The following is a 57,671-nucleotide window of genomic DNA, read 5'->3' on the forward strand; positions in this document are numbered from 1 at the left end:
GGCCAGGGACTGGCCCTGGAATGCAGCGCGTGGCGCCACGCGCTGCACCAGCCCGCCCACCGTGGTCAGGACCACCCGCGGCGCCGTTGCCGGCTCCAGAAGCCGGGTCAGGGTCGCTACACGCTCGGCGACGATGGCGGGGTTGGGCGATACCCGGTCATACGGCAGGCAGTCCCAGGCCGGAAAGCGCAGGATCTCGGCATTCGGCGCGACCAGGGCCAGCAGGTCGCCGATCCGTGCCATCCCGGCATCGTCCCGCGCCACATGCAGGATGGGGCCGCCATGGTCGCCCAGGCGACGGGCCAGCAGAAAGGCGTCATAGCCGTCCGGCACGCCCCATATGGTGGCGATGGCGGGCGACGGCGATCCGGCCGCCGCGATCATCGCTCTCCCCGGATCGCGGCCTGGCGGGCGGGGTCGTTCGCGTCGGCCAGGATGGCCTGCATCATCGGGCTGTCCAACTCGGCCGGGACGGGCCGGCGGCCGCTCAGCCAGTCCGCGAGGTCGGCGTCCGGCAGGTCCATCACCGCCTCCAGCGCATCCAGTTCCGCGTCGCTCATGCCGGCGAGGCGCGGGGCGACGAAGCCGCCGATCAGAATATCGGTCTCATGCGTGCCGCGATGGGTGGCGCGGTAATAGATCCGGCGGCGGCGCGGATCGAGGGTCGCGAGATCGGAGGTATCGACAGCCATAGCACCCTGCCCAGACATGGTTTCGTTTTGTTCCTTGGCGTCGCTGTCCTATAGCCCTGCGACAGAATCCTGTCAGCCCGGCAAGGGCCCGGCAAGGGATAGTAGAGAGCGGACGAAGAACGCGTGTCGGGTATCATCCTTCAGGACGGCCGGGGGAACAACCTTGCCCCGCTGCTTGCCCCGCTCGGCACCCTGCCCGGCGTGGGGCCGGCGGTCGCACGGCTGCTGGCACGGGCCGTGCGGGGCGACAGGGTGATGGACCTGCTGTTTCACCTGCCCGAGTCGGTCATAGACCGCCGGTATCGTCCCCGCCTGTGCGACGCCATTCCGGGGCGGGTGTGCACGCTGGCGGTCACCGTCCGCCGCATCGACGCCCCCGCGCGAGGAACGCGGCAGCCCTGGCGGGTACAGGTGGCCGATGACAGCGGCGTCGCGGAACTGGCGTTCTTTTCCCCTTACCAGGCGCGGCAGATGGTCGTGGGCTCGGCCATTGCCGTGTCGGGCATGCTGGAGAGATTCGGCGACCGGCTGTCGATCGCCCATCCCGACCATATCGTCCCGCGGGATCGTGCCGATGCGATTCCCGCCTTGGAACCGGTCTGGCCGCTGACCGCGGGCCTGTTTCCCCGCCATGTACGCGGGGCGTTGCATCAGGCGTTCCTGCGGTTTCCGGCCGTGCCGGAATGGCTGGACCCGGCGCTGGTGGCGCGCCGCCAATGGCCGGATTTCGAAACGGCGCTGCGGCATCTGCATTGCCCGTCCGCCTTCGCCGACCTGCTGCAGGACGACGTCTATGTCGCTGCCAGCGAACGGGCGCGTCTGCGTCTGGCCTGCGACGAATTGCTGGCGGGGCAGATCGCGATGGTCGAGGCGCGGCGGCGCAACCGTAACCGGCCCGGTCGAGCGATTGCTGGGACCGGTGCGTTGCGCGCCATTGCCCTGGCGCGTTTCGGCCACGCCCCGACCAGCGCGCAGATCCGTGCGCTGCGCGACATCGACCAGGATCTCGCCGCTCCGAATCCGATGATGCGGCTGCTTCAGGGCGATGTCGGGGCGGGCAAGACACTGGTTGCGCTGATGGCGATGCTGGGCGTGGCGGAGGCCGGGCACCAGGCGGTCCTGATGGCGCCGACCGAGATCCTGGCGCGGCAGCATTATGCAACGTTCCAGAAGCTGGCCCCGGTGCCCGTGGCGTTCCTCAGCGGCAGCATCAAGGGACGTGCCCGCAAGACGGTGCTGGAGGAGATCGCCCAGGGCAAGGCCCCTCTGGTGATCGGCACCCACGCCCTGTTTCAGGACAAGGTGGTGTTCGACGATCTGGCGCTGGCCGTCATCGACGAACAGCATCGCTTCGGCGTCGAACAACGCCTGCTGCTGGGCGAAAAGGGGCATCTGACCGACATCCTGGTGATGACCGCCACCCCGATTCCCCGCACCCTGCTGCTGACTCAATGGGGGGAAATGCAGGTCAGCCGCCTGGACCAGAAACCCGCCGGCCGGCAGCCGGTGCGGACGTCGCTGCACGGCATGGCATCGATTGCCGGCCTGTTGGACGGAGTCGGCCGCGCGATCGGGCGCGGTGCGCGGATTTTCTGGGTCTGTCCGCTGGTCACGGAAAGCGAATCGATGGATATCGCGGCGGCCGAGGCGCGTTTCGCCGCCCTGACCGAACGTTTCGGCCCTGTCGTCGGCCTGGCGCACGGCCAGCAGGACATCACGGTACGCGAGGCCGCGATCGCCGATTTCGCGGCCGGACGGACACGAATCCTGGTGGCGACGACGGTCATCGAGGTAGGGGTGGATATCCCGGCCGCGACGGTCATGGTCATCGAACATGCCGAGCGTTTCGGCCTGGCGCAATTGCACCAGTTGCGTGGGCGCGTAGGGCGCGGGCACGACGAATCGTTCTGCCTGCTGCTGCATGACGACGCCCTGGGCCAGACCGCACGGCGCCGGCTGGCCCTGCTGCGCGATACCGACGACGGCTTCCTGATCGCGGACGAGGATTTCCGCCTGCGCGGCGGCGGCGATATGACGGGCCGGCGTCAGTCCGGCCTGCCGGATCTGCGCCTGGCGACGGGCGCGCGCCTCGACCTGCTGGTCGCGCTGGCGTCGCAGGATGCGGAACGGCTGGTGGCGCCGGACGGCCAGATCACCGGCCCGCGCCGGGATGCCATCTCCGTGCTGCTGGAACTGTTTGCCCGGGACGATGCGGCCCGCATCCTGCGGTCAGGGTAACGCGCTGCAACGGAAACGAATGCAGCGGGGCGCGTCGCGACGCGCCCCGCCCTGCGATCAGAATTTCGCCGACAGCGCCAGCGATCCATAGTTGAACAGGCCGCTGCGCTGCCCGCGGAATTCCTGGGTCTGCCAGACCTGGCTGTAGGTCAGGCGCATGCCGTGCCACATCACTGCGACGCCGGCATGGATCTCGCCGACATCCCAGTTTATCGGCACATGCATCGAATTGCTGCGCACCGTGTTGCCCTGCAACGTGGCGTCATAGCCGACGGCACTGCCGGTAACATTGCCGAAGGCGTACCACGCGACCGGGCGCGTCAGGGCGTAGGCGTCCGTACCGTCGACGCCCGGCCCGATGGTCGGGGTTCCGAAATCGCTGTTCAGCCCCTGCCCGATCCGGAAGGTGTCGGCAACCGACCCGTAGATCCGGTAATCGCCCGCCGCCGCCGAGGCCGCCGGCAGCATATCCATCGAAATACCGAAAACATCCGCCAACGGCAGGCGCCAGGTCCGGCCCATCTGCACCTGGAAGATCGGCTGGTTCTGCAACTGGTGGTTCCAGCCCAGGTTCTTGGTGTCGCCGATCGCCCCGTGGAATCCGTTCTGCAGCTGCCGCCCCAGGCCTGCCGGGCCCATGACGCCGAACTGTATGCCGAACACCGTCCGCGACAGGTCGGTGTCGTTGATCAAATTGACGGTGCCCAGCAGCACGCTGGAGTACGGCCGGTCATGCGGCTGGGCCAGCGGGGTCTGGGTGTCGTGCGGCGTGAAGATCAGTTGCTGGACGCCCAGGCTGATGCGGGTGACGCCACGACCCATGATGGCATGGTTGATCGTCTCGATCGGCGCGGGCTGGTTGTCGGTGCCCGACGTCCAGTTCAGCCGCAGGCCACTGGTGTAGTACTGGTCCGACGTGCCCTTGAGGGTGCTGACCGCGTCATTCTCGCCCTGAAGGGTCCAGGTGCCGTACGGATCCTGCAACGGCGTCGCGCCGGCCGGCGCCGCCCATGTCGCAAGGCCGCCAAGACCGGCCGCCAGCGCACCCACCCGCAGAAGCCAGTCGGTCATTGTCGATATCCTCGCCTGGCTCATCGGCTCCCCGCTCACTAGAGATCTGTTTTGACCTCTCTAAATCGTTCGGCCGCTCCGAGAAAGCCCGGAACGGACATCGTGATCGCCGCGCTGACATAATTCTTGTGCTCACGAACCGGTCAGCGACGTCAAATCATGATGGAACCCCGGCCGAGGGATATGCTTATCTGTATCGGACACCGGCGCATTCGTGCTAGGGTCCGCATGGAACAGGGATGCTTTCTGGCCCGGTCGTCGTGACGGCGGGAATATTGGGGACAGGGCGCCTTGTTTCGTAAAGAGTTTTCATCCGGTGGTTTCCTGGGACAGGGACCCGCCATCTAGACCTCGGGATTACGACCGTTGAGAAGTAACAGGACCGACCGCAGCCCCCGCTCCCCGCGCCGCGGCGGATTTGACGACGATTTCATGCCGTCGCCTTCGTTTGGCGATCGTGGCGGCGCACCTCGTCGTCCGATGGGGAGCAGCCCTTCTCAGGTCCTCGCCTCGGGGCCGGAGATCGGCGCATCCGTCAAATGGTTCAACGGCGAAAAGGGCTTCGGCTTCGTCGAACTAGCCGATGGTTCGGGCGACGTTTTCCTTCATGCCAACGCGTTGGCGCAGAGCGGGCACGATTCCGTGTCTCCGGGCGCGACCCTGGTGGTCCGCATCGGCCAGGGCCCCAAGGGCCGCCAGGTCGCGGCCGTGGTGTCGGTGGATGAGAGCACGGCCCAGCCGGAGCGTCCCCGTGGTTTCGGCGCTCCGCGTGCCCCCGGTGGTTTCGGCGGTGCCCGTCCGTCCCGTCCCGCCCCCGACCTGTCGCATGCGCAGGAGATGCGCGGCGTGGTCAAGTGGTACAACGCGACCAAGGGCTTCGGTTTCATCACGCCCGAAACTGGCGGCAAGGACATCTTCGTCCATGCTTCCGCGCTGGAGCGTTCGGGCCTGACGGGCCTGACCGAAGGCCAGACGGCGAACGTTCAGGTTGTTCAGGGCCAGAAAGGCCCCGAGGCTGCGTCCATCAGCGTCGACTGACGAGCGCACTTTACCTGCGACTATAGGACGGGGCCGCCCTTGGGCGGCCCCGTCTGCGTTTGCGGAAGAGGCTGGTCCGACGTGCATCCTGGTGGTGATCCGTCGCGCCTTCCTGCTCAATAGGCCCACATGCCAGACCAGCCTCTACGGCTCTGGCCTCTGATCATGGATAACGAATTGGTTTCCAAAGGCCGATGGCCTTTGGCGGGTTTCAGGGCAGTGCCCTGAGGCTTGCCGCCTTTTAATCGCCCCTGCCCTTGTTGCGCATCAGGCGCGCCTTGTCCCGCTGCCAGTCGCGATCGGCGATCGCCTGGCGCTTGTCCGCTTTCTTGCGACCCTCGCCGATTCCCAGCGTCACCTTGGCCAGGCCGCGATCGTTGAAATGGATGTCCAGGGGCACCAGCGTGACGCCGTCACGCGCCACGGCGCCCAGCAACTTGTCCACCTGCTTGCCATGCAGCAGCAATTTGCGCGGCGCGCGCGTTTCGAAACGCGAGAGCACGCCACCCTGGTATTCCGGGATATAGCTGTTGAACAGCCAGATCTCCCCATTGCGGTCCCCGGCATAAGCCTCGTTGATCATGGCCCGGCCTAGCCGAAGGCTCTTGACCTCGGGGCCCTTCAGCACCAGTCCGGCCTCGATCGTCTCCAGGATGGTGTAATTGAAGCGGCCCTTGCGGTTCTGGGCCGCGATCCCCGTGGCAATCATGCCGCTCTTGCGTTTTTCGGCCATGATCCTAGTCCAGCAGGCCGGTGACCTGCAGGGCCTCGCGCACACGCGCGCGCGAGGCTTCCGCCAGGGGTGCCAGAGGCAGGCGGCAGGTCTCGCCGGTCAGTCCCAGAAGGCTTGCGGCATATTTCACAGGGCCGGGGCTGCTTTCGCAAAACAGCGCATCATGCAGCGGCAGCAGCCGGTCCTGGATCGCCATGGCGTCGGCCACCCGTCCGTCCTGCCATGCCAGCTGCATTTCCGCGCACAGGCGCGGGGCGACGTTCGAAGTGACGCTGATGCAACCGTCACCGCCGGCCGCCAGGAAGGACACCGCCGTGCCGTCTTCGCCGGACAATTGGTTGAATGGCTTGTGCCCGATCGCCTGCCGGACCTGGAGCGGGCGCAGCAGGTTGGCCGTCGCATCCTTGACCCCTACGATATTGGCGTGCCGCGCCAGCCGCGCGATCGTATCGACGGTGATCTCGACCACCGACCGTCCGGGAATATTGTACAGGATCAACGGCAGGTCCGTCGCATCCGCGACGGCCATGAAATGGCGATACAGCCCTTCCTGGGTCGGCTTGTTGTAATAGGGGGTCACGACCAGGACCGCATCCGCCCCGACCCGCTTCGCGTGCCGCGCCATGCCCACGGCCTCGGCGGTACTGTTCGAGCCGGCGCCAGCGATCACGGGGACGCGCCCGGCCACGGTCTCGATGGTGTATTCGACGACGCGCGCATGTTCCTCATGCGTCAGGGTCGGGCTTTCGCCTGTCGTGCCGACGGGGACCACGCCCGACGATCCCTCTTTGACCTGCCAGTCGACAAATCGGCCGAATGCCGGAAGATCCAGCGTTCCGTCGTCATTCATCGGCGTAATCAGGGCGGTGATGGAACCCTTGAACATGGTCGTTTCCATTTGATGTCGTGCGTTCTGAAAAAAGCGCCGACCACCCGATGCAGCGGATGGACGGCAATCCTGCCTGTCCTGTTAATGCGGGGCGACCCGGGAAGACAACCGTCCATCCCTCTTCGCATCATAGGGCCCGCGGTCGCGCGGGCCAACCGCGCCGGTCCATGACCCTGTCGGCACCGCCTAGCCGGCCGCGCCCTGTTCCGCCGTCCGGCGGAAGGGCGATCCCGGATAGACGCCCAGGATTGTCGACACTTCGGAAAAGAACGCCAGTTCGGCCAGTGCGCGGCCCAGCGCCGGGTCGTCGGGATGGCCTTCGACATCCAGCAGGAACTGGGTCGCGGCGAACGATCCGTCGAGCATGTAGCTTTCCAGTCGCGTCATGTTGACGCCGTTAGTCGCGAAGCCACCCAGGACCTTGTAGAGCGCACCCGCCGCGTTGCGGACGCGGAACAGCACGGTCGTGAGTGTGCCGGCCTGCCCCGGCGCGGGACGCAACGCCTCGCGCGATGCGATGTAGAACCGGGTCGTGTTGTGGGCCGCGTCCTCGACATTGCGGCGCAGGATCGTCAGGCCGTTCAGTTCTGCCGCCAGGGAAGAGGCCACGGCCGCGTCCTCGGAATTGCCCCATTGCGCCACCAGTTCGGCGGCCCCCGCAGTGTCGAACTCCACGACCGGGGTCAGGTCCAATTCGCCGATGATGCCTCTGATCTGGGCCATGGCGACGGGGTGCGTGTGGACGCGCCGGACATCGGACAGGCGGGCGCCCGGCACCCCCATCAGGCAATGCTCGACCCGCTGGAAGTGCTCGCCGATGATATACAGGCCGGCCTGCGGCAACAGGGCATGGATGTCCGGCACCCGCCCGGCCAGGCTGTTTTCGCAGGCCAGCATCGCCAGGTCCGCTCGACCATCGTGCACCGCGGCGATCGCATCGGCAAATGTCACGCATGGCAAGGTCGCCCAGCCTGGCCGCGCCTGGCGACAGGCCAGGTCCGAATAGGCACCGGGCCGCCCTTGGAACGCGATCGTGCCGGCCGGCGGCGTGGATGATTCGACGTTCATCGTGCACCTGCCAGGAGACGGCGTGCCCGCTCCAGGTCGTCGGGCGTATCCACCCCGAAGGGCGCCGCGGCGATCCGGCAGCATCCGATCGTCAGTCCGGCCTCCAGGGCCCTGAGCTGTTCCAGCTTCTCCCTCCTTTCCAGGGCCGATTCCGCCAGACCGACGAAATGGGCCAGCGCCTGTCGGCGATAGGCGTAAATCCCGACATGATGCCACAGCGGCCCCTGCCCCCAGGGCACGGAAGCACGCGAAAAATACAGCGCCCGGGCAATCGTTTCTGCCGCCTCGTCGGAAAAGGCGCAGGCTGTCTTGACCACCGACTCGCGCCCCGATTCCTCCGGGTCGGTCATGGGGGCGACCAGGGTTCCGATATCGACTCCCGGATCGGCCAGCGGAAGCAGTGCGGCCGCCAGGTTGCGCGGGTCCAGCCCCGGCAGGTCGCCCTGCAGATTGACCACGACGTCATGGCGCGCCTGGGGGTCGACATCGCGCAGCGCCTGCCAGACGCGGTCCGATCCGGATGGAAGTGTCGGATCGGTCATGACGGCCGTGCCGCCCGCCGCCTCGACGACCCGGGCCAGTTCGGCGTCCGCCACCGCCACGATGACGGGGCCGATATCCGCCGATCGGGCCCGGTCCATTACATGAAGGATCATGGGACGATCGCCGATCATGGCCAGCGGCTTGCCCGGCAGCCGCGTCGAGGCCATGCGGGCGGGGATGACAACGATCGGGTTCATACGGAAAACGGGGCCTCAGGTCGGAAGCGGCGGAAACGATCCGGACGACGGAAATGCCGGTGCGGACATGGGAATCCCGCCTTTACGGGACAATCCGGCAATGCTTCACACAAGGCGGCCGGCAGTCTAGGTAAGGACCCGCCCTCATGCAACCGTACCCCTGGTGGAGCAACGTATTCCGGATGGACAGCAAGGACGCCAACCGTATTGGAGCCGCCATCCTGGTGGCCGCCCTGGCCCTGGGCGGCAGTTGGGGCGCCGGATACCTGGCCGTGCCGCCCGCCGCCCCAGCCCATCCGGCCTTCGTGCTGCCTGCGCCCGCCTCTTCCTCCCCTTCACCAGGGTCGGCGGCCGCCCCGCACTCCATCGCGGAGGTAGTGGCCCATGCCGATCCCAAGGCTGGACAGGCGCTGGCGGCGCGCATGTGCGCCATGTGCCACAGCTTCGCCAAGGACGGGCCGGCCCTGATCGGCCCGGCGCTGTATGGCGTCGTCGGCACGCAGATCGGCGACATTCCCGGCTATGAATTCTCCCCGGCCCTGGCGGCCCACAAGGCCGAGACCTGGACCGACGACACCCTGTCGGCGTGGCTGCAAAGCCCGTCGGCCTTCGCCGCCGGAACCAAGATGGCCTTTCCCGGCGTGGCGGACGAAAATGATCGTGCCGCCATTATCGCCTTCCTGCGCACCTTGTCCGATGGTGGAAAATGACCATGGATCCGAATGACAGCGACCGACTGGTTGCGGCGGCGACGGCGGCGGCGGATGTCGCGGGCTGCGTGATCCGTCCCTTCTTCCGGCAGGGCGTCGGCGCCGACGACAAGGACGACCGCAGCCCCGTCACCATCGCCGACCGCACGGCCGAACGCGCCATCCGCGCCGTGCTGGCCGAGCGCCTGCCGGACCATGGGGTGCTGGGCGAGGAATTCGGGCAGGAACGCGCCGGGGGACGCTATTGCTGGGTCATCGATCCGGTGGATGGAACCCGGGCCTTCCTGACCGGCCGACCGACCTTCGGCACCCTGATCGCGTTGCTGGAGGACGGGGTTCCCGTCCTGGGCGTGATCGACCAGCCGGTGACCGGCGAACGCTGGATCGGCGTGCGCGGGCGCCCCACCCGCTATGAATCCCGTTGGCCGGGCGCGATCGGCACCCGCCCCTGTCCCGATATCGGACAGGCGGAGCTGTCCTGCACCGCGCCCGAGATGATCGAGGGCGCCCCCACCCCGCATTGGAACACCCTGCGGCGCAGCGCGAAGCGCGTCAGCTGGGGCGGGGATTGCTATGCCTACGGATTGCTGGCGCTGGGGCAGATCGATGTCGTCGCCGAATGCACGATGAAGATCTGGGACTGGGCGGCGTTGGTGCCCGTCATCGAGGGCGCTGGCGGCCGCGTCACGGACTGGAGCGGCCGCCCCCTGCGGGCCGGCGGCGACGGAACGGTGCTGGCGGTCGGCGATCCGGCGTTGCTGGACACGGCCTCGGCGCTGCTCTGCACGGGGCGTCCGACGCGGACTTGAACGGAGGCGACATACCTCCGATGTCGATGTCGCCCCTATTCATTTATCCGTCGATCGGATAGGAGCGACATCTTCTTCGAATAGGCGCGAGTATTCGACATGAGCAGCGAGACCACCAGCCACCTGTCCCTTCCCAAGGACAAGATCCGTATCCTGCTGCTCGAAGGCGTTCACGACAGCGCGGTATCGCTGCTGAAGAGCAACGGCTACGAGAACGTCACCCGCCTGACCAAGGCGCTGGAAGGCCAGGCATTGCGCGACGCCCTGGAGGGCGTGCACATCGTCGGCATCCGGTCCCGCACCCAGTTGACGGACGAGATCATCGCCGCCGCCGATCGCCTGATCGCCATCGGCTGCTTCTGCATCGGGACCAACCAGGTCAATCTGCAGGCGGCGCGGAACCACGGCATTCCGGTGTTCAACGCGCCGTTCAGCAACACGCGCTCGGTCGCCGAACTGGTGATGGGCGAAATCGTGATGTTGATGCGCCAGATTTTCCCCAAATCCGTGCAGTGCCATGCCGGGGGGTGGACCAAATCCGCCGCCAACAGCTGGGAAGTGCGCGGCAAGACGCTGGGCATCGTGGGCTATGGCTCGATCGGTTCCCAGCTCTCGGTGCTTGCCGAGGCATTCGGCATGCGCGTCATCTATTTCGACGTGATCGACAAGCTGGTGCATGGCAATGCCGCCCCGGTCGATACGCTGAACGAACTGCTGATGCAGAGCGACGTGGTCAGTCTGCATGTGCCGCAGATGGCCAGCACTGCCAACCTGATCGGCGAAGAGCAGATCCGGGCGATGAAGCCGGGATCCTTCCTGATCAACAACGCGCGCGGCAATGTCGTGGATCTGGATGCGCTGGCCGTGGCCCTGCGCGACGGACACTTGCTGGGGGCGGCTGTCGACGTCTTCCCGACCGAGCCGAAGGGTGCGGGGGACCGCTTCACGTCGCCGCTGCAGGATTTGAGCAACGTCATCCTGACCCCGCATATCGGCGGTTCTACCGCCGAGGCGCAGGAACGCATCGGCGTCGAGGTTGCGCGCAAGCTGATCGAATATTCCGATATCGGATCGACGTTTGGCGCGGTGAATTTTCCGACGGTCCAGCTTCCCGAAAGCCCGCGCGGCACGCGCTTCATGCACGTTCACAGCAACGTTCCCGGCATCATGCTGCAGATCAATGAGATCTTCATGTCCGAGAGCAGCAACATCACCGCCCAGTACCTGCAGACCGATGGCGAATTGGGCTATGTGGTTGTCGAGGCCGATACCGGACGCGACGTCGAAAAGGATAACCGAATCCTGGCGCGCCTGCGTGACCTGAAGGGAACGATCCGGGCGCGACTGCTTTATCAGCAGCCCTGATCGGCCCCGCATTTCCCGATGGCGTGTCCCACCGGACTTATGCCGGTCGCGGTGGGACAGGCGCCATTTTCCGAAAATGCTGACCAACCTTGCGGCGCAGTGAATCCAGGTCCGGCAGGATCTGGTCATGCAAGGCGCGGACGCTGTCGTGCACCGCGTAAAACCGCAGCAGACGGCCGCCGGCGAACAGGATCGCTGTGCCGAGGAAAACGCCGTCGACTTCGATAATCGTGGAATCCAGCAACATCAAAAAACCTCAAGATACCTACTATCGATCTGGGGACGGGTTGTCCCCGACCTTTTCCAAATCAAACGCTTAGACGAGTTTCCGGTTTCCGGATGTCAGCTTTTCAGGCCGTGTCGCCCGACCATGCCCGACCATGCCCGACCATGCCCGACCTGCTCGCCCCTGCGGCGCGGGCAGTTCAATGGGATAATGTCGGCAGGAATGTGGCACGGGCCGGGATCATTACGGTCACACGCATGGGACGTTCCGATACGAAAACCACCATCCAGGCGGCCGCGCACTCGGCCCTTGACCGGGACCGACGGGAAAGGCAGAAAGGCGCGCAAAGACAACGGATCGCGGACGCGCGCCGGAACGTTCAGCCAGTTTTTTCTTCCGTGATAAAGTCAGGCTTTATCGCAGAGTTGCCGGGTTAGCACAGCGGTAGTGCAGCGGTTTTGTAAACCGAAGGCCGGGGGTTCAAATCCCTCACCCGGCACCAGAACGCCGATGTTCCAAATGGCCCGACATAACGGCCGATTTTCGGTCGACCTGATGGCGCCCCGGTTCTCGGACCGCCTGTTTCCTGTTAGGACAAAGGTGGCGCTGGCGGGTCATGGGCAATGACTGACATATCATTCGAAAACAGGAAAATTGCGCACGCGCTGGTCTTCGTGCTGGCTGCGGCCTGCGCGTTCATCAGCGTCACCTGGACCAAGCATGTGGGCGGGGTTGCCACGATCTGGCCCGCCAATGCCATTATCGTGGTCGCGATGCTGCGGTCGCCCCGATCAGACGGTCGTCTTTACGCTCTGGCGCTGTGCGTGATGACGGCCCTGATCAATATCGGGGACAATCGCCCCTGGGGTGTCGTCCTGGGATTTTCCCTGGCCAATGTGATCGAGGTCGCATTGGCGGCCGGGTTGGTCCGCAGGATCAGTCCGATCGTGAATTTCTTCGAGCAGCCGGGATGGGCGTTTCGTTTTGCGATCGCGATCTTCGCCGCGGTCGCCTGTTCCGCCGCCATCGCGGGGGGCGCTCTGGCCATCGGCGAAGGCCACGCCTGGCTGGGGGGCAGCATATTCTGGGGCATGTCGCACCTGCCTGGCCTGCTGATCATCGTGCCTATGCTCCTGGCGCTCTCTCCCGGCCGCGACAGGCTGCGGCTTGCGACCGCCGGACCGCATCGGGCGACCACACTGATCCTGATGATCTTCGTCGCCGCGACGTCCGTCGGGGTGTTCGCGCAATCCCGCTACCCTGTCCAGTTTCTGATCCTGCCGCCTCTTCTGCTGGCGACGTATCATCTCAATGCCAAAGGGGCTGCGCTGTCGGTGGCCATCGTCGCGGTAATCGGCAGTTTCTTCACCCTGACCAAAACCGGGCCGCTGATGCTGGTTCATGGTCCCGCCGCGACGAAGATCTATATTTTCCAGCTCTACCTGGCGACCATCTTCTTCTGCGCGCTGCCACTGGGCGCCGTGCTGACCCAGCGTGACCAGAAGACAAATCTGGCGGAACAGCGCTTCCAGGATTTCCGGCATCTGGCCGACCGGGTCGGTGACGTGCTGTTCCGTGCCGATGCTGCGGGCCGGTGGCGTTACCTGAACCCTGCCTATGCGCAGATGTCCGGCTTCGACGTCAGCAGCAGGCTGGGCCAGCCCGTTTTGGACGATATCGTGCCCGAAGACCGGCCGGCCCTCGCCCGGGCCCAGGCCGAACTGACCGACGGAACCCGGGACGAGATCAGGCTGGTCGTCAGCATTCACCGCCGGGACGGTACCATCCGTCATGTCGAAATCCTGGCCTACCGGCTGGACGAAGGGGACGGGTTCGGCGGCCTGATCCGCGACGTGACCGACCAGCTGACGCTCGATGAGCAGAACCGGCAGATCGCCGCAGCCTATGAAACCGCCGCCAATACCGATGAACTGACGACATTGCCCAATCGTCGCGCGTTCTTTCAGGCGCTTGGCGTCCATCTGACGGATGGGACTGCGTCCGCCGGCCTGACCGTCGCGCTGTTCGACCTCGACCATTTCAAGCACGTCAATGACCAGTACGGCCATCCGGCCGGGGATGCCGTGCTGCGCCATATCGCCCTGACCGTCCGTGCGGCGGTGCGCGAGAGGGACATGGTCGCCCGGATCGGCGGGGAAGAGTTCGCGATCCTGATCGTGGGCGACGGCCATAAGCAGGCCGTCGCCTTGGCGCGCCGGATCGTGCGTGCCGTCTCGGCGGATTCGATCGTCCTGCCGGACGGCGCGACGATCCGGGTCACGATCAGCATGGGCCTCGCCACCCGCATGGACCGCGAGGACCGGGACCTGCTGATCTCCCGGGCGGACCAGGCGCTCTATGCTGCGAAGCGTGCGGGACGCAATCGTCTCCAGATGGCCTCCGTGCCCTCCACTCAGGTTCTGCTCTGAACACCTCCCGTCCCGGATCAGAGCAACCCGGATTGCCGGAAGCTGGTGGATGCTCCGTTGCCGACGATGATGTGGTCGCGGATCGACAGGCCCAGTACGGTCGCGATCTGTTCCAGCCGGCGAGTCATCGCAATATCCTCGCGTGAAGGCATCGGATTCCATCCCGGATGGTTGTGGACCAGAATCAGTTCGCGCGCTTTCAGCCGGATGGCGCGCCGCATGACCTCGCGCGGGTAGACCGGGGTATGGTCGACCGTCCCACGCGCCAGCACCTCGTCCGAGATCAGGCGGGCCTGATGGTCCAGGAACAGCACCCGGAACTGCTCGACATCGTCCCGCGCCAGGGCAGCCTGAAGATAGGACATCAGCGCAGCGTGGCACGACAGCACGTTTCCCTGGCTGATCCGTGCCCGCATCAGGCGTATCGCCGCCTCGCGCAGCAGCAGGATGGCAACGCTGACCGGCACCTTGCCCTCGACCGCCGCCGCCAGATCCTCCGGGTCGGCGGCGAGAAGGCCACCGACCGTTCCGAAACGGGCCAGCAACCGGCCGGCAACGCGCGGGCGATCGGCGCTGGCAGGCAGGGCCAGGGACAGGATCGCAGTCATCAGCGTCATGTCATCCAGTTCGTCCCCCGTACCCGCCAGGATCGCGGCGCGGGCGGGATCGGTCGCGTCCGGGGGGATCCGCGGGGCCGTCGTCATGCGCCCTGCCCCGCCTGCGGCGTGCCTGTCCGGCGGGACACGGGATCGTGGCGCGGGGCAGGTCGCATCCGCGTGCCGGCATTGCTATAGATGGACCTCATGGAGCCCGAAGGACCATAACCCGCATGAATTTTCTGTCGTCCCTGAGCCATCGCGATGCTGTTCTTCTCGATCTTGATGGCACCATCGTTGATTCGCGTGCTGGAATTATTGGCTCTCTACACGACTCGCTGCGTGATCTTGGCCATGAACCCGATCCGAAGGAAGACCTGACCTGGGTGGTCGGCCCCCCGCTGCACGATCTGGTCGCCCGCGTCCTGGAGCATTACGGCGACGACCGCGCCGAGGAAGCCGTAAAGCTGTACCGCTATCATTACGAGCGGCGCGGCATGCATCGCAGCCCTGTCTTCCCGGGCATGCAGGACGTCATCGAGAGCGTGGTCGCATCCGGAGCGCGGCTGTTCCTCGCGACCTCCAAGCCCGTGCATCTTGCGCGCGCGATTCTCGACCTGCGGGGGCTGACCAAATATTTCACGGCTTTGTATGGCGCCCGGCCCGACGATAGCGGCGCCGAGAAACCGGAACTGATCGCGGATCTGCTGCGCGAACACGCCATCCCGACCAATCGCGCGGTCATGGTCGGCGACCGCCGGTTCGATATCAGCGGCGCGCATGCGAACCATATCCGCGCGCTGGGCGTGCTGTGGGGCTATGGCGGCGAGACCGAACTGACCGAAGCCGGCGCGGACGGGCTGGTCAACGATCCCGGCGAGCTTCTGGCCGCCATCCGCGATCAGCTTGCCGCGACCCGCCTGCATGCGGGGACCGTCGTGCATGGCATGCCCCCGGCCGACGAACAGGAAACCGTCTGAACGGATATCGTGCCCTTATAGTCGTCGTTCCTGCCGCAGGCTGATCCACCGGCCCCGGCCGAGCAGGAGATGATCCTGCACGGTCAGTGACAATGTCTGGGCATGATGGGAGATCGCCTGCATCAGGACGGTGTCGCGATCGATCTGCCCGGGCGACGGCGGCCAGGAGGAGGCGATGCGAACGCCGACGAACGCGGTGGCGTGGACGTCCAGGGCCCGCAGCAGGATATGGCGCTGGAGAGCGTCCAGTTCGCCGCCATCCAGCGTGGCAGGCAGCGGTTCGTCGGCGATGACGTGGTTGCCACTGTCCAGGAACAGGATCCGCAACTGCCCCGGCGGCGCATCGGCCAGCATGATGTCGCAATAGGTCATCACGGCGTCCCAGTCCCCGACATGCGCGCGCGTGACCGGCTCCTGTCGGGACAGGCAGGCCGCGGCGCATGCGGGCAGCATCAGTGGCAGGGCGGTCCCGTCGGTCAGGCCCGCTCCATGCAGCGCGTCGGACGATGCCGACAAAAGGGCCGCCAGGCTGCCGAACCGGTTGATCAGTGCCTTGGCCATCGGCTTGGTATCGCGTCGGGGAATGCCGTAGAACAGCAGCATCTCGACGATTTCGTAGTCGGCGAGCGAGGCCGCGCCCGCCGTCAGCACCCGTGTGCGCATGCGGGCCCGGTGTCCCTGCGGGCCGGTATCCCTGAACGGCACATCCCGCGGAGGTACCGTCGCCCCATTCCCGCCCCGTCGTGCCATCCTTCCCCCTGTTTCGTGTGCGACGTGCGCCCACGTGCTTGGTCATAGCCCCGGGACGCCCTATACGGAAATCGTGACCCAGACCCCTTCCCCCTTTTCCGATGGTCCCGATTACCTCCAGCGGCTGAATCCCGAACAGCGGACGGCGATCGAGACGACGGATGGCCCGTTGCTGGTCCTTGCCGGCGCCGGGACCGGCAAGACGCGCGTTCTGACGACGCGATTCGCCCATATCCTGCTGTCCGGCCGGGCGCGGCCGAACCAGATCCTGGCCGTCACCTTCACCAACAAGGCCGCGCGCGAAATGCGCGAGCGTGTCGGCGCCCTGCTGGGCACGCCGGTCGAAGGGCTGTGGCTGGGGACGTTCCACGCCCTGTGCGCGCGGATGCTGCGCCGGCACGCGGAATATGTCGGCCTGACCAGCGGATTCACCATCCTGGATACCGACGACCAGCTTCGCCTGCTGAAGCAGGTCATGGAGCCCTACCGCATCGACACAAAACGCTGGCCGCCCCAGGGCATCCTGGGCGTGATCCAGCGCTGGAAGGATCGCGGCCTGACGCCCGCGCGGGTGACCCCGGCCGAGGACAGCGATTTCGCCGGCGGAAAGTGCCGCGCGATCTACACCGACTACCAGACCCGGCTGGCGCAGCTCAACGCCTGCGATTTCGGCGACCTGATGCTGCATATGACCGAGATCATGCGCACCCGTCCGGACGTGCTCTCGCAATATCACCGGTTCTTCCGCTATATCCTGGTAGACGAGTACCAGGACACGAACACCATCCAGTATCTGTGGCTGCGCCTGCTGGCCCAGCGCGAAGGTCAGCCCGCAAATATCTGCTGCGTGGGCGACGACGACCAGTCGATCTATTCCTGGCGCGGGGCGGAGGTCGAGAACATCCTGCGCTTCGAACGCGATTTTCCCGGCGCCGCCGTCGTGCGGCTGGAACGCAACTATCGTTCGACCGTGCAGATCCTGGGCGCTGCCTCCGGACTGATCGCCCATAACGACGGGCGCCTGGGCAAGACGCTGCGTCCGGGACGCGACGACGCGACGGGCGAGAAGGTCCGGGTCGTCTCGGTCTGGGATTCGGACGACGAGGCCCGCATGGTTGGCGAGGAAATCGAGCGCGCGCGCGCCGGCGGCCATTCCCTGTCGGAAATCGCGATCCTGGTGCGCGCCGGTTTCCAGACCCGGGCGTTCGAGGAACGGCTGATCACGCTGGGCATCCCCTACCGGGTGGTGGGTGGATTGCGCTTTTACGAACGTGCCGAAATCCGCGACGCGCTGGCCTATATGCGGGTGCTGAACCAGCCAGCGGATGATCTGGCGTTCGAGCGGATCATCAACGTGCCCCGGCGCGGCATCGGCGCCGCCGCGATGCAGAAATTCCACCTGGCCGCGCGGGAACGCCAGATGCCCCTGGCCGCAGCGGTCATGGACATGATCGCGCGCGGTGAACTGAAGGGACGCGCCCGCGAACAGATGACCGCCCTGATGTCATGCCTCGCCCGGGGACGCGACGCGCTGCCGCGCGAAGGCCAGGTCGTGGTGGTCGAAACCCTGCTGGAGGAAAGCGGCTACATCGACATGTGGAAGGCCGATACCTCGCCCGAGGCCCCCGGACGGCTGGACAATCTGAAGGAACTGGTCCGCGCGCTGGCCGATTTCGAAAGCCTGGCCGGCTTCCTGGAACATGTCGCCCTGGTCATGGAGAACGAGGAGAATGCCGGTGCCGAGCGCGCCAGCATCATGACCCTGCACGGGGCGAAGGGCCTGGAATTCGACACTGTCTTCCTGCCAGGATGGGAGGAAGGCGTCTTCCCGTCCCAGCGCACCCTGGACGAGGGCGGGCTGAAGGGGCTGGAGGAAGAACGGCGCCTGGCCTATGTCGGCATTACCCGCGCCCGGCACCGCGCCATCATCAGCCATGCCGCCAACCGCCGGATCTACGGCAACTGGCAATCGGCGATTCCCAGCCGGTTCATCGACGAACTGCCATCCGAACATGTCACCCTGACAGGCGCCGCGGCGCAGGCCCGCCAGCGGGGGCATGGGCACGTCCCGGTCTTTGCCTCCGCCTTCCCCGTCATGGCGCGACGACCCCGCGTGACGGATGTGGCGGATGGCGGCGCCACCACCCCGGAACGGGGCATCGCCGTCGGAACCCGGGTGTTCCACCAGAAATTCGGATACGGAACGGTCTCCTCCAAGGATGGAAACCGGCTGGAGGTCGCCTTCGAGAAAGCCGGCCTGAAACGCGTCCTCGATACTTTTATTGAGAAAACATCATGACAAGACTGACCCGTCGGCATGCGACGGAACTGGAAACCATTTCCGTCACCGTGCCGGCCGAGGCCGTCGAGGCCTACGAGGACGCCCTGGCCGTTGTCTGCACGACGATCGGCATCTTCGAAATGGATGACAGCCAGCTCTTCTGGCGGGTGGAAGGCGTTCGGGACGCCGGTTATGGCGAGGTCGAACTGACCGGCGCCCTCGCTCTTGCCGCCGCCGTGACCGGTCATGGAGCCACGCTGGACCGGACCCGGACCGAGGCCGAGGGCTGGCTGGCCCGCACCTACGAATCCTTTCCCGAACAAACGGTCGGACAGCGTTTCGCGGTACGCGGCACGCATCTGGATCGGTCGGTCTCATCACGCCGCATCACCATCACGCTGGACGCGGGCGTCGCCTTCGGGTCCGGGGAACACGGGTCGACCCGCGGTTGCCTTCGCGCGCTGGAAACGGTCGCCCATCGCCGTCCGCGTCGGATCCTGGACATGGGCTGCGGTTCGGGCATCCTGGCCATGGCGGCGGCCGCCCTGCTGCATCGCCCGGTCCTGGCGATCGATATCGAACCCTGGTCCGTCCGCACCACGGCGCGAAACGCGGAACTGAACGGGCTGGGTCCCCTGATCGACGCCCGCCTGGGCAATGGCTGGCGGACGCCTGGGCTATCCCGCCGCGCGCCGTTCGACCTGGTGTTCGCCAACATCCTGGCCCGCCCGCTATGCCTGATGGCGCAGGATCTGGCCTTGCACCTGGCACCCGGCGGGACGGCCATCCTGGCCGGGTTGCTGAACAGCCAGGCCGGAATGGTCCTGGCTGCCCACCGGCGGCAGGGCCTGGTCCTGGAACGCCGCCTGAACGAGGGCGACTGGACGACGCTGGTCCTGCGCAAGGCGTCCAGCCCTGCATAAAGCTGTTCGGATATTTAATCTGACTTGCGAATATCGACCGATAAAATTCTGTCTTTGAACGATAAAGGACAATGACATGACCGAATCTGCATCCCGTCTGGCGGCCCTGCGCGCGGCGTTGAATCAGATGGAGGTCGATGGTTTCATCCTGCCGCGCGGCGACGAGCATCTGGGCGAATATGTCGCGCCCTGTGCCGAACGGCTGGCGTGGCTGACCGGCTTCACCGGCAGCGCGGGCATGGCCGTTGTCCAGCGGGACGGGCCGTCCGCCGTGTTTTCCGATGGACGGTATATCACGCAGATGGACCAGCAGGTCGACGGGGCGCTGTGGTCCCGTCTGCATATCCGCGATACGCCACCGTCCCGCTGGCTGGCGACCAATGGCGGTGTGGGCAAGCGCATCGGCTACGATCCCAGGCTGGTCGGCGAGGCGGGGCTTCAACCCTTCCTGGATGCCGGCCTGACCCTGGTCCCGCTGGCCGCCAACCCGGTGGACCAGGTCTGGACCGACCGCCCCGCCGCCCCAGCCACGCCCTGCCTTCCCCACCCGCTGGCCTATGCCGGGATCGACAGCGCGGCGAAGCGGGCCCGGATCGCCGACATCCTGAAGGCCGAGGGTCAGGACGCGGTCATTCTCGGCGATCCGACCTCCATCGCCTGGCTGCTGAACATCCGGGGCGGCGACATCCCCTACATTCCGGTCTGCCTCGCCTTTGCCATCCTGCATGCCGATGCGCGGCTTGACCTGTTCATCGACGCGGCGCGCGTGCCGGACGACACCCGTGCGTGGCTGGGACCGCAGGTCGCCATCGCCGCTCCGGAAGGGCTGGAGGCGGCGCTGGCGGCACTGGCCGGCCAGCGAGTGCGGATCGATCCCGTCGGCACCGCGGTCTGGTTCATCCAGACGGTCCAGGCGGCGGGCGCCACGGTGGTACGGGGCGGCGACCCGTGCGTGGTGCCCAAGGCCGTCAAGAACGACGTCGAACAGGACGGCGCGCGGCGCGCCCATATGCAGGATGGCGTGGCGCTCTGCCGTTTCCTGCACTGGCTTGACGATGCGGGCGTGGGCCAGGGCGAACTGGAGGCCGCCGGCAGGCTGGATTCCTTTCGTGCCGCCAGCCCCGATTATCGCGAGGAAAGCTTTCCCGCCATTTCTGGCGCCGGTCCCAACGGGGCGGTCATCCATTATCGCGTCACGCCGGACAGCAATCGCAGGATCGGCGCGGACGAAGTCTACCTGATCGATAGCGGCGGCCAGTATCCGTTCGGCACGACCGATGTCACGCGCACGATCTGGACCGGTCCGGATACAGGTCCAGATCAGGTGCGCGGGCCGTTCACCCGCGTGCTGAAGGGGCATATCGCGCTGGCGCGGGCCCGCTTCCCCACGGGGACCACGGGGCATGCCATCGACGCGCTGGCCCGCCAGGCCCTGTGGCAGGCGGGTCTGGACTACGATCACGGGACCGGCCACGGCATCGGCAGCTATCTGTCGGTTCATGAAGGGCCATGTTCGATCGCAGCGGTGTACCGGCCGGTGGCGATCGAGGCCGGGATGATCCTGTCGGACGAACCCGGCTACTACCGTCCCGGGGCATTCGGCATCCGGCTGGAAAACCTGCTGCTGGTGCGCCCCGCATCCGTGGGCAGCCCGGACCGGCCTTTCCTGGAATTCGAAACCCTGACCCTGGCGCCGTTCGACCGCCGGCTGGTCGACGTCACGCTTCTGACCGAGGACGAGCGGTCGTGGCTCGATGCCTATCATGCACGGGTTTGTGAAGAGGTTGCGCCGCATCTGGACAGTGCCGGTCAGGCGTGGCTGCGGGCAGCCTGTGCCCCACTGGTGGGGGAATAGCGCCGGATATTGTGACCGCGAAAGCCCGTCTGCCGGGGGGCTGTGGAATTGTCACATGCCGGCCACGGGCCTAGGACCATACGGGTTCCGACACGGCTGCTCTGCCTCGCGACCAGGTAGTCCGACGCCGGCGCGCACCCTGTCAAAGACCCTGCACAGAGGGAGACGTTCCACAATGTCCGCTGCAGAAAAAAACATCCCGGCCACCCTGATTCCCGGCGACGGGATTGGCCCCGAGATCGTCGAATCCGTCATCGAAATCCTGGACGCGATCGGCGCCCCGTTCGACTGGGACCGCCAGCTTGCCGGCATGGCGGCCGTCGATGCCACGGGCAATCCGCTGCCTGCGCAGACGATCGAAAGCATCCATCGCACCGGCCTCGCGCTCAAGGGGCCGCTGACCACGCCGGTCGGCGGCGGCTTCAAGTCGATCAACGTCACATTGCGGCAGGAGTTCGGCCTCTACGCCAATCTTCGCCCGACCCACACGATCGTACCGGGCGGCCGCTTCGAGAATATCGACCTCGTCATCGTCCGTGAAAACCTCGAGGGGTATTACGCGGCGATGGAAAGCTACATCCCCGTCGGCGACGACCCGCACGGCATCGCCACCGGCGCCGGCTACAACTCGCGGGCCGAATGCAACCGCATCGTCCGCTTCGCCTTCGATTACGCGGTCAAGAACAACCGCAAGAAGGTGACGCTGGTCCACAAGGCCAACATCCTGAAGCTGCTGACCGGCCTGTTCCTGGAAGAAGGCCGCAAGGTCGCGAAGGAATATGAAGGCCGCGTCGAGGTGAACGAGCGCATCGTCGATGCCTGCGCCATGCAGTTGGTCATCGATCCGTGGCAGTTCGACGTGATCGTCACCACCAACCTGTTCGGCGACATCCTGTCCGACCTGACGGCCGGCCTGGTCGGCGGCCTGGGCATGGCGCCGGGCGCCAATATCGGCGAGAAGGCGGCAGTGTTCGAGGCGGTCCACGGTTCCGCCCCGGATATCGCCGGCAAGAACCTGGCCAACCCGCTCGCCCTGCTGATGGCCGCGAACATGATGCTGCAGCATGTGGGCCGCCAGGACCTTGCCGCCCGTATCGACGGCGCGATCAAATCCGTCATCACCAGCGGCGAAGTCCGGACGCGCGACCTGGGCGGCACCGCCGGGACGCGGGAACTGACGGCGGCGCTGAAGCAGAAGCTGGTCTGATCTCTCCTGCCGGCCTCGGCCGGCAGATCCGGATCCTGAAACGCGCGACTGGATCCTGGTCCAGTCGCGCGTTTTGCAGTTTCAGGACCGGTTCAGCTTCCCCGGTAGGTCGAAAACCCATAGGGCGAGACCAGCAGCGGCACATGGTAGTGTCCGCCCTTCCCGTCCGCGCCCGGCATCGCGACCCCGAAGGTGATCGGCACGATATCCAGGAAGGGCGGGTCGCTCTGGGCGACGCCCTGTCCCCGGAAATAGGCCGCCACCGAAAATTCCAGCCGATAGCGGCCCGGCGCCAGCCCGCCCAGCGTTGCCAGGTCCGGACAGCGACCGTCCGCGTTCGTGCGGCCGCTGAACAGGCAGGACTCCCCCTGCCACAACGCGATATCCATGCCGGCCGCGGGCCGGCCGGACACCAGGTCCAGGACGTGGCTGGACAGAGTGATCATGCCTCTTTTCCTTCCCGCTCCAGTGCCGCCAGACGGTCCGCCAGCCGCAGGCCGGCGATCTTGCCGATCTCGACGAGCGCGGTGTCCAGCTCCTCGTCCGGCGTATGGGCGACGCGGCGTTCCATTTCCGACAGGATGAACGCCTTGTCCGACAGGCGCACGCAGATCACGAACGGCATGGCGAACCGCGCGGCATAGGCGTCGTTCAGCTGGTTGAATCGGGCATATTCCTGCGTGCTCAACCGGTCCAGCCCGGCCGACGCCTGCTCGGCGGCCGAAGCCTGCGTCAATGTCGGATCCAGCCCGGCCCGGCGCGCCAGTTCGGGATGCGCGCGCACCAGTGCCAGTTTCTCGGCCCCGGTCGCGCGATCCAGCACCGCCTTCATCGTCGCCAGCATCCCCTGCGGCCCGGCAAAGGGCCGCAAGGGGGCGGCGCGTTCCGCCACCCAGGGCGAATGCTCGAACAATGGCCCGAACAGGGCCACGAATCGTTCGGCGTCCAGGCTATTGACCCGATCCATGATGTCAGTCGTCCGGGGGCTCATGCGGGATGCACCTTCAGCCAGTGACGCGCGATGTCCAGGCGGGTGGCGATCCACACGTCGTCCCGGGCCAGGACATGGTCCAGGAAACGGGCAACCGCCCGTGCCCGCCCCGGCCGGCCGGCAACGCGGCAATGCAGGCCGACGGACATCATCTTGGGCGACGTGGCGCCTTCTTCGTACAGCACGTCGAACGTGTCGCGCAGGTAGCGGAAGAACTGTTCGCCCTCGGTAAAGCCGTTCAGCGCGACGAAGCGCATGTCGTTCGCATCCAGGGTATAGGGTACGATCAACTGCGTCCGCCCGTACCGGCGGTCGTAATAGGGCAGATCGTCGGCATAGGAATCAGCGTCGTAGGCAAACCCGCCTTCCTCGGCGACCAGGCGGGCGGTGTTCGGGCTGGTACGTCCCTGGTACCAGCCTAGCGGGCGCGACCCGGTCAGTTCGGCATGCAGGGCGATGCACTGGCGGATATGCTCGCGTTCCACTTCCTCCGGCACGTGCTGATAGTCGATCCAGCGCAGGCCGTGGGTCGCGATTTCCCATCCCGCATCCCGCATCGCCGACACCGCGACAGGATTGTGCGCCATCGCGGCGGCGACGCCGAAGATCGTGACGGGCACGGACCGTTCCGTGAACAGCCGGTGCAGACGCCAGAATCCGGCGCGGGCCCCATATTCGTAGAGGCTTTCCATCGCGATGGCCCGCGCGCCGGGGATCGATTGCGCCCCCACCATCTCTGACAGGAAGGCCTCGGATCCCTTGTCGCCGTGCAGGACCGAATTCTCGGCCCCTTCCTCGTAATTGATGACGAACTGGACGGCGATGCGTGCCCCGCCGGGCCAGCGCGGATCCGGCGGCCGCCCGGCATAGCCGACCATGTCGCGCGGATAGGCGTCGGTCGTGGCCTTTTCCATCACAGGGCCTCGTACGTGGCACGCGCGGCATCGACGGCGGCGCCGGAGGTCAGGGCATATCCTTCCTGGCGCAGCACGGCCTCCAGCGCGCCGAGGGTGAGCAGCACCTTGTGCTTCATGGCGTTGTAGCCCATGGCGCCGATGCGCCAGATCTGACCCGCCAGCGGCCCGAAGGCGGTGCCGATCTCGATCTCGAAATCCGCGCGCATCCGCGCCCGCACCCGCTCGCCGTCCACGCCGTCGGGAATATAAACGCCGGTGACGTTGGTCATGCGGTAGGCGTCCTGCCCGTAGACCGTAAGGCCCATCGCCCGCAGGCCCGCCACCATCGCCCGGCCTGCCGCGCGATGCCGGGCGAAACGCGTCTCCAGCCCTTCCGCCAGCATGATCCGTGCGGCCTCGCGCGCGCCGTACAGCATGCTGGTCGCTTCGGTATGGTGGTTCAGCCGCCTGTCCGACCAATATTCCATGATCATCGCCAGGTCGAAATAGTTCGACCCGATCCGCGCCCGTCCGCCATCTTCGCTATCGTCGCCGCGGATCCCGGCCTCGACATGCTTTCGCGCCATGATGTGGGCCGCCGCCCGGTCCGAGATCGTGATCGGCGCCGATCCCGGCGGCCCACCCATGCATTTCTGCAAGCCCCCGGTGACGACGTCCACGCCCCAGGCATCGGTCGCCACCGCCATGCCGCCCAGGGTGGCGGTCGCGTCTACATAGGACAGCACGCCATGCCGTCGGCAGATCTCGCCCACGCCGTCCAGCGGCTGCGCCATGGTGGTCGAGGTGTCGCCGTGGATACAGGCGAAGACCTGTGGCCGGTGCGCGACGATCGCGGCCTCGATCTGCGTGGGTGTCGCGACCTCGCCCCACGGGATGTCGATGGCGCGGATGTCCGCCCCGATCCGCTGCGCGATTTCCGACAATAGCAGGCCGAACCGTCCGGCCCGGACGATCAGCAGCCGCGCCCCCGGTTCGACCAGCGAGACCAGCGCGGCCTCGATCCCCGCCCGCGCCGTGCCGTCGATCAGGAACGTCCAGTGGTTTTCCGTCATGAACACGCAGCGATACAGCGCCATCGTCTGGTTCATGTAGCTGGTCATTTCCGGGTCGAACTGGCCCAGCATGTCCGCGGCCATCGCCCGCAGCACGCGGGGATGCGCGTTCACCGGGCCCGGCCCCATCAGCAGCCGCTGCGGCGGGTCGATCTGGCCGAAGAAATCCTGTGGCATGGCCCCGTTCATGATCCTTGTCTTTCGTAACGCGCGATAAAGTCCGTCATGGTCCGCAGGGCCAGTTCGACGTCCGCCTCCCGCACCGACTCGGCCGGGTTGTGGCTGATGCCGCCCGCGCAGCGGATGAACAGCATGGACATCGGCGCCAGCCGGGCAATCACCATGGCGTCGTGCCCCGCGCCGCTGACCAGCACCCGGGGCGCGTCCTCCCCCGTGGCCGCGCACGCCGCCTGCCCCATCAGCGCCGTCAGGCCGGCATCGCAGGGCGTCGCCGGCAAATCCTGCTGCAGGGCCAGGTCCAGCGATACCCGCCGGCGCGCGGCGATCTCGTCCAGCGCCCGACGCACCGCCCCGGCCGCGCAGTCGCGCGCCACGTCGGTGCCGGCGCGGATGTCGATGCTGAAGGCCACCTCGCCCGGCACCACGTTCGGCACGCCGGGATGGGCTTCCAGCCGGCCGACGGTCGCCACCAGATCGTCTGGGCCGCCGCCGCCGATCGTCTCGATCGCCAGCACCATCTCGGCCGCCGCCGCCAGCGCGTCGCGGCGCAGATGCATCGCCATCGTTCCGGCATGGCCGGCGACCCCGCCCACCACGGCGCGCAAGCGGTATTGCGCGGCGATGGCGCTGACGACGCCCAGCGCGCGATTCTCGGCCTCCAGAACGGGGCCCTGCTCGATATGGGCCTCGACATAGGCCAGGATGTCGTCCCGCCGGCGGGCGGCGCCGTCCAGTTGCGCCACATCCAGCCCGAAGGACGCCAGGGCCTCGGCCAGCGTGGTTCCTTCGCCATCGCGCAGGTCAAGATCCTGCCCGCCCAGGGTGCCCGCGACGGCGCGGGTCGTCAGCATCGAGACGGGAAAGCGTGAACCCTCCTCGTCGCCGAAGCCGATCACCTCGATCGCGAAGGGAAAACGCCGGCCGCGTTCGGCGAACCACGCGACCGCCTCGATCCCCAGGATCACTCCCAGCATGCCGTCATACCGTCCGCCATCGCGCACGCTGTCGACATGCGACCCGATCAGCAGCGCCGGCGCATCCGCGACCAGCCCTTCATACCGGCCGACCAGGTTGCCCGCCGCATCGATCCGCGCCAGCATTCCGGCGGCTTCCATCCAGGTCGCCAACCGGTCCAGCGTCGCGCCATGACCCCCGCCCAGATATGGCCGGAACAGCATTCCCGCCACGTCCGAATAGGGGACGGTGCCCAGTTCATCGCACCGCGCGACCGCGCGCGCGCCTGACGGCGACGTCACCATGCCGCGACCGCCCCGTCGCTGCGCGGGTCCGTCGCCCCCTCGATCAGGCCCGAGGGATGCTGCACCAGCGCGCCGGCATGACCCATGACGGACGTAAAGGGCGGCATACGTTCCAGCACATGTCCCGCCGCTGCCATCTGTGCAATCATGTCCGGATCGAAGCGGTCCTCGTATTTCAGGGTCACGCTGTCCTCGCCCCACGTACGGCCCAGCAGCCAGCGCGGGGCCGTCACCGCCTGCTGCAGCGGCACGCCATAGCGCGCGTAACGGCTGAACACCGCCGCCTGGGTCTGGGGTTGCCCTTCACCCCCCATGGTACCGTAGACCATGGTCCGCCCGTCCGCGAACCGCGCCGCGGCGGGGTTGAGGGTATGGAACGGCTTGCGTCCCGGACGCAGGGCATTCCATCCGTCCGTCGCCAGCCGGAAGCTGGAGCCGCGATTCTGCCACATCACGCCCGTACGCGGCAGGACGACGCCGGATCCGTATTCGAAATAAACGCTCTGGATCATGCTGACCGCGACGCCGTCGGCATCGACCGCCCCCAGCCAGACAGTGTCGCCCGCCTGCGACGGGTGCGGCCATGGGGCCGCGACCGCCGGGTCGATGGCCAGCGCCATGCTGTCGAGACCCGCCGCGTCATCGAGGACATCCTGCGCCCCGACCGTCATGAAGGCCGGATCGCCGACATGGGCGTCGCGATAGCGGAACGCCTGCTTCGTCGCCTCGACCAGGCCGTGGACATGATCGAACCCGTCGAGCTGCCCGGCGCGCAGGCGATCGAACAGTGCCAGGATCATCAGCGATGCCACGCCCTGCGTCGGTGGCGCCATGTTGAACAGGCGCGCGCCGTCGATATCCACATGCAAAGGAGGACGGGACAGGGCGCGATGGGCATTCAGGTCGGCCAGGTCCAGCGGGCTGCCCAGCGCCCGCAGGTCCGCCACCATGTCACGGGCCAGCGCCCCGCGATAGAACGAATCCAGGCCATCGGTGGCCAGGCGTCGAAAACTTTGTGCAAGAGACTGATTATGAAGGATATATCCAGCGTTCGGTACCTGTCCGTCCGGCAGGAACACCTCGCGGAAACCGGGGATGTTGCCCAATTCGCCGATCTTGGCCCGCGTGATCTCGGCCCCGCCTTCCGTCATCGGGACGCCTTGCTCGGCATAATAGATCGCGTCGCGCAGCAGGCGATGCAGGCCCAGGCCGGGCTGCATCGCGTGGCTCCATGACAAGGCGAGGTCCCAGCCCGATACGGTGCCCGCGACCGTATTCGCCGCCAGCGGGCCGCGCCATGGAATCGTGGACACACCTGTCCCCTGGTAGAAGGACAAATCGGCGCGGGCCGCCGCCGCACCGCAGGCGTCGATGCTTGCGGTGCGGCCGTCCGGCCAGAGCACGAGCCAGAACCCATCCCCCCCGATGCCCGTCATGTGCGGATAGACGACCGCAAGGGCGGCGGCCGTGGCCACGGCCGCCTCGATCGCGGTACCGCCGTCCTTCAGCACGTCCAGTCCGGCCTGGCTGGCCAGGTGATGCGGGGACGTCACCATCCCGCGCAGGGAACGGGGTGTGTGCAGCATGGATGCTATCGTCCCTTCGCCATCGGCAGGGGAACCCGGCCGGCCAGGCCCGCACGTTCCAGTTCGGCCGCGACCGCGAACAGGGCGGCCTCGCGTCCCGGGGCCGCGACCAGCTGGAGGCCCAGCGGCAAGCCCCCGGAAATCGCCAGCGGCACGCTGAGGATCGGGACGCCGGCAAGGCTGAGCGGTTGCGTATACAGGCCCAGATTCGCGCGTGCCGACACGCTCTGTCCATCCACCATGATGGTCGGCTGGTCGATGCGTGGCGCCTCGCCGACAGTCGCGGGGGCGACCAGCACATCGGCATTGCGGAACACGGCATGGACCTGCGCGCGGAACCAGGACCGGAACCGATGTGCCTGAATGACGGTCGCGGCCGGTTGCAGGGCGCCCGCCATCAGGCGGTCGCGCGTCGCCGGGTCGTATTGCTGCGCATGGCGGCGCAGGTGCGGCAGATGCAGGTTGCCCCCTTCGGCGGCGGTAATCAGGAACGAGGCCGCCCGTGCCCGCGCGGCCTCGGGCAGCACCACGGTTTCGGCCCCCCCCAGATGTGTCGAGACCGCGTCGATCGCGCGTGCCAGCGGTTCGGACACATTGTCGGCGAACCAGCCACCCAGCCGCCCGACCCGCAGCGTGCTCACGGACGGCAGGTCCGGCATGTCCGCGCCGTACATCGTCTCGTAGACCATTTGCAGGTCTTCCAGCGTCCCTGCGAACGGCCCCACGACATCCAGGCTGGCGGCGAACGGATAGGCGCCATGGCGCGGAACGGTGCCGAAGGTGGGCTTCAGCCCCCAGACGCCGCAGAGCGACGCGGGCACGCGGATCGATCCGTTGGTGTCCGATCCCAGCGTGAACGGCAGCAGGCCGGCCGCCACCGCCGCCGCCGATCCGCCGGACGAGCCGCCCGCCAGCCGGGCCGGATCGTGCGGGTTGCGGGTGATGCCGTGATGGGCGTTGTCGGTGGCGAAGCCGTAGGCGAATTCGTCCATGTTCAGGCTGGCGACCGGAATGGCCCCCGCCGCGCGCAGGCGCGCGACCACCGTGGCATCCTGTGTTGCCGGACGGGATTCGCGAAGGACGACCGATCCCGCCGTGGTGACCTCGCCCGCGACATCGAACAGATCCTTGACCCCGAACGGTACGCCGGCCAGTGGGCCGGGGTCATCGCCGGCGGCGATCCGCCGGTCGATCTTCTCGGCCTCGGCAACGGCACCGGGGCCGAAGATCCGGGTCACGCTGTTGATCCGGGTGTCGCGTGCTTCGATATCGGCGATGGCGGCGGTCACCGCGGATACGGCGGTCAGGCGGCCGGCACGAATATCGGTCGCGAGCCGCGTGGCGCTGGGCATTTCCGTCATGTCGGGATCACTCACGGCTGATAGTCGAACGCGGGTTCGCACGTGTCCGGCAACGCAAAGCCGTTGACGAGGTCGGCGTACTGCCGCAGCAGGTCCCGATTGACCATTACGCCGGGCAGGCAGGGCTCGGGGATCGTCAATCCGATATCCCGCGCCAGGGCCCTGACGAACGCCCGATCCGGATCGTCGTGAGTTTCGCTCATGGAAATATCCTCATTCCGTTCGGCGCGCGCCGTCCCGGCGGCGCACCGAACGGATCATGCATCCGGAGGATCGAGGCTGACCAGTTCCGGTGTCGTGTAATTCAGCAGGCTGTCCAGGTGATACGCGCCGTCGGCAACGAACAGGTCGCGTCCCAGCCCACGTGCCAGGCGTTCCACGCCGAAGCGCATGCCGCTGATGGACGCGCCGGACAGGCCCATGCTGGGTGTGGCGCCGAAGGTAAAATTATGGATATGCGCCAGCATCGGCGCCAGCGGATCGGCGGCGTCGCGCGGCAGGAACTGGTAGCTGTCGCCCAGATAGGGATGCGCCGCCAGCAGCGCGCTGTCCTCGCCCTCGGGCGGGGTAAAGCGATCCCGCCACAGGGCCACCGAACCGGCAAAAGACGCCGTTTCCTGCCTGCGCCCCAGATCGGTGGCGAATCCGGTGCCGATGATGACGAAATCGAACCGCTTCTCGCCGTCCGGTGTCCCCACCACGATATCCCCGTCCTCCATCCGCGCGGCGTCCCAGCCGCAGCTGGTGTGGAAGGAGAAGGTCGGATGCCGGCGGCAGCGCCAGAACGTATCCTGCGGCGGAGGCTGGTTCAGATCGTAGATATGACGCATGAACCGCCAGCGCAGGATGTCGGGCAGAGACGGGAAATGCGCCAGGAATCCGGTATTTTCCATCCATCGATACGGGTTCACCGACGGGATCACCCGGCGGCGCAGGCATAGCGCGACCGAGGCCGCACCGGCCTCCAGTGCGGTTGCGGCGTTGTCGAAAGCCGACGCCCCCGCCCCCAGGACACCGATGCGCTTGCCCTTCAAGGCGGTGAAATCGATCGGGTCGGACGTATGGGCATAGCGATCGCGCGGCAGCGCATCGCGGATGAAATCGGGGACATGCCACGCCCCGCCCCCGTCGATACCGGTGGCCAGCACCAGCTTTCGCGCCCATTGGCGATATTCCCGGCCCGCCGAATCCCGGAATGTCAGGCGCAGCAGGCCATCGTCCCAATCGACCTGCTGGAACGACCGGTCATTCTCGACCGGCAGTTCCAGCACCGCGCGATACCAGTCCAGATAGGCCTGCCAGTCGCCGCGGGGAATCTTGTCCAATGCCTGCCACGCCTGCGCGCCGTATCGCGCTTCATACCACGCACGCGGCGTCAGGCCCGGAATGCCAAGGTCCGGTCCGGTGACATATTTCGGGGTACGGAGCGTGATCATCCGGGCGAAGGTGATCCACGGCCCCTCGCCCCCGCGCTGGGCGCGGTCGAAGATGCGGATGTTCGTGATATTGCCGCGCTGCAGGGCGAACGCCGTTGCCAGCCCCCCCTGTCCGGCACCGATGATCGCAACATCCAGCACGGGCGCGCCATCACGGAACAACCGGGGCGTCCACGCATGGCGCGGATAGTTGATGATGTCGAGATCGCGCCGGACCGCGACATTCAGCGCCGCGAGCCCCCCGTCCACCGAAAGAATTTCGCTGTCGGCGGCCATTGCCACGCCTCCTGTCGCCTCTGGGTCTTGAATCACCTTATCAAGAAGGTTCTTCAAGAAACTGGTTTTCAAATATTTTTATGCGCTCAGGTCTTCGCCCAAGAAAAGCGATCCCCTGATTGGATGGCCGATCCGCGCCCCCCGGCACGGACCGGCTTTCCCACTCGCACCATCCTGACGTCGAAACTATCCGGATGATGGAGTGTTTCGTCCAGTATAATAAAATGACCAATCCGTTGCGGAATCGACAACATAAATATCGGCCGGGCCGTCAACGCCGGGCGATGGTTTCCAACTCGTGCAAGGCGTCGCGTACCTCGGCGATCAGCATGTCCAGCGCCGGGGGCAGCCATCGCGCGTCGCGCACATAGGCGCCCAGATCCGTGGTCGCCCGTGCGTCATCCAGCGGAACATGCACCAGCGTGCCGCGTTCGATGTCGAATTCCAGCGCTAGCCGGGACTGGAAAGCCAGGCCGACGTCCGCCGCCACCATTCGGTTGGTCAGTTCGATTGATCCCGTTTCCAGCACCACGTCCAGCCGGTCGCGCCAGGGACGCAGCATCGGGTCCATGACCCGGTGAAGCGAGAGGGAGTCGGAAGGCAGGATCAGCTTGTAGGCCACGCACTCTTCCACCCGCACGGCACGGCGCGTCGCCAGCGGATGATCGGGGCGCATGACGACGCCGACCGGGAAATGGGCAACGGCGACCTGCCGCAATTCGTCCGGTGGTTCGAGGGAAAATGCGATTCCCAGGTCGGTCGTACCGCCGCTGAGCGCCGCGATGATGGCATCGGGCGATCCGGTTTCCGCCCATAAGGCGACCCCCGGATAGGTCCGGGCCATGCGCGACAGCAGGCGCGACAGCAGGTCGCCAGCGACGCCTTCGACGGCCATCAGGCTGATGCGCCCGCCTCGCAGCCCAGCCAGGGCTGCGATCTGGTCGTCGGTGCGGGCCGCGTCCTGCATGATCGTGACGATATGGCGGGCAACGATTTCACCCACTGCGGTCAGCTTCATTCCGCCCGGCAGGCGGTCGAACAGCGGCGACCCGATTTCGTCTTCCATCTGCGCGATCTGACGGGTCAGCGCCGATGGGGTAACGTTCAATTGCCGCGCGGCCTCGCGGATCGATCCGTTTTCCTGCACCGCATTGAAATAGAGGATGCAGCGCGCATGCAGCCGCATCATCCGCGCCGTCCTGTCCACCTTCAGCACGTGCGCCCATCCCCAACCGGGCGATCCTGCAACAGGGTCTCCACGATCTCGGCCGCGACCAGTGTGGCGATGATTTCGGGCCGCTTGTCGCGGACGCCGCGATCGCCGACAGGACAGACCAGGGTGGCGATACGATCCTCGGCAAGGCCCAGGGCCCGGAAGCCGGCTTCGAAGCGTCGACGTTTGGTCTTCGAGCCGATCAGCCCGACATAGCGAAAATCGCCCCGCTCCAGCGCCGCAGCCACGATCAGAGCATCCAGGGCGTGGCTGGGGGTCAGCACCAGCACCCCCGCGCCGGGCGGGGCGGCGGCGATCGCGCTTTCCCAATCATCACTGATCCGGGCCTCGACCCCATCGGGAATGGTGCCGAACTCTCCGGCGCGCGGGTCGATCCAGACCAGGCGCAACGGCAGCGGCGCCAGGGCGCGCGCCAGCGCCCGCCCGACATGCCCGGCCCCGAACAGCAGCAGCGGCGGCCAGGCGGCACGCACGGCCGCGACCTCATGCGCCACGATATCGAGCAACGCGGGGGTAGCGCGTTCGATGCGTACGCGCACCGCACCGCCGCAGCATTGCCCGATCTCCGGTCCCAGGGCGATCTCACACTCCACGGCCGGCCCATCGGCGGCCAGCAGCGCGCGGGCCTCGGCCACGCAGTCCCATTCCAGCCGGCCGCCGCCGATGGTCCCGGCCTGCGCGCTTGGTGTCACCAGCATGAATGCTCCTTCCTCGCGCGGGGTGGACCCCCGCGCGGACAGGATGCGCACGTACGCCGCCGGCTGACCATCGGCCAGCCGGCGGCGTATGGCGGATATGATTTCGTCCATGGCACGTCCGGTCAGGCCGTCCCGCCGCGCAGCCGCATGGCCGCACGCAGGATGGCCTCGGGCGTCGCCGGGGCGTCCAGGCGCGGACAGGTGCGATAGTCATCCAGGCTGGCCAGGGCGTCGGAGATGGCATGCAGCACCGCGACGCCATGAACGAAGGGCGGTTCGCCCACTGCTTTCGACCGGAAGATCGTCTCCTCCTGATTGGGCGCATGGTCCAGCAGATGCACGTTGAAGATGCGCGGCCGGTCGGAACAGGCCGGGATCTTGTAGGTGCTGGGCGCGTGGGTGCGCAGGCGGCCGGCCTCGTCCCACACCAGTTCCTCGGTCGTCAGCCAGCCCGCCCCCTGCACGAACGCGCCCTCGACCTGGCCGATGTCGATCACCGGGTTCAGCGATTGTCCGGCGTCGTGCAGGATATCGACGCGCTCGATCCGCATCTCGCCGGTCAGCAGGTCCACCGCGACCTCGGCGCAGGCGGCGCCATAGGCGAAGTAGAAGAACGGCCGCCCCCGCCCGGTCTCGGCGTTCCACGAAATCTTGGGCGTCTTGTAGAACCCGCTGGACGACATCGACACCCGGGCGAAATAGGCGGCCTTCGTCAGTTCGGCGAACGGCACGACGGTCGCGCCGACATGCACGCCGTCCGGCAGGAAGCGCACCTCGTCCGCCGCCACGCCCCACTGTCCGGCCGCAAAGGCGACCAGCCGGTCCTTGATCTTGCGCACCGCGTCCAGCACGGCCATGCCGTTCAGGTCCGCGCCGGATGAGGCCGCCGTGGCCGAGGTGTTCGGCACCTTGCCGGTCGTCGTCGCGGTGATCCGCACCCGCTCGGCCGAAAGGCCGAATTCGCGCATGGCGATCTGCACCATCTTGGTGTGCAGGCCCTGGCCCATCTCGGTGCCGCCGTGATTCACCTGCACCGACCCGTCGGTATAGACATGCACCAGCGCGCCGGCCTGGTTGTAATGGGTGGCGGTGAAAGAAATGCCGAATTTCACCGGCGTCAGGGCAATGCCGCGCCGGATATGCGGGCTGGCGCCGTTGGCCGCGCGGATGGCGGCCCGCCGTGCGCGGTAGTCGCAGCGCCGGGCCAGTTCGGCCATGATCGGGGCGGCGATCGAATCCTCGACCGTCATGTGATACGGCGTCAGGTCGCGCGTCCCGATGCCGTAGACGTTGCGCAGCCGGACATCCAGCGGGTCCAGCCCGGTGGCGAAGGCGATTTCCTCGATCACCCGTTCCGCCGCCACGATGCCCTGCGGGCCGCCGAAGCCGCGATAGGCGGTGTTCGACTGGGTATTGGTCTTCAGCGGTTCGGAGCGCAGGCGCACGTCGGGGTAGTAATAGGCGTTGTCGGCATGGAACAGCGCGCGGTCCGTCACCGGTCCGGACAGGTCGGCCGACCAGCCGCAGCGGGCCGCCAGCACCATGTCCACCGCCAGGATATGGCCGTCGTCGTCGAAGCCGACATCGTAATCGACCACGAAATCATGCCGCTTGCCGGTCATCATGATGTCGTCGTCGCGGTCCAGCCGGATCTTGGCCGCGCGTCCGGTCAGTTCGGCCGCCAGCGCCGCCAGGCAGGCCGGGGCGTTGGCCTGGGTCTCCTTGCCGCCGAACCCGCCGCCCATGCGGCGGATTTCCGTCGTCACCAGATTGCTCGGCCGGTCCAGCACATGGGCGACCATGTGCTGGGTCTCGGTCGGATGCTGGGTGGACGACCAGACCCGCATTTCGCCCTCCTCGCCCGGCTGGGCCAGCGCCGCCTGCCCTTCCAGGTAGAAATGCTCCTGGCCCCCCATGACGATGCGGCCCGACAGGCGGCGGGGGGCTGCCGCCAGCCCGGCTTCGGCATCGCCGCGCTGCATGGTCAGCGGCCGCCAGACCAGCGCGCCGCCGGCGGCACGGGCCTGGGCGATGTCCAGCACCGCCGGCAGGTCCTCATATTCGATCCGCGCCAGCCGCGCCGCGCGCCGGGCCTGCCCGCGGGTTTCAGCCACCACGGCGAAGATCGGCTGGCCGTGGAACGACACCAGGTCGGTCGCCAGCAGGGGCTCGTCGTTCCTGCCCACCGGGCTGACCTGGTTGTGGCCGGGAATGTCCGCCGCCACCAGCACCCGGATCACGCCCGGCGCCGCACGCACCGCCTCCAGGTCCATCGCGACGATCCGCGCATGGGCCCTGGTGCTCAATCCCGGCACGACATGCAGCAGCCCCTTGGGCTCGGGCATGTCGTCGATATAGGTCGCGGTGCCTGACACATGCATCGCGGCACTTTCGTGCCGCAGGCTGCGCGACGCCCCGCCGGCGACGACGGCGTCCGGGGTCGTCCCCAGCCCGGCGCCCCGGCCCCCGGAGGCATCGCGGGCAACCGTGCGGTCCATGTGCGTGTCGGCGACCGTCGGGTCAGACATGGGCGGCCTCCATCCGACCGGCCAGCCGGGTTTCGGGGCGCGGGCCATCGGGCACCGTTTCGGCGAACAGCCGGCTCAGCAGGTTCGCCGCCACCGTCCGGCGATACCAGTCACTGGCCCGCATGTCGGAAATCGGCGCGAAATCGGTGGCGATGGCCGTGCGCGCGGCCTCCAGCGCCATGGCGTCCCACGCCCGTCCGACCAGGGCGGCCTCGGTCGCGTATGCGCGCTTCGGGGTGGCGGCCATGCCGCCGAAGGCGATCCGCGCGGCGGTGACGATGCCGTCCGCATCCAGCGTCAGGGCGAACGCCCCCAGCACCGCCGAGATATCCTGGTCGAAGCGTTTCGAGATCTTGTAGGCTCGGAACAGCGTGCCGGCCGCCGGGCGTGGGAGGGTCACCGCCTCGACGAATTCGCCCGGCTGGCGGTCCTGCCTGCCATAGGCGATGAAATACGCCTCCAGCGGCAGGGATCGCCGGTCGCCGCCGCGCCGCAGATGCAGCGTCGCCCCCGCCGCGATGAACACCGGCGGCCCATCGCCGATCGGCGAACCGTTGGCGATGTTGCCGCATACCGTCCCGGCATTGCGCACCTGCGTCGAGCCGATGCGCCGCACGACCTCCCCGGCGTCGGGCAGCAGCTCGGCGAGGGCGGCGCGGGCGTCCTCGTACGTCACGGCGGCGCCGATCCGCAGGCCATCCGGCGTGCGTTCAAGCGTCCGCAGGTCGGGCACGCGGCCGATCGACACCACATGCGGCAGGGCGCGCAGCCCCTTGGTCACCCAGAGCCCGACATCGGTGGCCCCCGCCACGATCGTCGCGTCCGGATCGGCCAGCAGGACGGCCGCCAGCGCCTCCGCATCCGCCGGGATGGTCAGCCGCCCCGCCGGTCCCGCGATCTCGACCGTCCGGCCATCGCGCAGGGCCGACAGGCGGTCGGCGATGTTCTGCGCGCGCGCGTCGAACCGGTCCGGACCGGCCATCATGGCCTGCTTCATTGCGCGGACGATCGGGGCATAGCCCGTGCAGCGGCACAGATTGCCCGCCAGCGCGTCGTCGATCGACCCATCCTCGGCCGTCGCCCCGGGCGCCTTGCGGTAGGCCACCATCGACATGACGAAGCCCGGCGTGCAGAACCCGCATTGCGATCCGTGCAGATCGACCATCGCCTGCTGCACCGGATGCAGCGTGCCGTCCGCCGCGCGCAGGTCTTCCACCGTGAACAGTTGCGCGCCATCCAGCATCGCTACGAACTGGATGCAGGCATTCACCGCCCGCCATGCCAGCCGTTCGCCCTCCAGCCGCACGACCAGCACCGTGCAGGCGCCGCAATCGCCCTCATTGCAGCCTTCCTTCGTCCCCGTCCGGCCGCAATGCTCCCGCAGCCAGTCCAGCACCGTCAGCGTCGGTGAAAAGCCGGACAAGGTATGGAGCGTGTCGCCCATATAGAATTGGATACGGTTTCGCATCGTTCGGTTCCGTCGTTCATGTTCGGACGTTCTGGCCGCCTTGCCCCCTCAAGACAGACAACCGGAACTGGGCTTTGGGACCAGCCTCCCCCGAGGCGACCCGACCTGTCAGTTAATTCGATAGAACGGATTGGGCAAAAGAAATGTCCTCTCGGCATGCCCGCCAGCAAGGTCGGACGGCTGGTCGCCCATGTTGGCGATGATCGTGTAGCCCCGGGCCTCGATCACCGCGCGGATCGGCGCCTTGTAATCCGCGGCCGACGGTGTCGGCCGGCCTGGTGCGCGCAGATACAGGCCCGTCCAGTCCCGATAGCCGGCATGCGTCAGGTTCGCGGCCGTGGCGGCACGCTCGGCTTCGCCACGGCCGGTGACGAAGAAGATCGCCACGCCACGGCTTTGTGCGGCACGCACCAGGGTCAATGTCCCGGGCAGGACCACGGCTTCGGCACGGTTTTCCCACGCCAGATATCCGCACGGGCCGGCGGGCAGGCTGTCGCAGGCGCCGGATCGGATATAGGCGAAATCGTCCGCCTTCATGACCGGCCAGTTCGATAGCGACGTTTCATCCACATCCAGGACCAGTGCCGGATGAGACACCTGTCCTGCCCGCTTTTCCACCCACCGGCGTGCGGCATCGGCCACCCGGACAAGGTCGCGGTCATATGCGCCGCTGTCGTGATAGTGCGTCGCGGCCGCGCGGGCATCGCCGACATTGACCAGCCCCTTGGACGCCGCGCCGTCCACGGGCGCCGGCATCACGCCGCAGCATCCCCCCAGCAGTCCGGCGAGGCACGCCGCCGCGATCGATCGCCTTCCAAACCGCAGGCGCATCAGATCACGGATCCACCCAGGGTGACATTCCGTTTCGCCTGTGCCGCCATGTCCGGACTGAAGCACGGTCGTTCGACATAGCGCCCCGCCCCGCGCGTAACGCGCAGGTCGCCGTCCGACCATACGATTCGGCCCCCGCTGATCGTATGGCGGGCCAGCCCGGTCAGGGTCATGCCTTCATAGACATTGTAATCCACATTCTGGTGATGCGTTGCCGCCGACACCGTACGGCTGGCCTCCGGGTCCCAGAGCACCAGATCGGCATCCGCGCCGGGCACGATGGCGCCTTTGCGGGGGTGGATGTTGAAGATCCTGGCCGTGTTGGTAGACGTGACCGCGACGAATTCCTCCGGCGTCAGGCGTCCGGTCCGGACGCCGTGGTGCCACAGCACGCTCATCCGGTCCTCGATGCCGGGCGTTCCGTTGGGGATCCTGGTGAAGTCGGTCCGCCCCTGCTGCTTCTGCCCGGCGCAGAAGCAGCAATGATCGGTCGCCGTCGTCTGCAACTGCCCGGACGCCAGGCCTGCCCACAGCGCTGCCTGATGGTGTTTCGGCCGGAAGGGCGGGCTCATGACATGCTGCGCCGCGCCCAGCCAGTCAGGGGTGGCGTACACGCTGTCGTCGATGACCAGATGCTGGGCCAGGACCTCGCCATAGACCCGTTGCCCACGTGCGCGCGCCGCGGCGATCGCGGCCGTCGCCTCTTCCGTCGAGACATGGACGATATAGACCGGGGCGCCCAGCAGGCCGGCGATGGCGATCACGCGCTGCGCGGCCTCGCCCTCCACGGCCGGCGGCCGGGACAGCGGATGGGCTTCGGGTCCGGTGACGCCCCGGCGCAGCAGGTCCTGCTGCAGGTACGCCACGGCGTCCCCGTTTTCGGCATGCACATTGCACAGGGCGCCCAGTTCCAGCGCCCGGCCGATCGAGCGCAGCAGCACCCCGTCATCGACCATCAGCGCGCCCTTGTAGGCCATGAAATGCTTGAAGGAGTTGACGCCGCATTCCCGGGTCAGGGTGCCCATGTCGCGATGCACCTGTTCGTCCCAATGGGTGACGGCGACATGGAACGAATAATCCGAAACCGCCTTCTCGGCCTTCGCCCGCCAGTCCTTCCAGGCCTCCAGCAGCGATGTCCCGGCATCGGGGATAACGAAATCGATGATGGTCGTCGTCCCGCCCGCGACGCCGGCGGTGGTGCCGGTCTGGAAATCGTCGCTGGCCACCGATCCCATGAAGGGCATTTCCATATGCGTATGCGGATCGATGCCGCCGGGCATGACCAGCAATCCGCCGGCATCGACGATGTCGCATCTCGCGGGCGCCTCCAGCGACGGGCCGACGGCGGTGATTCGCCCCGACTCGTCGCAGAGCACGTCCGTCCGCAGGGTGCGCTCCGCCGTCACGACCGTGCCACCACGTACCAGAAGCATGTCAGTCCTCCATTCCTCGATATCGGGCGATCGGCGATGCGCGATCATCTCCCGGCCATCCCCCAGCAAAATGCATGCCTGCCCGCCAGACGCGACTACGGGGCAATTGTAACTGTTTGCGACTTGCGCGCGGACGGCCAAGCCGGAACGATGCGAACATGAGCAACGCCCGCCTCCTACCGATCCAATCCACTTCCCCGCTCCCGTCGCAGGACAAGCCGGCGGGCGCGCCGCGTCGGGCCAGCATGCAGCAGATTTTCCGCGCGGCGGAACATCTCTTTGGACGGGACGGCTACAAGGGCACCAGCATGGCCGCGATCGCGGCAGCGGCGGGCCTGCCCAAGGCGAACATCCATTATTATTTCGGCACCAAGGAAGATCTGTACCGCGCCGTCCTGGAAAACATCCTGGTCGACTGGCTGGACGACGCCACCCTGTGGATCCGCGAGGATCTCACCCCGCGTGAGGGGCTGGAAGGCTATATCCGCGCCAAGATCGCCTTTTCCCGCGACCGTCCCGATGCATCGCGCATCTTCGCGCACGAAGTTCTGCAGGGCGCGCCACATATCAATTTGTTTCTCGGCACCTCGCTGCGCATTCATGTCCAGAACCTGGACAAGGTCTTCACCGCCTGGCAGCGGGCCGGGCTGATGCGCCCGGTTCCGAGCACGCACCTGATGTTCTGCATCTGGTCGATGACGCAGACCTATGCCGACATGAACGCCCAGATCGTCGCGGTCCTCGGCAAGGCCACGATGGAAATCCAGGATTACGAGGACGCCGCGACGACCATAACGTCATTGGTGCTGAGCGGATGCATCCCGGCTAAAAATTAATCATCGTGATTATTTTTAAATCACTAAGAGAAGCATTTTTCTTCCGATCGATCGATATCCGCTTGGTTTTTTATCTAATCTGACTATGTGGTCAGATTTTATGCTACCCAATCGCCGAAATCGTTCCTAGGATGGGGCACCCAGATCGAGCGAGATCCCATGGACCAGACCCCCGATATCGCGGCTGCACGCCTGTCCGACGACGTCCTGGCGCGTAATTTCGCCGACGCCCACCCGCCTTTGACGGCCAACCAGGCGGTCATCGAGGCAGAGCGATGCTATTTCTGCCATGACGCCCCGTGTATCGAGGCCTGTCCCACCGGAATCGACATCCCGTCCTTCATTCACAAGATCGCGTCGGGCAACCTGCGCGGCTCGGCCCGCACGATCCTGGAATCCAACATTCTGGGGGGATCCTGCGCCCGCGTCTGCCCGACCGAGATCCTTTGCGAACAGAAATGCGTGCGCAACACGCAGGACGCCCGACCGATCCAGATCGGCGCCCTGCAACGCCATGCCACGGACTGGCAGATGGCCCATGGGGGCCAGCCCTTCGCACGGGCGGCTGCGACAGGCCGTCGCATCGCCATCGTCGGCGCGGGACCGGCGGGCCTGTCCTGCGCCCATCGGCTGGCGATGCATGGGCACGATGTCGATGTCTATGATGCGCGGCCCAGGGCGGGCGGGCTGAACGAATACGGCGTGGCGGCGTACAAGCTGGCCGACGATTTCGCCCAGCGCGAAATCGATTTCCTGCTGGGGATCGGCGGTATCGTCCTGCACCCCGATCATCGCCTGGGCCGGGAAATCACGGTGCCCGCGCTGCGCGACAGCCATGATGCCGTAGTCCTGGCGCTGGGCCACGCGGGCGTCCGCTCGCCGGGCCTCGCCGGGCAGGATCTGGCCGGCGTCGCCAGCGCCGTCGATTTCATCGCGGCATTGCGCGCTTCCCCGACCAAGGATGACGTTCCCGTCGGCCGGCGGGTGGTGGTCATCGGCGGCGGCAACACCGCCGTCGATGCCGCCGTGCAGGCCAGGCGCCTGGGCGCGGACGAAGTGACCATGGTCTATCGCCGCGGCGCCGATCACATGTCCGCCACCCCTGTCGAGCAGGAATGGGCGCAGACCAACGGGGTAACGATCCGTCGCTGGGCCGCGCCCACCCACATCCTGGGCGCAGACGGATCCGTTACCGGCGTGGGGTTCGCCCAGGGCGCCCCTGGCGCGGACGGGCGGCCTGTCTATGACGGCCTGCCCTTCACCATCGCGGCGGACATGGTCCTGCTGGCCGTGGGACAGGTCTTCGTCGCTGATCCGCTGGACGGATCGGGTGTGAGCGTGGCCGGTGGCCGGATCCTGGTGGACGGCGCGGGCCGGACCTCGGTCCCGGGGGTCTATGCCGGCGGCGACTGCACCCCCGGGCCCGACCTGACGGTGTCGGCGGTCCGCGACGGCCGCGACATCGCCGAACAGATACACGCCGACCTGATGTCCATTTCATTCAGCCAGAAGGCGTGAACCATGGCCGACCTGCGCACGATCCTTGCTGGCATCCGCTCTCCCAACCCGTTCTGGCTGGCTTCGGCCCCGCCGACGGACAAGGAATACAACGTCCGCCGTGCCTTCCAGGCCGGCTGGGGCGGCGTGGTGTGGAAGACGCTTGGCGAAGACCCTCCGGTCGTCAATGTCAGCAGTCGTTACGGCGCTGTCAGCTATAATGGCACGCGGATGGCGGGGCTGAACAATATCGAACTGATTTCCGATCGGCCGCTGGCGACCAACCTGGCGGAAATCCGGTCGGTCAAGCGCGATTATCCCGATCGCGCCGTCGTGGTCAGCCTGATGGTGCCCTGCCAGGAAGAAAGCTGGAAAGCCATCCTGCCGCTGGTCGAGGACACCGGCGCAGACGGGATCGAGCTGAATTTCGGATGTCCGCACGGTATGTCGGAACGGAACATGGGTTCCGCCGTCGGCCAGGTCCCGGAATATGTCGAGATGGTCACGCGCTGGTGCAAGCAGTACACTCGCATGCCGGTGATCGTGAAGCTGACCCCCAACATCACCAACATTCTGGCCCCCGCCCGCGCGGCGCGCCGGGGCGGCGCGGATGCGGTGTCGCTGATCAACACGATCCAGTCGATCGTGGGCGTCGATCTGGATGCCATGGCGCCCATGCCGGTCGTCGGCGGCCAGGGCACGCATGGCGGCTATTGCGGGCCGGCCGTCAAGCCGATCGCCCTGCGCATGCTGGGCGATGTCGCCCGCGACCCCGAAATGGCCGGCCTGCCCATTTCCGGGATCGGCGGCATCTCGTCCTGGCGGGACGCGGCGGAATTCCTGGCGATGGGGGCCACGGGCCTGCAGGTCTGCACCGCAGCCATGCATTACGGTTTCAAGATCGTCGAGGACATGATCGACGGCCTGTCGAACTGGATGGATGAAAAGGGCTATGCCGCGCTCGACGACCTTCGGGGGCAGGCGCTGCCGCGCTATGTCCACTGGAACCAGCTCAATTTGAAATTCAGGACGATTGCCAGCATCGACCAGGACGCCTGCATCAAGTGCGGCCTGTGTCACATCGCGTGCGAGGATACGTCCCACCAGGCGATCGCCAAGATCCGGTCGGGTGACGAACGCCGTTACGAGGTCATCGACGAGGAATGCGTGGGCTGCAACCTGTGCGCCCATGTCTGCCCTGTGGATGATTGTATTACCATGATGCCGCAGCCGGTGGACGGGGTGCAGACATGGGCCGAGCATCCCAACAATCCGACGCGCGGACAGATGGCCGACGCCGGCTGACCCTGGCCATGGACGAACGCGCGACCAGCAGGAGCGACGACAGGACGATGAACGATACCGATACGAACGGAACGGGCGGCCTTCGGGTCGGCGACAATGTCACCGTGGACGGGACGGCATTGTGGAACGACATCCTGGAAACCGCGCGTTTCGGGGGCACGCCGAAAGGCGGGATCCGGCGCCTGACCCTGACGGAGGAAGACCGGCTGGTCCGCGACTGGTTCATTGCGGCGTGCGCGGCCCTGGGCTGCACCGTGACCTATGATTCCATGGGCAACCAGTTCGCCCGCCGGCCGGGTACCGACGACAGCCTGCCGCCGATCACGATGGGCAGCCATCTGGACACCCAGCCCACCGGCGGCAAGTTCGACGGCATCGTCGGCGTCCTGGGCGGGCTCGCCGTCCTGCGCGCCCTGCATGCCACGGGGCATGAAACCCGGCATCCCATCGAACTGATCAACTGGACCAACGAGGAAGGCGCCCGCTTCGCCCCGGCGATGCTGTCCTCCGGCGTCTTCGCCGGCGTGTTTACCGAGCAGGAGGCCCTGGACAAGACTGATCGGACCGGCATCCGCTTCGAGGACGCGCTTGTCGGCATCGGCTATCGCGGGACCGAACCCTGCGGGCAGCATCCGGTTGCGGCCTATTTCGAACTGCACATCGAGCAGGGGCCGATCCTGGAGGCCGAAAACAGGACGATCGGCGTCGTCACCGGCGTCCAGGGCATGCGTTGGTATGAGGTCACGCTGACCGGCCGGGATTCCCACGCTGGCAGCACGCCCATGACGATGCGCGCCGACGCCCTGCTGGCCGCCGCCCGGATGATCGAGGCGGTGAACGAAGTCGCCCTCGCCCATGGCCCCGACGCGGTTGGCACCGTCGGACTGATCGAAAACCGGCCCAACAGCCGCAATGTCGTCCCGGGCGAGGTCTTCTTCACCATCGACCTGCGCGACCCCGACGATGCGGTGGTGGAACGGATGGAGGCCGCCTTCCGCGATCGCGCGACGGCCATCGCCGCCGAATGCGGCATGCAGATGGTTCTGGAACGGGTGTGGGATTCCCCTGCCGTCCATTTCGATCCGGCCTGCATCGACGCCGTCCGCGGGGCTGCCGGATCGTTCGGCTATCCCGCGCGCGACATCGTGTCCGGCGCCGGGCACGACGCGGCCTACATGGCGCGGATCACGCCGACGACCATGATCTTCGTCCCCTGCGCCGGGGGATTGAGCCATAACGAGGCCGAAAGCGCCGAATCCGCCGACGTCACCGCCGGTGCCAACGTCCTGCTGCGGGCTGTGCTGGAGGCCGACGCGCGCCTGGACGCCTGATCCGCGGGCCAGGCCCGACACCGGCCTCCGGTTCAAAGAATCATCTGTCCAGAGCGGTGAACATGTTCCATCTTCGTCACGGTTTCCGAACCGCGACAGGATCGTCTGTGCCGGGTGGATCCTGATCAAATCTTTCGCATGGAGTGCGCGATGTCGCAGAGCAACCACGATGCGTTCTGGATGCCGTTCACGGCCAATCGCCAGTTCCGCAAGACCCCCCGCATGCTGGTTTCGGCCGAGGGCATGTACTATACGTCCGATGACGGGCGGAAGGTCCTGGACGGCTGCGCCGGCCTGTGGTGCGTGAATGCCGGCCACGCCCGGCCCCGCATTACCGAGGCGGTGCAGAAAACGATCGCGACGCTGGATTTCGCGCCGACCTTCCAGATGGGCCACCCGCTGAGCTTCGCGGCCGCCGATCGCATTGCCGCCCTGGCGCCGGGCGACCTGAACCACGTCTTCTTCTGCAATTCGGGGTCCGAGGCCGCCGATACCGCGCTGAAGATTGCCATTGCCTATCATCGCGTGCGTGGAGATGCGTCCCGCACGCGACTGATCGGGCGGGAACGCGGCTATCACGGCGTGGGCTTCGGCGGCATTTCCGTCGGCGGCATTTCCGGCAACCGGAAACTGTACGGATCGCTGCTGACCGGGGTTGATCACCTGCCGCACACGCTGGACATGGAACGCAACGCCTTTACCCGCGGCCTGCCGGCCTATGGCGCGGAACTGGCGGACAATCTGGAGCGGATCGTCGCCCTGCACGACCCGTCGACGATCGCCGCGGTGATGGTCGAACCCATGGCCGGATCGACCGGCGTCCTGCCGCCGCCCGTCGGCTATCTGAAGCGCCTGCGCGATATCTGCGACAAGTACGGCATCCTGCTGATCTTCGACGAGGTCATCACCGGTTTCGGCCGCCTGGGCGGCACCCCCTTCGCGGCTGAAAAGTTCGGCGTCCTGCCCGATATCCTGACCTGCGCCAAGGGCGTGACCAACGGCACGATTCCGATGGGGGCCGCGATTGCGCGCGAACATGTGTATGCCGCCTTCATGGACGGGCCGGAGACCGGGATCGAACTGCCGCACGGCTATACCTATTCGGGTCACCCCGTCGCCTGCGCCGCGTCCATCGCCACCCTGGACACCTATGCCGAGGAAAATCTGTTCGAGCGCGCGGGCGACATCGCCCCGTATTTCGAGGATGCCGTCCATGCCCTGCGCGGCCTGCCGCATGTCATCGACATCCGAAATGTGGGCCTCGTCGCCGGAATCGAGCTGGAATCCCGTCCCGGTACCGTGGGCGCGCGTGCGTACGAGGTCTTCGACCGGGCGTTCCGCCAGGGCGTTCTCGTCCGCTATACCGGCGACGTGATCGCGGTCTCGCCGCCCCTGATCATCGAGAAATCGCAGATCGACCAGTTGTTCGGCACCCTGTCGGACATCATCCGCGCGGTCGAATGACCACGTGGACGAAGACCCGTCCCCCACGACCCGTCCCTGGCCGATCCCTGACCGAGGCCCCGATATGACAGCAGCGCCCGCGACCGCAGAGACACCCTCCGACCTGCCGCCCGGCTACGATCCCGCCCTGTACAACGCGGACCTGGCGCCCGTTCCCGCCGGGCGCCGGGACTGGAGCTGGGTCAACATGGCGACGGTGTGGATGGGCATGGTCCACAACATCGTGGTCTATGAAGCGGCGTCGGGGTTGATGGCCCTGGGGTTCTCGGCCTGGGAATGCCTGGAGATCGTGGCGGTCGCCTATGCCGTCCTGTTCGTCGCCATGTGGTTCAACGCACGCGCGGGCACGAAATACGGCATTCCGTTCTGCGTCCTGATCCGTTCGGCGTTCGGGCCGTACGGCGCACAGGTCCCGGTCGTGCTGCGGGGGTTCTGCGCGGTATTCTGGTTTTCGGTGCAGGCCTATGCCGCGGCGCAGGCTGTGGACGCCGTGATGTCGACACTCAGCGGCGCCTGGGCGGGCATGACGGCGCCGTTCCTTGGTATGCAGGCCCGCACCTGGGTGGCGATGGCCATGGTCTGGGCGCTGCATGCCTGGATCGTCAGCCACGGGGTGCACCGCATCCGCAATTTCGAACTGGTGGCAGGGCCGCTCGTGATCCTGGTGGGGCTTCTGGCCACGATCTGGGGGCTGCATGTCGGGCACGGTCTGGGGCCGCTGTTCGCCCAGCCGTCGCGCCTTCATGGGGCGGCCTTCTGGTCCACCTTCGCGATGGGCGTGACTGGAATGATCGGGATCTGGGCGACGTTCGCCGTCAACATTCCCGACCTGTCCCGCTTCGTCAGGTCGGAACGCGACCAGGTGGTCGGTCAGGCCATCGGCCTGCCGGTCACGGCGCTGGTGTTCACCCCGATGGGGATCATTACGACATCGGCCACGATCATCCTGTTCGGACATCCGATCTGGAACCCGGTCGACCTGCTGCTGGCGCTCAACTACCCCGTCATCACGGTCCTGGGCGGCGCGACGCTGGTGCTGGCGACGCTGTCGGTCAATGTCGTCGCGAACATCATGCCGGCGTCGTACGACCTGGTGAACCTGATGCCGCGCCGGCTGGATTTCCATCGCGCGGCAAGGCTGGTGCTGCTGCTGGGTATCTTCTTCATGCCCTGGCTGTGGTTCAACCAGGCGGCCAGCATCTATCGCGTGCTCGACCTGATCGGCGGCATGCTGGGCCCAGTGACCGGCATCATGCTGGCCGATTTCTACGTAGTACGGAAACAGAACCTGGATGTCGCGGCGCTCTATCGCCTCGATGGACGCTATGCCGGGCGGAAAGGCTGGAATCCCCCTGCCCTGGTCGCGTTTGTCGCCGGCGGCGGCATGGCGTCCATCGGTCACGTCGTGCCCGGGCTGGGGGGGCTGAGTGCCGTGTCCTGGTTCATCGGCGTGGCGGTCGGCGCCGGATTGTACCTGGCCCTGTCCCGCCGTCAGGACCAGGACATGTGGGATGGAACCGAAGACACGGCGTCCCTGTCCAACGCCACATTGTGATCGCCCCTTGGAAACCGATCCGCTGATTTATGATCGGGATTCAGGGTTTCCTACAGGAGGTGATCGGATGGTCGGATCGGATGGCCCGGTTCGAACGCCGCGATATGACAGGAATGATCCTGCAATTCCTCGCCCGATGCGCGGTCGCCGGACAAGGGCTTGACCACATCGTCCAGCAGGATGAAACCGGGATGTCCGTTGGGCCACACCGTTCCGACCACGACCAGGGTATGTTCCGCCATCTCGCGCACCGGATCGGCCAGCGAGGCGGCCAGGCGGCGGAACGGATAGGCTCCGTCCAGCGTGTTCCCGTCGATCCGCGTGGCACGATAGGTATGTCCATCCAGCACCAGCGGCGTCCATCCCGACCCGATATTCTGCCGCGCCCAATGCAGCGCCACCCGGATATTCGGGGCGAGACAGTCAACATGGATATGCAACTGATTCTGCGACCGGCCGAATTTCGAATTGATCGCCAGCGCCACTGTTTCGCGCGGCATGGTGTGGCCCAGGCGGGCCAATGACCGGTCGATCTGATGCCATGCCGCCCCGAAATAATCGGGCGTATCCTGCGCCAGCAGGGCCTGGTCCTCGATTCCCGTGACGCGGTCGGTGGGGATCACCAGATACTGGGCGCGGCCGATCCTGTCCTTCAGGACCGCGTAGCCCCGATCGGTATCGACCACCGCGCAGGGTGCGGGCGTGTTTTCCCCGATCTGGTTGGGCACGCAGCGATCATGCACGATAGTCCAGAGAACGTTCGGGTTTTCCGTCGCCTTATACGGGCCGCTCGCCCGCGCTACCGTCAGCAGGACCCCCGCCGCCAGCAGGCCGGGAACGCCGATTGCCAGCAGGACGCGCCTCATGCCGCCCCGCCTTCGATGATACTGGCAGGCAGGCCCAGCATGTCGCCCAGCCGGTCGAGGCGACGGCGGACGCTTTCGCCACGCACGACGGTCCGCCCCGCCGCCAGATGCAGCGCCAGACCCTGGTCCGTGATTTCGATCCCCGTCCCGTCCAGGAGTTCCTCGGTGCCGCCGCACACGGTGTAGGCCAGGCGTAGCGCCAGCCCCAGTACGACGGCGCGCCGGAACTGGGCATCGTTCAGCAATTGCCGGGACGGTTGCAGGAAGGCGTGTCCCAGTTCGGCTTCGTACCGGATTGCCAGCGTCAGCGCCACGAACGCGCGTGCCGGATGGTCGAACCCCACGCCCTGCATTCGCAGGACCCGCAGATAGGTCTGCTCCGCCCGATATTCCGGGTGGTCGTATGAACCGATGTCGGACATCAGGCACGCCGCGCGCCGCAGGCGCCGGTCGATCTGTTCCTCGTTGGGGAAGAGCGGTGCCGTCCAGTGCATCAGATGGTCGGGCAGCGTTTCACTGCGCCCCAGGCGGGAACACATTTCCTGCGCAACCGCTTCCTGCGGGTCGATTCCGCCGACCGAGGCCGCGACGCGGCGCATGTACCACCCCTCGCGCAGGCCATCGACACAGAAAACCAGGCTGCTCGGCTGGATCCGGCGCATCAGGCGACGCAGGACAGTCGCGGCGAACGGCACGTCCTCCAGGCGTTTGCGTGGCGCCCCGGGCAGACGTTCCAGTGCACGGCGCGACGACCCGGCGATCCAGTCGCTCATCTCGCGCGCGGCCTCGTCGCCCAGCGTATAGAGATGGACGATATTGAGCGGATAATTCGTGCGCGCGATCTGCAGCCGCGCCAGCGCCCGGAACGCCCCGCCCACCAGATAGAGCGGACGACCGCGCATGTCGTCCAGCCACCCGACCTGCGCGATGTCGGCGTCGGCGATGCTGCGCGCCTTCTGCAGGTCTCCCCCGGCCCGGTCATTCAGGCGGATAACCCCCAGGCGCAGGGTGCAGGCATCCATTTTCTGCCCACCCGACAGCCGGATCAGTTCCAGCGATCCGCCGCCGATATCCGCGACCAGCCCATCGGCCTCCGGCAGGCCGCACAGCACGCCGGTGGCGGAATAATCCGCCTCCTCCTCGCCCGACAGGATGCGGATGGGCACGCCGGGCATGCGCGCGCGCAGGGCGGCGACAAATTCCGGGCCGTTGGAGGCGTCGCGCACCGCCGCCGTGGCGAGGATCTCGAACGGGTCGGCATCCATGCCGCGGGCGATGGCGTGGAAGCGGTCCATGACCTCCATCGCCATGCCCACGCCTTCCTCGTTCAGGCGTCCCGTCGCATTCAGCCCCCGCCCCAGCCGCAGGACCGATTTTTCATTGAAGATGGAGATCGGATTGCGGGAAATCCCGTCGAACACCACCAGGCGCACGGAGTTCGAGCCCAGGTCGACGACGGCCGACCGGCGATGCGTGGCGGCGGTCATCGGACCCGTCGCCATGTCGGAACCCGGGGGGTCGGCTTCGCGCGCGCGCGGGTCGGTAGCTGCGTCATGGCGACCTCCTCAATCATCGAGAATGCGGTCCTGATGGCGGGGCATCGGCGTGCTGACACGGATCGCGGTGTCCTGCGCGGCCAACCCCCGTCCCGACAGGGACGGATTGGTCATGAAATAGTCATGGGCCGAAAATGGTTTCGCGCCCGGTTCCAGCCGTCTCCATACACCGTTTTGCTGCAGGATCCACGATTGCAGGTTGTCCTTCAGGTCCGTCACCATGATCTGGTCCAGGACCTGGGCATGCACCGTGGGATCGCGCATCGGCACCATGCTTTCGACCCGCCAGTCCATGTTCCGCACCATCCAGTCGGCCGACGATATGTACAGCTTGGCGTGACGCGACGGCAGGCGGTGGCCATCGCCGAAGGCGAAGACCCGGGAATGTTCCAGGAACCGTCCGACGATGGATTTGATGCGGATATTTTCCGACAGTCCGGGCACGCCGGGGCGCAGGCAGCAGATGCCGCGCACGATGCCCATGATTCGCACCCCGGCGCAGGAGGCCCGATACAGCCGGTCGATCAGGTCCGGATCGACCAGCGAATTCATCTTCAGCCAGATCTGCCCCGGACGTCCGGCGCGGACATGGTCGATTTCCGCCTGGATCAGTTCTTCCAATGTCCGGCGGATCGTGACCGGCGAGAAGGCGATGGCTTCCATCCGCGTGGGCAGTGCATAGCCGGTCATGTAATTGAACAGGCGGGCGGAATCACGGGCCAGTTCGGGATCGCAGGTGAAGAACGACAGGTCCGTATAGATCCGCGCGGTGATCGGGTGATAATTCCCCGTTCCGAAATGGGCGTAGGACCGCAGGGACCCGCCCTCGCGCCGGACGACGAGACTGAGCTTGGCATGGGTCTTGAGGTCGGCGAACCCGAATACGACCTGGACGCCCGCGGCCTCCAGCGCGCGGGCCAGGCGGATGTTCGCCTCCTCGTCGAAGCGGGCGCGGAGCTCCACCATGGCGGTGACCGACTTTCCGGCCTCCGCCGCCTCGATCAGCGCCTTGACGATCGGGCTGTCGCGCGAGGTGCGGTACAATGTCTGCTTGATTGCGACCACCGCCGGGTCCAGCGCCGCCTGGCGCAGGAACTGGATGACGACGTCGAAGCTTTCGAACGGATGGTGGACGATCATGTCCTTCGCCCGGATGGCGGCGAAGCAATCCCCACCGTAGTCGATGATCCGTTCGGGAAAGCGCGGCGCATAGGGGGGGAAGAGCAGGTCCGGCCGGTCGTCGCCGATCATCTGCTTCAGGTCGACCACGCCGATCAGGCCGGGCTGGATTTCCACCTCGTCGGGCGGAACGTCCAGGTCGGTCGCGACCGCCTGGCCCAGGTCGGCCGGCATCCGCGAATCTATGTCCAGATGGATGACGACGCCCCGCCGGCGGCGCTTCAGGGCGGTTTCGTAGGAACGGACCAGGTCCTCGGCCTCGTCCTCGAACTCCACGTCGGTGTCGCGAATCACCCGCAGGACGCCCCATTCCCCGGCGACCAGGCCCGGAAACAGCCGGCCGATGCACAGGGCGATCAGGTTTTCCAGCAGGATGAACCGCGCGCCCCCCTCTGGCGACAGCGACGCCGGCAGGCGGACGAAACGTTCGATCTGCGCCGGCAGCAGGATCATCGCACTCATGACGAAGCGGCCGGTATCCGCGCTCATCAGCCGCAGGGACAGGGCCAGCCCCATGTGGGGAATGAACGGCAGCGGATGGGCCGGATCGATGGCCAGCGGCGTCAGGACAGGAAAGACCCGGTCCATGAAGCAGGTATCCAGCCACTCGCGGTCGGCGTCGTTCATGCTGTCCAGGTCGCACAGCACGATCCCGGCATCGGCCAGATGCCCCCGCAGGTCCTTCCATATCCGCTGCTGTTCGCGCAGCAGGCGGGCGGTCCGCGCGCGCACCGCCGCCAGTTGCTGGCCAGGTGTCAGGCCGTCGGGCGAACTGGCGACCAGCCCCTCGCGCACCTGCCCGACCAGGCCGGCCACACGGACGGAATAGAATTCGTCGAGATTGCCCGCGCTGATCGACAGGAAGCGCAGGCGCTCCAGCAAGGGATTGCGGGGATTGTCGGCCTCTTCGACCACGCGCTGGTTGAAATCCAGCCAGGACAGTTCGCGATTGATGAACCGCGCAGGGGATTGGATATCGATCGGCGGCGGCGACATTGTCGTGCCTTTCGTGGCGGCGCGGTGTCGTGCCGGCGATGTGGTCGTCGTCCGCTTGCGAACCGTGCGCCCGGCCGGTGGCCGCGCTGGGGATTTCCCCGTCGGTTTTGTCAATCCTGTCTCCTGCCCCGGATCCGCCGTGCTTTGCCAGATTTAGCCATGAACCGCGGATGTTGCCAACGCGGCGCATCATGAAGAATATCGGTCAGTCCGCGACGGCGACGCCCGGCCCCGTATCATGTGCCAGCATGTCCCGCAGCACCGTCATCGCGACCGCGCGGGTAACCCCCCTGCCCGAGACAAGCCCTGCATGATCCAGGCGAATCGCGGCCTCCCGGACCGAAGACGCCGTCCGCGGCAGGCGGCGCAGCAGCCAGTCCGTTACCGGCTGGGTAACCACGATCTGGCGTTCCGCCAGATGGCGCAGCAGCAGGATCCGCAACAGCGAATCCTCGGGCTGCCGGACCTCCACCGCCATGGTTGCGCGCAGTCGGCTGGCCAGGTCGGGCAGGTCCACCCCCCATCGCGCGGGTGACAGGCGGGCTGCCAAGGCGACGGGTACGGCATGTTCCCGTGCGCCATTCAGAAGATGCAGCATGGCCCGGCGGTCGGCATAACCATCGGCGTCGTCCACCGCGATAGCCTGGACCGGCGGCTGGCTGTCGCCGCCGAACAGGCGTCCCACGGTGGATTCGTCGATGGCCCGGCCCGCCAGCAGGACGGCGCCGCGATCCTGGGCCCAGACCTCCAGCAGATGGGTCTTGCCGGTGCCGGCTGCACCCCAGATCGCCAGCCGGTGCTCCGGCCATTCGGTCTGGCCCAGCAACCAGGCCCGCGCCGTGCCATTCGACGGCGCCGCCACGAAATCCGCGCGGGTGAAGCGCGCCGCATGCGCGAAGGGCAGGACAAGCTGTCCGGACGGGGCCCGTCCGGCGGTTTCGTGCTTATTCTGTGCCGTCCATTCAACCACTGCTTTGCGTGCCGCCCCGCCTGCCGTAAAGGAACCCGGAGACCGTTTACCTTACCTTGCCTCATTCTTCGACCCCCACCGCACCGGCGGGTCGACATCCGGGGCATCCTGACGACGAAGGCCCGACCAGCATGACCTCCGCCCCCCTGACCCCTTCGCCCGGAACCGGCGCCACCTACCGCGACGCGGGCGTGGATATCGAGGCCGGTGACGCGCTGGTCGACGCGATCAAGCCGGCGGCGAAGGCCACCGACCGGCGCGGCACCATGGGCGGGCTGGGCGGCTTTGGCGCCCTGTTCGACCTCAAGGCCGCGGGGTTCACCGATCCGGTGCTGGTGTCCTGCACCGACGGCGTGGGCACCAAGCTGATGGTGGCCATCGAAAGCGGCCTGCACGAAACGGTCGGCATCGACCTGGTGGCGATGTGCGTGAACGACCTGGTGGTGCAGGGGGCGGAACCCCTGTTCTTCCTGGATTATTTCGCCACGGGCCGCCTGGCGGTGGCCGATGCGGCCAAGGTCGTGCGCGGAATCGCCGAGGGCTGCCGTGAATCGGGCTGCGCCCTGGTGGGCGGCGAGACCGCTGAAATGCCGGGCATGTATGGTGCCGGGCATTATGACCTGGCCGGATTCTCGGTCGGCGCGGCGGAACGCACCGCCCTGCTGCCCGCCGACATCCGCGCCGGCGACACGCTGATCGGGCTGCCCTCCAGCGGCGTGCATTCCAACGGGTTCTCGCTGGTGCGGGCGATCGTCAGGCAGACGGGCCTGGGCTGGGACGTCCCATGTCCCTTCACGGATAAGGCGGCCAAGGCGCCCACGCTGGCACAGGCGCTCATGACGCCCACGCGGCTGTACGTGAAGACCGTGCTGGATCTGCATCGCCAGGGGCTGGTGCAGGGCGCCGCCCATATCACCGGCGGTGGCCTGCCGGGAAACCTGCCGCGCGTCCTGCCGGCGGGCGTGACGGCCGTGGTCGATGGCGCAAGCTGGTCCATTCCGCCAGTCTTCCGCTGGCTGGCGCAGGCCGGACAGGTGGATGCCGACGAAATGCTGAAGGTCTTCAATTGCGGCATCGGCATGGTCCTGATCGCCCGCGACGGGGACGCCGCAATGCGTCGCCTGGCGGAACTGGGCGAGGAAGCCTACGTGATCGGCCATCTGGAGGCCGGAGCCGATGGGTCGGCGGCGGGCTTGCGCTTCACCACCCGGCCCGATTTTGCCGGCTGACCCCGTGACGCACGACCGGCGGGCCACGAAACGCCCCATCGCGATCCTGATCAGCGGGCGCGGCAGCAACATGCGCGCCCTGATCGACGCCTGCGCCGCACCGGATTTCCCGGCCCGCATCGCCCTGGTGCTCAGCAACCGACCGGACGCCCCCGGCCTGGCCGTGGCGCAGGCCGCCGGGCTGCGGACCGCTTCGGTCGATCACCGCCCCTTCCGTGGTGACCGTGAAGCGCATGAACGCGCCATCGATGCGATGCTGCGCGAGGCTGGGGTCGAACTGGTCTGTCTGGCCGGCTACATGCGCCTGCTGACCCCGTTCCTGACCGGGGCATGGTCCGGACGGATGCTGAACATCCATCCCAGCCTGCTCCCCGCCTTTCCCGGCCTGCACACGCATGAGCGCGCGCTGGCCACCGGGGTGAAGCTGCATGGCTGCACCGTGCATCTGGTCACCGAAATCATGGATGACGGACCGATCATCGGCCAGGCCGCCGTCCCCGTGCACGCCGACGACACACCCGACCGACTGGCCGCCCGCGTATTGCGGCAGGAGCATCATCTGTATCCGGCGGCGTTGCGCAAAATCCTGGACCCCGACGGCGCGGATGACCCGGCCACGGAGAGCCTGCTGTTCCTGTAGGGATCACGCATGGAAAAGGCCGCCCCGACCGGGGCGGCCTTTTCCATGTCGATGGGCCGCGCCGTGCGGCACGGACCAGGGACGGATCAGGGCAGGATCTCGGTCTGCGCGAAGAAGAACGCGATCTCGTTCGTGGCGTTCTCCAGGCTGTCCGAGCCATGGACCGAATTTGCCTCGATGCTCTCGGCGAACTCGGCGCGGACGGTGCCCGGCGCGGCCTTCTTCGGGTCGGTGGCGCCCATGACGTCGCGGTGCTTCAGGACGGCGTTCTCGCCTTCAAGGACCTGCAGCACGACCGGGCCGGAGACCATGAAGGACACCAGGTCACCGAAGAACGGGCGATCCTTGTGCACGGCGTAGAATGCGCCGGCCACGGCCTCGGTCAGCTGCACGCGCTTCTGCGCGACGATCCGCAGGCCCGATTCCTCGAACACCGCATTGATCTTGCCCGTCAGGTTGCGCCGGGTCGCGTCCGGCTTGATGATCGACAGGGTACGTTCGGTCGCCATGGGGTGGCTCCTTCTTGCTTCTCGAAATACGTCGCCAGGACCCCCTGCCCGTCCGGACCGGCGCCCCTTGCGCGCGCCATCTAGAGCATATTCCCGGAGACTGGTAGGTACAGCGTCATGAATCCTAGCCCTTTGCCGCATATTCCTGGAGCCACCGGTCCGTGAGCCTGCTCGTCATCTCCGACCTGACCCTGCGCATCGCCGGCCGCACGCTGCTGGATGCCGCCAGCCTGACCGTCGATCCCGGACGCAAGATCGGCCTGGTCGGCCGCAACGGTGCTGGAAAATCCACGCTGCTGGCCGCCATCGCAGGGGACATCGCTCCGGACGGGGGCTCCATCCACCTGTCGTCGCGGGCACGCATGGCGCGGATCCGCCAGGAGGCGCCGTCCGGCGACGCCAACCTGCTGGACACGGTGCTGGCCGGCGATGCCGAACGGACCGCCCTGCTGGCCGAGGCCGACCGCGCGCGCGATCCCGCCCGGCTGGCCGACATCCATGAACGCCTGCGCGCGATCGGCGCCGACAGCGCACCGTCCCGGGCCGCGACCATCCTGTCCGGCCTGGGGTTCGACAGCGACGCGCAGGCGCGCCCGGTATCGGATTTTTCCGGCGGGTGGCGGATGCGCGTGGCATTGGCGACCGCGCTGTTCCTCAACCCCGACCTGCTGCTGCTTGACGAGCCGACGAACCATCTGGATCTCGAAGCCACGATCTGGCTGGAAAACTGGCTGGCCCGGTTTGCCGGCGCCGCGCTGATCGTCAGTCACGATCGGGGCCTGCTGGACCGCGCGGTGGACGCCATCGTCCATCTGGACCAGCGCAAGCTGTCCCTGACGCCCGGGGGCTACAGCGAATTCGTCCGCATCCGCACGGAACAGGCCCTGCAGCAGGCCCGTGCGGCGGAACGGATCGCGGCCCAGCGGGCGCACATGCAATCCTTCGTCGACCGCTTCCGGGCCAAGGCCACCAAGGCGCGGCAGGCCCAGGCCCGGTTGAAGGCGTTGGAGAAGCTGCCGGTCATCGATACGGTGGTCGAGGATGCGCCGACCCGTTTCGCCTTTCCCGAACCCTCCCCCCTGCCGCCGCCGATGCTGGTGCTGGACCGGGTGTCGGTGGGATACGACGCCCGTCCGATCCTGTCGGACCTGTCGCTGCGGCTGGACATGGAGGACCGGATCGCCCTGCTGGGCGCGAACGGCAACGGCAAATCCACCTTCGCCAAGCTGATCGCCGGACGGCTGGCGCCGATGCGCGGCACGGTGTCGCACAGTCCGCGCCTGCGCGTCGGCTATTTCGCGCAGCATCAGGCCGAGGAATTGCTGCCCGACGAAACCCCGGTCGATCACATGGCCCGTGCGATGCCCAAGGCGCCGCAGACGGCCGTGCGCGCGCAACTGGCCCGCTTCGGGCTGGATGCGGACCGCGCCGATACCGTGACCCGGGACCTGTCGGGGGGCGAGAAGGCCCGGCTGCTGCTGGCGCTGGCAACGCGCGACGCGCCGCATCTGCTGATCCTGGACGAACCGACGAACCATCTGGACCTGGATGCGCGCGAAGCCCTGATCCGCGCCCTGGCCGAGTTCGAGGGGGCCGTCCTGCTGATCAGCCACGATCCGCACCTGGTCGAACTGGTGGCCGACCGGCTCTGGCTGGTGGGCGACGGCACCGTCCGTCCGTTCGAGGGCGACATGGCGGAATATCGCGTCTGGCTGACGGAACGCGCCCGGGCGGCATCCCGCCCGTCGGCCGCCGCACCCGCGCCCAAGCGCGAGGACCGGCGGGAACGTGCCGAGGCCCGCAAGGCCATCGCCCCCCTGCGCCGCAAGGCCCGCGATGCCGAGACCCGGATGGCCGGCCTGGCCGGCGAACGCGCGCGGCTGGAGGC

At 67.1% G+C, this 57,671-nt stretch carries 50 protein-coding genes and 1 tRNA gene (2 of these 51 only partly in view); 21 read left to right on the forward strand and 30 right to left on the reverse strand.

Annotated elements, in window-relative coordinates; all coding sequences use genetic code 11:
- Positions 1-384, reverse strand: partial view of a transcription-repair coupling factor gene (mfd, locus tag HLH28_RS09095; protein WP_182957958.1) — the 5' portion only. 3,090 nt of this gene lie to the left of the window's left edge; 384 of the gene's 3,474 nt are visible here — the first part of the coding sequence; its start codon is at positions 382-384; its stop codon lies beyond the left edge, outside the window.
- The gene (locus HLH28_RS09100) at positions 381-692 is read right to left on the reverse strand and encodes an FAD assembly factor SdhE (protein ID WP_182957961.1); all 312 of its coding nucleotides are present in this window, start codon (positions 690-692) and stop codon (positions 381-383) included. The genes mfd and HLH28_RS09100 overlap by 4 nt, the downstream gene beginning before the upstream one ends.
- A 123-nt stretch (positions 693-815) precedes the next feature.
- On the opposite strand from HLH28_RS09100, the gene recG reads away from it, so the two are divergent.
- Positions 816-2,930: an ATP-dependent DNA helicase RecG gene (recG, locus tag HLH28_RS09105; RefSeq protein ID WP_182957963.1), complete on the forward strand. Its 2,115-nt coding sequence runs from the start codon at positions 816-818 to the stop codon at positions 2,928-2,930.
- Positions 2,931-2,987: 57 nt separating this feature from the next.
- On the opposite strand, the gene HLH28_RS09110 is transcribed toward recG, so the two are convergent.
- Positions 2,988-4,001 carry a lipid A deacylase LpxR family protein gene (locus tag HLH28_RS09110; RefSeq protein WP_182957966.1) on the reverse strand — a complete coding sequence of 338 codons (1,014 nt, stop codon included), beginning with the start codon at positions 3,999-4,001 and terminating at the stop codon, positions 2,988-2,990.
- Positions 4,002-4,367: 366 nt separating this feature from the next.
- On the opposite strand from HLH28_RS09110, the gene HLH28_RS18250 reads away from it, so the two are divergent.
- Entirely contained in the window at positions 4,368-5,039 is a 672-nt protein-coding gene (locus HLH28_RS18250) for a cold-shock protein (protein ID WP_182957968.1), read from the forward strand.
- A 241-nt stretch (positions 5,040-5,280) separates the two neighbouring features.
- Here HLH28_RS18250 and smpB read toward each other — a convergent pair whose 3' ends face one another.
- From smpB to HLH28_RS09135, 4 genes are all read right to left on the reverse strand, one after another.
- Positions 5,281-5,772: an SsrA-binding protein SmpB gene (gene smpB, locus HLH28_RS09120; RefSeq protein ID WP_182957970.1), complete on the reverse strand. Its 492-nt coding sequence runs from the start codon at positions 5,770-5,772 to the stop codon at positions 5,281-5,283.
- A gap of 4 nt (positions 5,773-5,776) precedes the next feature.
- Complete coding sequence (dapA, locus tag HLH28_RS09125) at positions 5,777-6,670, reverse strand: 4-hydroxy-tetrahydrodipicolinate synthase (protein ID WP_182957972.1); 894 nt, start codon at positions 6,668-6,670, stop codon at positions 5,777-5,779.
- A gap of 177 nt (positions 6,671-6,847) precedes the next feature.
- On the reverse strand, positions 6,848-7,729 hold the full coding sequence (locus tag HLH28_RS09130; RefSeq protein ID WP_182957974.1) for a prephenate dehydratase: 882 nt from the start codon (positions 7,727-7,729) through the stop codon (positions 6,848-6,850).
- Positions 7,726-8,469: a 3-deoxy-manno-octulosonate cytidylyltransferase gene (locus HLH28_RS09135; protein WP_182957977.1), complete on the reverse strand. Its 744-nt coding sequence runs from the start codon at positions 8,467-8,469 to the stop codon at positions 7,726-7,728. Before HLH28_RS09135 ends, HLH28_RS09130 begins: the two co-directional genes overlap by 4 nt.
- 146 nt (positions 8,470-8,615) lie before the next feature.
- On the opposite strand from HLH28_RS09135, the gene HLH28_RS09140 reads away from it, so the two are divergent.
- The 3 genes from HLH28_RS09140 to serA all read left to right on the forward strand — a co-directional run bounded on the left by HLH28_RS09140 (position 8,616) and on the right by serA (position 11,353).
- Positions 8,616-9,179, forward strand: a complete 564-nt coding sequence (locus HLH28_RS09140) for a c-type cytochrome (RefSeq protein WP_338029694.1) — start codon at positions 8,616-8,618, stop codon at positions 9,177-9,179.
- Positions 9,176-9,988, forward strand: a complete 813-nt coding sequence (locus HLH28_RS09145; RefSeq protein ID WP_182957980.1) for an inositol monophosphatase family protein — start codon at positions 9,176-9,178, stop codon at positions 9,986-9,988. Before HLH28_RS09140 ends, HLH28_RS09145 begins: the two co-directional genes overlap by 4 nt.
- Positions 9,989-10,087: 99 nt before the next feature.
- Positions 10,088-11,353, forward strand: a complete 1,266-nt coding sequence (serA, locus tag HLH28_RS09150) for a phosphoglycerate dehydrogenase (protein ID WP_182957983.1) — start codon at positions 10,088-10,090, stop codon at positions 11,351-11,353.
- A gap of 37 nt (positions 11,354-11,390) precedes the next feature.
- On the opposite strand, the gene HLH28_RS09155 is transcribed toward serA, so the two are convergent.
- A complete protein-coding gene (locus tag HLH28_RS09155; protein WP_182957986.1) occupies positions 11,391-11,600 on the reverse strand; it encodes a hypothetical protein in 210 nt (69 codons plus the stop codon).
- A 406-nt stretch (positions 11,601-12,006) separates the two neighbouring features.
- Here HLH28_RS09155 and HLH28_RS09160 point away from each other — a divergent pair.
- Together HLH28_RS09160 and HLH28_RS09165 are read left to right on the forward strand one after the other, a co-directional pair.
- A tRNA-Thr gene (locus HLH28_RS09160) sits at positions 12,007-12,081 on the forward strand.
- A 121-nt stretch (positions 12,082-12,202) separates the two neighbouring features.
- Positions 12,203-14,008: a sensor domain-containing diguanylate cyclase gene (locus HLH28_RS09165; protein ID WP_182957989.1), complete on the forward strand. Its 1,806-nt coding sequence runs from the start codon at positions 12,203-12,205 to the stop codon at positions 14,006-14,008.
- 17 nt (positions 14,009-14,025) lie between these two features.
- On the opposite strand, the gene HLH28_RS09170 is transcribed toward HLH28_RS09165, so the two are convergent.
- Entirely contained in the window at positions 14,026-14,712 is a 687-nt protein-coding gene (locus HLH28_RS09170; protein ID WP_182957992.1) for a JAB domain-containing protein, read from the reverse strand.
- 125 nt (positions 14,713-14,837) lie between these two features.
- Between HLH28_RS09170 and HLH28_RS09175 the strand changes: the two genes are divergently transcribed.
- Positions 14,838-15,584: an HAD hydrolase-like protein gene (locus HLH28_RS09175; protein ID WP_182957995.1), complete on the forward strand. Its 747-nt coding sequence runs from the start codon at positions 14,838-14,840 to the stop codon at positions 15,582-15,584.
- 15 nt (positions 15,585-15,599) lie between these two features.
- Here HLH28_RS09175 and HLH28_RS09180 read toward each other — a convergent pair whose 3' ends face one another.
- On the reverse strand, positions 15,600-16,247 hold the full coding sequence (locus HLH28_RS09180; protein WP_246395878.1) for a JAB domain-containing protein: 648 nt from the start codon (positions 16,245-16,247) through the stop codon (positions 15,600-15,602).
- A gap of 160 nt (positions 16,248-16,407) precedes the next feature.
- Between HLH28_RS09180 and HLH28_RS09185 the strand changes: the two genes are divergently transcribed.
- The 4 genes from HLH28_RS09185 (at position 16,408) to HLH28_RS09200 (ending at position 22,600) form a co-directional block, all read left to right on the forward strand.
- On the forward strand, positions 16,408-18,633 hold the full coding sequence (locus HLH28_RS09185; protein WP_182958001.1) for a UvrD-helicase domain-containing protein: 2,226 nt from the start codon (positions 16,408-16,410) through the stop codon (positions 18,631-18,633).
- Entirely contained in the window at positions 18,630-19,538 is a 909-nt protein-coding gene (locus tag HLH28_RS09190) for a 50S ribosomal protein L11 methyltransferase (RefSeq protein WP_182958004.1), read from the forward strand. Before HLH28_RS09185 ends, HLH28_RS09190 begins: the two co-directional genes overlap by 4 nt.
- Before the next feature lie 76 nt (positions 19,539-19,614).
- A complete protein-coding gene (locus HLH28_RS09195) occupies positions 19,615-21,393 on the forward strand; it encodes an aminopeptidase P family protein (RefSeq protein ID WP_182958006.1) in 1,779 nt (592 codons plus the stop codon).
- Positions 21,394-21,568: 175 nt separating this feature from the next.
- Positions 21,569-22,600, forward strand: coding sequence for an isocitrate/isopropylmalate dehydrogenase family protein (locus HLH28_RS09200; RefSeq protein ID WP_182958009.1), 1,032 nt, complete (start codon positions 21,569-21,571; stop codon positions 22,598-22,600).
- 92 nt (positions 22,601-22,692) lie between these two features.
- Here the strand turns inward: HLH28_RS09200 and uraH are convergent, their stop codons facing one another.
- The 15 genes from uraH to hydA all read right to left on the reverse strand — a co-directional run bounded on the left by uraH (position 22,693) and on the right by hydA (position 39,850).
- Positions 22,693-23,046, reverse strand: a complete 354-nt coding sequence (gene uraH, locus HLH28_RS09205) for a hydroxyisourate hydrolase (protein WP_182958013.1) — start codon at positions 23,044-23,046, stop codon at positions 22,693-22,695.
- Positions 23,043-23,567 (reverse strand): 2-oxo-4-hydroxy-4-carboxy-5-ureidoimidazoline decarboxylase, encoded by a 525-nt coding sequence (uraD, locus tag HLH28_RS09210; RefSeq protein WP_182958016.1) that lies wholly within the window; start codon positions 23,565-23,567, stop codon positions 23,043-23,045. The genes uraH and uraD overlap by 4 nt, the downstream gene beginning before the upstream one ends.
- 20 nt (positions 23,568-23,587) lie before the next feature.
- Complete coding sequence (gene puuE / locus HLH28_RS09215) at positions 23,588-24,505, reverse strand: allantoinase PuuE (protein ID WP_182958019.1); 918 nt, start codon at positions 24,503-24,505, stop codon at positions 23,588-23,590.
- A complete protein-coding gene (locus HLH28_RS09220; RefSeq protein WP_182958022.1) occupies positions 24,505-25,737 on the reverse strand; it encodes a pyridoxal-phosphate-dependent aminotransferase family protein in 1,233 nt (410 codons plus the stop codon). Before HLH28_RS09220 ends, puuE begins: the two co-directional genes overlap by 1 nt.
- 8 nt (positions 25,738-25,745) lie before the next feature.
- A complete protein-coding gene (locus tag HLH28_RS09225; RefSeq protein WP_182958025.1) occupies positions 25,746-26,999 on the reverse strand; it encodes an allantoate amidohydrolase in 1,254 nt (417 codons plus the stop codon).
- The gene (locus tag HLH28_RS09230; RefSeq protein WP_182958028.1) at positions 26,993-28,585 is read right to left on the reverse strand and encodes a gamma-glutamyltransferase family protein; all 1,593 of its coding nucleotides are present in this window, start codon (positions 28,583-28,585) and stop codon (positions 26,993-26,995) included. Before HLH28_RS09230 ends, HLH28_RS09225 begins: the two co-directional genes overlap by 7 nt.
- A 5-nt stretch (positions 28,586-28,590) precedes the next feature.
- Positions 28,591-29,946 carry an AtzE family amidohydrolase gene (locus HLH28_RS09235; RefSeq protein WP_182958031.1) on the reverse strand — a complete coding sequence of 452 codons (1,356 nt, stop codon included), beginning with the start codon at positions 29,944-29,946 and terminating at the stop codon, positions 28,591-28,593.
- Between the two features lie 11 nt (positions 29,947-29,957).
- On the reverse strand, positions 29,958-30,149 hold the full coding sequence (locus tag HLH28_RS09240) for a DUF4089 domain-containing protein (protein WP_182958033.1): 192 nt from the start codon (positions 30,147-30,149) through the stop codon (positions 29,958-29,960).
- 54 nt (positions 30,150-30,203) lie between these two features.
- Complete coding sequence (locus tag HLH28_RS09245) at positions 30,204-31,658, reverse strand: SidA/IucD/PvdA family monooxygenase (RefSeq protein WP_182958035.1); 1,455 nt, start codon at positions 31,656-31,658, stop codon at positions 30,204-30,206.
- A 271-nt stretch (positions 31,659-31,929) separates the two neighbouring features.
- Complete coding sequence (locus HLH28_RS09250) at positions 31,930-32,874, reverse strand: LysR family transcriptional regulator (protein ID WP_338029695.1); 945 nt, start codon at positions 32,872-32,874, stop codon at positions 31,930-31,932.
- Complete coding sequence (xdhC, locus tag HLH28_RS09255) at positions 32,868-33,701, reverse strand: xanthine dehydrogenase accessory protein XdhC (RefSeq protein WP_182958037.1); 834 nt, start codon at positions 33,699-33,701, stop codon at positions 32,868-32,870. The genes HLH28_RS09250 and xdhC overlap by 7 nt, the downstream gene beginning before the upstream one ends.
- An 11-nt stretch (positions 33,702-33,712) precedes the next feature.
- Positions 33,713-36,118, reverse strand: coding sequence for a xanthine dehydrogenase molybdopterin binding subunit (xdhB, locus tag HLH28_RS09260; protein ID WP_456305442.1), 2,406 nt, complete (start codon positions 36,116-36,118; stop codon positions 33,713-33,715).
- A complete protein-coding gene (gene xdhA, locus HLH28_RS09265) occupies positions 36,111-37,586 on the reverse strand; it encodes a xanthine dehydrogenase small subunit (RefSeq protein ID WP_182958039.1) in 1,476 nt (491 codons plus the stop codon). The genes xdhB and xdhA overlap by 8 nt, the downstream gene beginning before the upstream one ends.
- Before the next feature lie 108 nt (positions 37,587-37,694).
- Positions 37,695-38,417, reverse strand: coding sequence for an HAD family acid phosphatase (locus HLH28_RS09270; RefSeq protein ID WP_182958041.1), 723 nt, complete (start codon positions 38,415-38,417; stop codon positions 37,695-37,697).
- Entirely contained in the window at positions 38,417-39,850 is a 1,434-nt protein-coding gene (gene hydA / locus HLH28_RS09275) for a dihydropyrimidinase (RefSeq protein ID WP_182958043.1), read from the reverse strand. Before hydA ends, HLH28_RS09270 begins: the two co-directional genes overlap by 1 nt.
- A gap of 158 nt (positions 39,851-40,008) precedes the next feature.
- Between hydA and HLH28_RS09280 the strand changes: the two genes are divergently transcribed.
- The 6 genes from HLH28_RS09280 (at position 40,009) to HLH28_RS09305 (ending at position 47,838) form a co-directional block, all read left to right on the forward strand.
- Positions 40,009-40,686, forward strand: coding sequence for a TetR/AcrR family transcriptional regulator (locus HLH28_RS09280; protein WP_182958046.1), 678 nt, complete (start codon positions 40,009-40,011; stop codon positions 40,684-40,686).
- 159 nt (positions 40,687-40,845) lie between these two features.
- Positions 40,846-42,204, forward strand: coding sequence for an NAD(P)-dependent oxidoreductase (locus HLH28_RS09285; RefSeq protein WP_182958049.1), 1,359 nt, complete (start codon positions 40,846-40,848; stop codon positions 42,202-42,204).
- A gap of 3 nt (positions 42,205-42,207) precedes the next feature.
- The gene (gene preA / locus HLH28_RS09290) at positions 42,208-43,488 is read left to right on the forward strand and encodes an NAD-dependent dihydropyrimidine dehydrogenase subunit PreA (RefSeq protein ID WP_182958051.1); all 1,281 of its coding nucleotides are present in this window, start codon (positions 42,208-42,210) and stop codon (positions 43,486-43,488) included.
- A 47-nt stretch (positions 43,489-43,535) separates the two neighbouring features.
- The gene (locus tag HLH28_RS09295) at positions 43,536-44,819 is read left to right on the forward strand and encodes a M20 family metallo-hydrolase (protein ID WP_182958054.1); all 1,284 of its coding nucleotides are present in this window, start codon (positions 43,536-43,538) and stop codon (positions 44,817-44,819) included.
- A gap of 150 nt (positions 44,820-44,969) precedes the next feature.
- Positions 44,970-46,283, forward strand: a complete 1,314-nt coding sequence (locus HLH28_RS09300) for an aspartate aminotransferase family protein (RefSeq protein ID WP_182958057.1) — start codon at positions 44,970-44,972, stop codon at positions 46,281-46,283.
- A 64-nt stretch (positions 46,284-46,347) separates the two neighbouring features.
- On the forward strand, positions 46,348-47,838 hold the full coding sequence (locus HLH28_RS09305) for an NCS1 family nucleobase:cation symporter-1 (protein ID WP_182958061.1): 1,491 nt from the start codon (positions 46,348-46,350) through the stop codon (positions 47,836-47,838).
- Between the two features lie 50 nt (positions 47,839-47,888).
- On the opposite strand, the gene HLH28_RS09310 is transcribed toward HLH28_RS09305, so the two are convergent.
- From HLH28_RS09310 to HLH28_RS09325, 4 genes are all read right to left on the reverse strand, one after another.
- On the reverse strand, positions 47,889-48,704 hold the full coding sequence (locus HLH28_RS09310; RefSeq protein ID WP_182958064.1) for a CDP-diacylglycerol diphosphatase: 816 nt from the start codon (positions 48,702-48,704) through the stop codon (positions 47,889-47,891).
- On the reverse strand, positions 48,701-50,191 hold the full coding sequence (locus tag HLH28_RS09315; protein WP_182958067.1) for a Ppx/GppA family phosphatase: 1,491 nt from the start codon (positions 50,189-50,191) through the stop codon (positions 48,701-48,703). The genes HLH28_RS09310 and HLH28_RS09315 overlap by 4 nt, the downstream gene beginning before the upstream one ends.
- Before the next feature lie 78 nt (positions 50,192-50,269).
- A complete protein-coding gene (locus tag HLH28_RS09320; protein ID WP_246395881.1) occupies positions 50,270-52,435 on the reverse strand; it encodes an RNA degradosome polyphosphate kinase in 2,166 nt (721 codons plus the stop codon).
- Between the two features lie 205 nt (positions 52,436-52,640).
- Positions 52,641-53,405: a P-loop NTPase family protein gene (locus HLH28_RS09325; RefSeq protein ID WP_182958072.1), complete on the reverse strand. Its 765-nt coding sequence runs from the start codon at positions 53,403-53,405 to the stop codon at positions 52,641-52,643.
- A gap of 131 nt (positions 53,406-53,536) precedes the next feature.
- On the opposite strand from HLH28_RS09325, the gene purM reads away from it, so the two are divergent.
- A complete protein-coding gene (purM, locus tag HLH28_RS09330; RefSeq protein ID WP_182958075.1) occupies positions 53,537-54,634 on the forward strand; it encodes a phosphoribosylformylglycinamidine cyclo-ligase in 1,098 nt (365 codons plus the stop codon).
- A 4-nt stretch (positions 54,635-54,638) separates the two neighbouring features.
- On the forward strand, positions 54,639-55,274 hold the full coding sequence (gene purN, locus HLH28_RS09335) for a phosphoribosylglycinamide formyltransferase (protein ID WP_338029696.1): 636 nt from the start codon (positions 54,639-54,641) through the stop codon (positions 55,272-55,274).
- A gap of 86 nt (positions 55,275-55,360) precedes the next feature.
- Here the strand turns inward: purN and ndk are convergent, their stop codons facing one another.
- Entirely contained in the window at positions 55,361-55,783 is a 423-nt protein-coding gene (gene ndk / locus HLH28_RS09340) for a nucleoside-diphosphate kinase (RefSeq protein WP_182958081.1), read from the reverse strand.
- A gap of 161 nt (positions 55,784-55,944) precedes the next feature.
- Here ndk and HLH28_RS09345 point away from each other — a divergent pair, with 161 nt between their 5' ends.
- On the forward strand, positions 55,945-57,671 hold the 5' portion of the coding sequence (locus HLH28_RS09345) for an ATP-binding cassette domain-containing protein (protein ID WP_182958084.1). It continues 154 nt past the right edge of the window; only the first 1,727 of its 1,881 coding nucleotides appear in the window; the start codon lies at positions 55,945-55,947; its stop codon lies off the right edge, out of view.

Origin of the sequence: Gluconacetobacter tumulisoli, from assembly GCF_014174155.1 — a bacterium.
Lineage (GTDB): Bacteria > Pseudomonadota > Alphaproteobacteria > Acetobacterales > Acetobacteraceae > Gluconacetobacter > Gluconacetobacter tumulisoli.

Excerpts from the sequence above, each read along its gene's own strand:
- HLH28_RS09235 (WP_182958031.1), bottom strand. The coding sequence starts at position 29,946 with ATGACGGAAATGCCCAGCGCCACGCGGCTCGCGACCGATATTCGTGCC.
- HLH28_RS09100 (WP_182957961.1), bottom strand. The coding sequence starts at position 692 with ATGGCTGTCGATACCTCCGATCTCGCGACCCTCGATCCGCGCCGCCGC.
- puuE (WP_182958019.1), bottom strand. The coding sequence starts at position 24,505 with ATGGAAAAGGCCACGACCGACGCCTATCCGCGCGACATGGTCGGCTAT.
- HLH28_RS09280 (WP_182958046.1), top strand. The coding sequence starts at position 40,009 with ATGAGCAACGCCCGCCTCCTACCGATCCAATCCACTTCCCCGCTCCCG.
- HLH28_RS09195 (WP_182958006.1), top strand. The coding sequence starts at position 19,615 with ATGACCGAATCTGCATCCCGTCTGGCGGCCCTGCGCGCGGCGTTGAAT.
- HLH28_RS09220 (WP_182958022.1), bottom strand. The coding sequence starts at position 25,737 with ATGCCACAGGATTTCTTCGGCCAGATCGACCCGCCGCAGCGGCTGCTG.
- HLH28_RS09310 (WP_182958064.1), bottom strand. The coding sequence starts at position 48,704 with ATGAGGCGCGTCCTGCTGGCAATCGGCGTTCCCGGCCTGCTGGCGGCG.
- HLH28_RS09175 (WP_182957995.1), top strand. The coding sequence starts at position 14,838 with ATGAATTTTCTGTCGTCCCTGAGCCATCGCGATGCTGTTCTTCTCGAT.
- HLH28_RS09300 (WP_182958057.1), top strand. The coding sequence starts at position 44,970 with ATGTCGCAGAGCAACCACGATGCGTTCTGGATGCCGTTCACGGCCAAT.
- HLH28_RS09135 (WP_182957977.1), bottom strand. The coding sequence starts at position 8,469 with ATGAACCCGATCGTTGTCATCCCCGCCCGCATGGCCTCGACGCGGCTG.
- HLH28_RS09110 (WP_182957966.1), bottom strand. The coding sequence starts at position 4,001 with ATGACCGACTGGCTTCTGCGGGTGGGTGCGCTGGCGGCCGGTCTTGGC.
- HLH28_RS09305 (WP_182958061.1), top strand. The coding sequence starts at position 46,348 with ATGACAGCAGCGCCCGCGACCGCAGAGACACCCTCCGACCTGCCGCCC.
- HLH28_RS09240 (WP_182958033.1), bottom strand. The coding sequence starts at position 30,149 with ATGAGCGAAACTCACGACGATCCGGATCGGGCGTTCGTCAGGGCCCTG.
- HLH28_RS09145 (WP_182957980.1), top strand. The coding sequence starts at position 9,176 with ATGACCATGGATCCGAATGACAGCGACCGACTGGTTGCGGCGGCGACG.
- xdhB (WP_456305442.1), bottom strand. The coding sequence starts at position 36,118 with ATGTCTGACCCGACGGTCGCCGACACGCACATGGACCGCACGGTTGCC.
- uraH (WP_182958013.1), bottom strand. The coding sequence starts at position 23,046 with ATGATCACTCTGTCCAGCCACGTCCTGGACCTGGTGTCCGGCCGGCCC.
- HLH28_RS09155 (WP_182957986.1), bottom strand. The coding sequence starts at position 11,600 with ATGTTGCTGGATTCCACGATTATCGAAGTCGACGGCGTTTTCCTCGGC.
- HLH28_RS09245 (WP_182958035.1), bottom strand. The coding sequence starts at position 31,658 with ATGGCCGCCGACAGCGAAATTCTTTCGGTGGACGGGGGGCTCGCGGCG.
- HLH28_RS09285 (WP_182958049.1), top strand. The coding sequence starts at position 40,846 with ATGGACCAGACCCCCGATATCGCGGCTGCACGCCTGTCCGACGACGTC.
- serA (WP_182957983.1), top strand. The coding sequence starts at position 10,088 with ATGAGCAGCGAGACCACCAGCCACCTGTCCCTTCCCAAGGACAAGATC.
- HLH28_RS09140 (WP_338029694.1), top strand. The coding sequence starts at position 8,616 with ATGCAACCGTACCCCTGGTGGAGCAACGTATTCCGGATGGACAGCAAG.
- HLH28_RS09190 (WP_182958004.1), top strand. The coding sequence starts at position 18,630 with ATGACAAGACTGACCCGTCGGCATGCGACGGAACTGGAAACCATTTCC.
- HLH28_RS09165 (WP_182957989.1), top strand. The coding sequence starts at position 12,203 with ATGACTGACATATCATTCGAAAACAGGAAAATTGCGCACGCGCTGGTC.
- purM (WP_182958075.1), top strand. The coding sequence starts at position 53,537 with ATGACCTCCGCCCCCCTGACCCCTTCGCCCGGAACCGGCGCCACCTAC.
- HLH28_RS09130 (WP_182957974.1), bottom strand. The coding sequence starts at position 7,729 with ATGAACGTCGAATCATCCACGCCGCCGGCCGGCACGATCGCGTTCCAA.
- HLH28_RS09270 (WP_182958041.1), bottom strand. The coding sequence starts at position 38,417 with ATGCGCCTGCGGTTTGGAAGGCGATCGATCGCGGCGGCGTGCCTCGCC.
- HLH28_RS09315 (WP_182958067.1), bottom strand. The coding sequence starts at position 50,191 with ATGACCGCCGCCACGCATCGCCGGTCGGCCGTCGTCGACCTGGGCTCG.
- HLH28_RS09230 (WP_182958028.1), bottom strand. The coding sequence starts at position 28,585 with ATGCTGCACACACCCCGTTCCCTGCGCGGGATGGTGACGTCCCCGCAT.
- HLH28_RS09295 (WP_182958054.1), top strand. The coding sequence starts at position 43,536 with ATGAACGATACCGATACGAACGGAACGGGCGGCCTTCGGGTCGGCGAC.
- HLH28_RS09320 (WP_246395881.1), bottom strand. The coding sequence starts at position 52,435 with ATGTCGCCGCCGCCGATCGATATCCAATCCCCTGCGCGGTTCATCAAT.
- dapA (WP_182957972.1), bottom strand. The coding sequence starts at position 6,670 with ATGGAAACGACCATGTTCAAGGGTTCCATCACCGCCCTGATTACGCCG.
- ndk (WP_182958081.1), bottom strand. The coding sequence starts at position 55,783 with ATGGCGACCGAACGTACCCTGTCGATCATCAAGCCGGACGCGACCCGG.
- HLH28_RS09180 (WP_246395878.1), bottom strand. The coding sequence starts at position 16,247 with ATGCGCACACGGGTGCTGACGGCGGGCGCGGCCTCGCTCGCCGACTAC.
- xdhA (WP_182958039.1), bottom strand. The coding sequence starts at position 37,586 with ATGCGAAACCGTATCCAATTCTATATGGGCGACACGCTCCATACCTTG.
- preA (WP_182958051.1), top strand. The coding sequence starts at position 42,208 with ATGGCCGACCTGCGCACGATCCTTGCTGGCATCCGCTCTCCCAACCCG.
- uraD (WP_182958016.1), bottom strand. The coding sequence starts at position 23,567 with ATGGATCGGGTCAATAGCCTGGACGCCGAACGATTCGTGGCCCTGTTC.
- hydA (WP_182958043.1), bottom strand. The coding sequence starts at position 39,850 with ATGCTTCTGGTACGTGGTGGCACGGTCGTGACGGCGGAGCGCACCCTG.
- HLH28_RS09170 (WP_182957992.1), bottom strand. The coding sequence starts at position 14,712 with ATGACGACGGCCCCGCGGATCCCCCCGGACGCGACCGATCCCGCCCGC.
- HLH28_RS09200 (WP_182958009.1), top strand. The coding sequence starts at position 21,569 with ATGTCCGCTGCAGAAAAAAACATCCCGGCCACCCTGATTCCCGGCGAC.
- smpB (WP_182957970.1), bottom strand. The coding sequence starts at position 5,772 with ATGGCCGAAAAACGCAAGAGCGGCATGATTGCCACGGGGATCGCGGCC.
- HLH28_RS09225 (WP_182958025.1), bottom strand. The coding sequence starts at position 26,999 with ATGGTGACGTCGCCGTCAGGCGCGCGCGCGGTCGCGCGGTGCGATGAA.
- xdhC (WP_182958037.1), bottom strand. The coding sequence starts at position 33,701 with ATGGACGAAATCATATCCGCCATACGCCGCCGGCTGGCCGATGGTCAG.